This window comes from bacterium, assembly GCA_029210545.1.
In the GTDB taxonomy this organism is placed as follows: Bacteria; BMS3Abin14; BMS3Abin14; order BMS3Abin14; family BMS3Abin14; genus JARGFV01.
Genome location: JARGFV010000008.1, coordinates 1 through 42,596 on the forward strand (window position 1 = coordinate 1; position 42,596 = coordinate 42,596).

At 60.0% G+C, this 42,596-nt stretch carries 29 protein-coding genes; 25 read left to right on the forward strand and 4 right to left on the reverse strand.

Features of this window, described 5'->3' with window-relative positions:
* The first annotated feature begins 514 nt into the window (after positions 1-514).
* From P1S46_01695 to P1S46_01705, 3 genes are all read left to right on the forward strand, one after another.
* Positions 515-940, forward strand: a complete 426-nt coding sequence (locus P1S46_01695; protein MDF1535198.1) for a prepilin-type N-terminal cleavage/methylation domain-containing protein — start codon at positions 515-517, stop codon at positions 938-940.
* Between the two features lie 76 nt (positions 941-1,016).
* Positions 1,017-2,804 (forward strand): O-antigen ligase family protein, encoded by a 1,788-nt coding sequence (locus P1S46_01700; protein ID MDF1535199.1) that lies wholly within the window; start codon positions 1,017-1,019, stop codon positions 2,802-2,804.
* Complete coding sequence (locus P1S46_01705; GenBank protein MDF1535200.1) at positions 2,804-4,675, forward strand: O-antigen ligase family protein; 1,872 nt, start codon at positions 2,804-2,806, stop codon at positions 4,673-4,675. The genes P1S46_01700 and P1S46_01705 overlap by 1 nt, the downstream gene beginning before the upstream one ends.
* A gap of 1,098 nt (positions 4,676-5,773) precedes the next feature.
* Here P1S46_01705 and P1S46_01710 read toward each other — a convergent pair.
* From P1S46_01710 to P1S46_01720, 3 genes are all read right to left on the reverse strand, one after another.
* The gene (locus P1S46_01710) at positions 5,774-6,289 is read right to left on the reverse strand and encodes a hypothetical protein (GenBank protein MDF1535201.1); all 516 of its coding nucleotides are present in this window, start codon (positions 6,287-6,289) and stop codon (positions 5,774-5,776) included.
* A 162-nt stretch (positions 6,290-6,451) separates the two neighbouring features.
* Entirely contained in the window at positions 6,452-7,537 is a 1,086-nt protein-coding gene (locus P1S46_01715) for a hypothetical protein (GenBank protein MDF1535202.1), read from the reverse strand.
* A complete protein-coding gene (locus P1S46_01720) occupies positions 7,534-8,460 on the reverse strand; it encodes a glycosyltransferase family 2 protein (GenBank protein ID MDF1535203.1) in 927 nt (308 codons plus the stop codon). The genes P1S46_01715 and P1S46_01720 overlap by 4 nt, the downstream gene beginning before the upstream one ends.
* A 352-nt stretch (positions 8,461-8,812) precedes the next feature.
* Here P1S46_01720 and asnB point away from each other — a divergent pair, with 352 nt between their 5' ends.
* The 22 genes from asnB (at position 8,813) to P1S46_01830 (ending at position 40,975) form a co-directional block, all read left to right on the forward strand.
* Positions 8,813-10,774 (forward strand): asparagine synthase (glutamine-hydrolyzing), encoded by a 1,962-nt coding sequence (gene asnB / locus P1S46_01725; GenBank protein ID MDF1535204.1) that lies wholly within the window; start codon positions 8,813-8,815, stop codon positions 10,772-10,774.
* On the forward strand, positions 10,756-11,907 hold the full coding sequence (locus P1S46_01730; GenBank protein MDF1535205.1) for a glycosyltransferase: 1,152 nt from the start codon (positions 10,756-10,758) through the stop codon (positions 11,905-11,907). The genes asnB and P1S46_01730 overlap by 19 nt, the downstream gene beginning before the upstream one ends.
* The gene (locus tag P1S46_01735; protein MDF1535206.1) at positions 11,897-12,910 is read left to right on the forward strand and encodes an MraY family glycosyltransferase; all 1,014 of its coding nucleotides are present in this window, start codon (positions 11,897-11,899) and stop codon (positions 12,908-12,910) included. Before P1S46_01730 ends, P1S46_01735 begins: the two co-directional genes overlap by 11 nt.
* 299 nt (positions 12,911-13,209) lie before the next feature.
* Positions 13,210-15,249 (forward strand): hypothetical protein, encoded by a 2,040-nt coding sequence (locus tag P1S46_01740; protein ID MDF1535207.1) that lies wholly within the window; start codon positions 13,210-13,212, stop codon positions 15,247-15,249.
* Positions 15,246-17,225: a glycosyltransferase family 39 protein gene (locus tag P1S46_01745; GenBank protein MDF1535208.1), complete on the forward strand. Its 1,980-nt coding sequence runs from the start codon at positions 15,246-15,248 to the stop codon at positions 17,223-17,225. Before P1S46_01740 ends, P1S46_01745 begins: the two co-directional genes overlap by 4 nt.
* Positions 17,218-18,531 carry an FAD-dependent oxidoreductase gene (locus P1S46_01750; protein MDF1535209.1) on the forward strand — a complete coding sequence of 438 codons (1,314 nt, stop codon included), beginning with the start codon at positions 17,218-17,220 and terminating at the stop codon, positions 18,529-18,531. Before P1S46_01745 ends, P1S46_01750 begins: the two co-directional genes overlap by 8 nt.
* On the forward strand, positions 18,528-19,703 hold the full coding sequence (locus tag P1S46_01755; GenBank protein MDF1535210.1) for a glycosyltransferase family 4 protein: 1,176 nt from the start codon (positions 18,528-18,530) through the stop codon (positions 19,701-19,703). The genes P1S46_01750 and P1S46_01755 overlap by 4 nt, the downstream gene beginning before the upstream one ends.
* 112 nt (positions 19,704-19,815) lie before the next feature.
* Positions 19,816-20,595 (forward strand): prepilin peptidase, encoded by a 780-nt coding sequence (locus tag P1S46_01760; GenBank protein MDF1535211.1) that lies wholly within the window; start codon positions 19,816-19,818, stop codon positions 20,593-20,595.
* Positions 20,571-22,265, forward strand: coding sequence for an ATP-binding protein (locus P1S46_01765; protein ID MDF1535212.1), 1,695 nt, complete (start codon positions 20,571-20,573; stop codon positions 22,263-22,265). The genes P1S46_01760 and P1S46_01765 overlap by 25 nt, the downstream gene beginning before the upstream one ends.
* Before the next feature lie 81 nt (positions 22,266-22,346).
* A complete protein-coding gene (locus P1S46_01770) occupies positions 22,347-23,747 on the forward strand; it encodes a sigma-54 dependent transcriptional regulator (GenBank protein ID MDF1535213.1) in 1,401 nt (466 codons plus the stop codon).
* A 213-nt stretch (positions 23,748-23,960) separates the two neighbouring features.
* Positions 23,961-24,626, forward strand: coding sequence for a prepilin-type N-terminal cleavage/methylation domain-containing protein (locus P1S46_01775; protein MDF1535214.1), 666 nt, complete (start codon positions 23,961-23,963; stop codon positions 24,624-24,626).
* Positions 24,627-24,664: 38 nt separating this feature from the next.
* On the forward strand, positions 24,665-25,180 hold the full coding sequence (locus P1S46_01780; GenBank protein ID MDF1535215.1) for a prepilin-type N-terminal cleavage/methylation domain-containing protein: 516 nt from the start codon (positions 24,665-24,667) through the stop codon (positions 25,178-25,180).
* 75 nt (positions 25,181-25,255) lie between these two features.
* Positions 25,256-30,970 carry a prepilin-type N-terminal cleavage/methylation domain-containing protein gene (locus P1S46_01785; GenBank protein ID MDF1535216.1) on the forward strand — a complete coding sequence of 1,905 codons (5,715 nt, stop codon included), beginning with the start codon at positions 25,256-25,258 and terminating at the stop codon, positions 30,968-30,970.
* Positions 30,971-30,992: 22 nt separating this feature from the next.
* Entirely contained in the window at positions 30,993-32,735 is a 1,743-nt protein-coding gene (locus P1S46_01790) for a pilus assembly PilX N-terminal domain-containing protein (GenBank protein ID MDF1535217.1), read from the forward strand.
* Positions 32,736-33,085: 350 nt separating this feature from the next.
* The gene (locus tag P1S46_01795) at positions 33,086-33,307 is read left to right on the forward strand and encodes a helix-turn-helix transcriptional regulator (GenBank protein MDF1535218.1); all 222 of its coding nucleotides are present in this window, start codon (positions 33,086-33,088) and stop codon (positions 33,305-33,307) included.
* A gap of 12 nt (positions 33,308-33,319) precedes the next feature.
* On the forward strand, positions 33,320-34,378 hold the full coding sequence (pilM, locus tag P1S46_01800; GenBank protein MDF1535219.1) for a type IV pilus assembly protein PilM: 1,059 nt from the start codon (positions 33,320-33,322) through the stop codon (positions 34,376-34,378).
* Positions 34,375-34,938, forward strand: coding sequence for a PilN domain-containing protein (locus tag P1S46_01805; GenBank protein MDF1535220.1), 564 nt, complete (start codon positions 34,375-34,377; stop codon positions 34,936-34,938). The genes pilM and P1S46_01805 overlap by 4 nt, the downstream gene beginning before the upstream one ends.
* A gap of 30 nt (positions 34,939-34,968) precedes the next feature.
* Complete coding sequence (locus P1S46_01810; GenBank protein ID MDF1535221.1) at positions 34,969-35,550, forward strand: type 4a pilus biogenesis protein PilO; 582 nt, start codon at positions 34,969-34,971, stop codon at positions 35,548-35,550.
* Positions 35,551-35,552: 2 nt separating this feature from the next.
* On the forward strand, positions 35,553-36,092 hold the full coding sequence (locus P1S46_01815) for a pilus assembly protein PilP (protein MDF1535222.1): 540 nt from the start codon (positions 35,553-35,555) through the stop codon (positions 36,090-36,092).
* A complete protein-coding gene (gene pilQ, locus P1S46_01820) occupies positions 36,092-38,878 on the forward strand; it encodes a type IV pilus secretin PilQ (GenBank protein ID MDF1535223.1) in 2,787 nt (928 codons plus the stop codon). The genes P1S46_01815 and pilQ overlap by 1 nt, the downstream gene beginning before the upstream one ends.
* A gap of 355 nt (positions 38,879-39,233) precedes the next feature.
* A complete protein-coding gene (aroC, locus tag P1S46_01825) occupies positions 39,234-40,391 on the forward strand; it encodes a chorismate synthase (protein MDF1535224.1) in 1,158 nt (385 codons plus the stop codon).
* A 50-nt stretch (positions 40,392-40,441) separates the two neighbouring features.
* The gene (locus P1S46_01830) at positions 40,442-40,975 is read left to right on the forward strand and encodes a shikimate kinase (protein MDF1535225.1); all 534 of its coding nucleotides are present in this window, start codon (positions 40,442-40,444) and stop codon (positions 40,973-40,975) included.
* Positions 40,976-41,030: 55 nt separating this feature from the next.
* Here P1S46_01830 and P1S46_01835 read toward each other — a convergent pair whose 3' ends face one another.
* Complete coding sequence (locus tag P1S46_01835) at positions 41,031-42,014, reverse strand: alcohol dehydrogenase catalytic domain-containing protein (GenBank protein ID MDF1535226.1); 984 nt, start codon at positions 42,012-42,014, stop codon at positions 41,031-41,033.
* Positions 42,015-42,596 lie beyond the last annotated feature (582 nt).

The window sequence follows — 42,596 nt, forward strand, 5'->3', positions numbered from 1 at the left end:
CTCTCGTGACTATGTCCGCTCAACCCCGCCTAATTCATGATGCTTATAGTGCCATTCCCATTTATCTTTAATTGCCAAACAGTTAGCTGACATCTCATTTGCATCATGAATAAGGCGGGCTAGAGAGTCACTTTTCTCATGTGACGAACGGGCGGTGAATGCCTTTCAGAGTCTTGACGTGACACCGCTCAGGTACGCATTAACCGGATGAACCCACAGGGAAGAACAGGACTTTGGTTTACCCAGGAACTGGAACTCTGTAGTGCATCCGCTGCCGTTGTGAGGAGGGGAGGTGGACGCAGGGGGTCAGTAAAGTGACGAATTTTGTCACAATAAAAAACCGTGGGAGGGATTCGATTTTTAATATAGCTGGAAAAAGCGCTTAATTACAGCAGGTTACAAGAAAAAAGTTGAGGATTGGCATTTTTTCCAGATTGGCACAACCCTTGCTCCATACATGGGCAATTGGTAACGAAGCCGACCTAATAACCCATTGAAGATGGAGGGAAAGAAAATGCTGAGCAAGATGAGAAACGAAAAAGGTTTTACCCTGATCGAGCTGATGATCGTTGTCGCCATCATCGGCATCCTGGCGGCCATCGCCATCCCCAACTTCCTCAACCTCAAGGACAAGGCCCTGTTCGGTACCGCCAAGGCCAACGTGGACGTGCTCCGCTCGGTGCTCGCTTCCTACGCCGCCGACGATCCCACCAACAGGTATCCGATGTCGCTTGGTGGGAATTACACCTGGATTCGCGGGCTCCTGAAGGAGGCCAACCTCCCAGAGCAGCCGGAAGAGGCCAAGTGGCTGCCCGGCTCCTTCACCTACACCAGTAACGGCACGAATTTCCAGATCTACGTCAAGGCTACAGACAGGTCCCAAGACACCCTCTGGGGGACCCCGTCCGGCATCACGCCCAACGCCTATCCCTGGCCGTAAGAACAAACTGGACGACATTGTTTTGTCGGCAGACGGCGGGTTTTACCGCCGTCTGCCTTTTTACCGGGAGGCGGGGATGAAAGACCCAAGGGGCGTTGTGTCAGTCCTGCTGTTGTCGGTGCTCGTCTTCCGTCCCCACCTGTCGGGGGGGACGTACCCCTTTGCCCAGGAACTGCTCCTCATCCCCCTTCTCGTCGGGTTGGGGCTCTGGCTCCTGGTTCCCCATGGATGTCCGCTGCGCCGGGAAGACCTCCGGTCCCTGGTCTGGCCATGGCTCCTGGTTATATGGGCCGGCGTCACCCTCCTGTGGGCTCCCGATCCCGGCCAGGGGGTTAGGGACACGGCATCCCTCACCCTCAACCTCTCGGCCTTCACGGCCGTCTACCTCCTGGGAAGGAACCCGAATTGGCTGGACAGGGGAGTCGCCTGGCTGTCTGGTCTGGTGGTGCTCCCCGTTCTCACCTTTGCCTTTTACCAGAGGGTCTTCGGGTTCGAGGAACTACGGGCCTTGCTGGCCGGCATGTCGGCAGCCGGAGATGACGTATCCGGCCTCATGGGGGTCATCTCCCAGGGGAGGGTCTTCGCCGGGTTCTTAAACCCCAACATGCTGGCCGGTTTCCTGGCTGTGGTCATTCCGGTGAGCCTCGATTACGCTTTGACGGTTCCGAACCGCCGCAGCGCTGCCCTGTACTCGGCGCTTGTCCTTTCCGAAGCAGGGATTCTTCTTCTCACCGGTTCCGTGGGAGGGACTCTGGTTGCCGTCATGGCCGGCGGGGGTGTCCTCCTCGCCAGGCGGGGTGCCAGGAGTCGGGAGGTCATGGGCATGGGGGCCATCGCCGTTGTCCTTGCCGCGGGACTGCTCGCGATCCGCGGCCTCGGTCCCATCTTCGGACCGGAAAGTTCCTTTTCCCAGCGGGCCGGCTACATGGCGGCTGGAACGAGGATGGCCCTGGAACACCCGATCCTGGGATGGGGCGCGGGATCGTCTCCCGGAGCCCTCATGGGGTTCGTGGCCCAAGGTGTCCGCCCGGTGTCTGATCCCCACAACTTCCTCGTCCGGATCTGGATCGAAGGAGGTACTGTTGGTCTTGTCCTTATAGGCGGTTTCCTGTGGCTGCTCACCGGAAAAAGTCTGGATGTGATACGGACCACCGGCCTCAAGACGTCACCGGTCGGTTTCAACGGGCTTCTTTTTGGAAGCGCCGCCTTTCTACTCCACAGCCTGATGGACATGGACTTTTTCGTACCAGAAACGGCGCTGTTCGGCTGGGGCGCCATGGGCGGACTCCTGGCTCTTTCCATGGGCCATGAAAGGCGAGAGCCTGATGATGTGGTTCCCCTGCCCCTTCGCCAGACCATGGGAGGGGTCGCCCTGTTCGCCGTTCTCCCCGTGCTGCTTCTTCTCCAGGGCGAGTCTTTGGCTTTTCGGGGTCTCAAGATGTACCAGGCCGGTCAGCACGCGGCGGCCGCGGACCTTTACCGCGAGGCCGGGAAGCTCCTGCCCTTTAACGGCCGGATCGCCCTGGAGGAGGGGAGGGCCAGGTTCACGGCGGGAGAGCGTGCACAGGCTTTGGAGCTTTTTGAAAGGGCAGACCGGCTGATGGCAATGAGTCCCTACCCGCCGTGGGAACTGGGTAGGACCGCCCAGGCGGAAGCCAGGTGGAACGAATCCCTCCCTTACCTTGAAAGAGCCTCCTCCCGCTACCCGACCTCCCCCAGGATCCTCATCGATCTGGCAAGGTCCCACCTGAACATGGGCGATCCTGTCCCGGCGGCGGATTACCTTGAAAAGGCGCTGGCGGCCTCCGCCTTCGATCCTCCGGCGGGCGAACTGGCCCGAAACCTTCTTGACAGGATGCGCTGATGGACCGGTCGCGGCCGGCATTCAAGCCAGAAATCCTCCTCAGGTGGATCACCGTCCTGATGATCCCCTTCATCAGCGGGGGACCGGTGCCGTGGCTCACCGGCGTCTTCAGCCTCCTGGTGGCCCTTGCCTTCCTGCTGCGGATCAGGGAGGTTGGGAGGGGTGCGAGGGTGGAGATCCGGTTTACCCCTCTCTGGGTCCCCTTTGCCCTGGTCCTGGTCCTGGGTGTCGTTCATCTGGTCATCTCCCCGGTGCCTTACAGCAGCTTTCTGTTTTTAGCCCACCTTTCCCTGGCCTGGGTCCTGTATCTCCTGCTCCTTGACGGAAAGCACGGCGACCCGTTCCTCCCCGTGCCGGCCTGGACCGGTGCCCTCATCATCTGGATGGCCGTCCAGAAGTTCTTTCCCGGTCTTTCAACTCCAGCCGGTCCTTTCAGCAACCCCAACTACCTTGCCACGGTGCTGCTGACGTGCATGGCCTGGTCCCTGGGCTCCCTCATGACGGTCGTTCCGGAAAAACGCCGCCGGACGGTCCTGGTCATCGCCGCTCTGGCTTCCACGGCGGGTCTCGCGGTCATCGGGTCAAGGTCGGCGGGTCTCGCGATCGTCGCGCTGTGGGGCTTATTCCTCATCTTTGGCAAAGGACGGGTTCGGTTCGCTGCGGTGGCCGTGGTCGTGCTCCTTTTCCTCGTCCCCACCACTTTAAAGCACCGGGTCACCGAGGAGTACCGCAAGGACCCCCACGCCTTTTCCCGAATCCTCATCTGGGAAGGGGCCCTGAGGGTAGGGCTGGATCATCCCGTAATGGGAGTGGGCCCCGGCCTTTATTACGAGTACGCCCCGCGGTACGCCTTTCCCACCGACAGCCTTCCGGTCCGTTACGGGCGCATCGCAAGAAAACCCCACAACGAGTACCTGAGAGCCTGGGCGGAGGGGGGTCTCTGGGGCGCGGTGGTGATCTTCGGGTTCCTGCTGGTTACGACCCGTCTTTTTATTGCCGCCTGGCCGCGTGGCCGGCCCGGACCCGCTCTTGCCGCGGCCGTGTTCCTTTACCAGGCCCTGTTTCACGACCTCAACGAGGTGTTCGCTCTCACGGCCCTGGGCGCTTTCTGGCTGGCTCAGCTTTCCGGGGAAGAAGGCGGGACGTTGGAGGTCCGTGGCGCTCGTGGAAAAAGGTTTCTGATCCTGTCGGGAGTGATGACCTTATTGATGGCCCTGTGGCTCAACCTTGACATGTCGGCCAGGATCATGTGGATGAAGGGGCAGCGGCTCATGGCCGCCGATAGCGGGGAAGCTGTCCAGGTACTGGGTCGGGCTCACACACTGAACCCCCTGCTTCCCGGAGCGGCCCGGGATCTGGCTGGAGCCCGCCTTGCCGCTTACCAGGCCGCCGGAACCCTGAAAGAGCTTAAGATTGCCGAAGCCGCGATCCACAGGGCGCAGAGGCTCAACCGCCTGGACTCGGTGCCCCTGAGAATGGAGGCGGACCTGCTAGTGGAAAGGTCCGACCAGGAGCCGGAAAAGTCCCGGGTGTACCTGACGGCCGCCAGGGAAAAGCTCATGGAGGCTCTCGAACTGGAGCCATTCAACGCTCTCATCATGCTCCGCTTGTCAGAGGTTTATCGGGATATGGGCGAGAGTGAAAAAGCTCTGGAAACCGTTGAGAGATCTTTGGCGATGGAGCCAAACTACCTGGAGGCCCACAGGATGTTGATCGCGATCCTCCGAGAGTTACGGCTGGAAAATGCGCTGGATGCACAACGTGCCTTTGACAGGGCCCGGGACAGGGTGGAAGATTACCGGCCTATGAGTGCCTATGAGGAGATCGTTATCGGAACGGTATCTTCTTCCCTCCACAGGAATCGAAATTGAAAGACGTCAAGTGGAATGGAAGCGGGCAGCTTGCCGGGAGCTTCGCCGCGGTACTGATACTCCTGTCCGTGATCGTAGGGTGGCGATTATTCTGGTTCCTTACCGATGATGCTTTCATCGCCTTTCGTTATGTGGCCAACAGCATGGAAGGCTATGGTCTGGTCTGGAATCCGCCACCTTTCCGGCCGGTGGAGGGCTACACCAGCTTTCTCTGGGTCATCCTTCTTAAGATTGTCTGGACCGCCACAGGCTTTCCTCCGCCTGTGACCGCAAACATCCTGTCCCTGGCTTTCGGCCTGATGACAATCATTCTGGTCACTCGGATCATCGAAAAGCTGCCTTTGCCTCCAGCCGTTGAGCGGTACCGGTGGATATGCGGTCTGATCGTACTCGTCGGCATCGTGACCAACAGGACCTACCTGGCGTGGCTCAGTTCCGGGCTCGAGACCTCCCTGTTCAACCTCCTCCTTACATGGTGGCTTTACACCGTGTTCTCCACGGGAGGGACACAGCTCAAAGGATTCCGGGTTCTTTCGCTGACCTTGAGTTCGGCTCTTCTAGCCTTGTGCCGACCGGAGGGCGTCCTGATGGTTGGGGCCACAGCGGTGATCCTCGTCATCCGGAGTGTTATGTTTTCACTTCCACGCCTCCGGGAAAGCTGGACCTGCCTCCCCCTTCTGGCGTCTCCCGTACACTTCATCTGGCGGCGTATCTATTACGGGCAATGGCTGCCCAACACATACTACGCCAAAAACGCGGGAGCATGGCCCGAAGCGGGCGCCAGGTATCTGGCGAGCTTCATTCTTGAGTATGGCCTCTTGGATGGCATTCTTCGCGGTGTGGTTTTTCCGCCGTCAGGGATCAAGGAGAAATACCTTTGTCCCGGCGGTGGCCGAAAGGTCAACCCGGATCGTGGCCCTGTCCGCTGTCGGCTTCGAGCTTTTTTACTACACATTTATCGTGGGCGGCGATCACTTCGAGTTTCGCATCTTCAGCTGGACGGTGCCCTTGTTGTTCCTTACCGCCATGTACTTCGTGTCGTGGACTGTACGGCGGGCCGTCCTTGCACCTGTGATGCTTATTTTCTTCGTTCTCGCCTCATGGCCCATTCCCTGGACGCACTGGGCACTGAGCCAGGAATTCACGACCCGGCAGGAAACGTTCAAGCTCACTGTACCGGTGGCACAGCGTCTTCCGGTCTTTCTGAAACCTCTGGGTTCCACATGGGATCACCTGCAGTCGTGGCTCATTGACCATTTCGTTTGCGTGAGGCACCAGGAGCACAAGGTCGCCTGGCGGGTCTCCGCTGTCCCTTAATGCCCTGGCGAGAAGAAGAGGGATCAGGGGATCGGCCGGATCCGTTTCCAGGGCCTTTCGGTAAAGCTTCACGGCTTCGGTCCACTCCTGGCGTTTTGCCCGGAGGGAAGCGGACGCGACAAGGGCATCCCGGTCGGATGGAGAGTACTCCAGGGCCTTCTCCATGGCATTCAGGGCTCCCGCGTCGTCGCCTATCCGGGACCGTTCCTTTCCTATCCAGGTCCATCCCTGGGCCATCTCGATTCCGGGACTGCTCCACACCGGTACGTGGGTGATAACGAGCGCGACAATAGTCACGGCGCTCCAGACCTCCGCCAACCGGCGCGAGCCGTTGTTCCACATGCGCCAGAGTTCCTGAACCCCACATCCGGCAACCAGGGCGAACAGGGGTGCGAGGGGCAGACGATATCGGTCAGTAACAAAGAAGAGAACCACTGAAAAGGCGTAGCCGACCAGAGCCTATATCGCCGGTCGCGCGGTTTTCCGCCGGAAGACCGGAGCAAAGCCGGGGATCGCCAGGGCGACAAGGATGCCAAAATCGAGGGGAAGGGGGATGCTGGCCAACTGGGTCCGAAAGAACCGGTAGCTGATATTGTTGGGTGTCTCCCAGGCGTGCAGCAGGAGAGCCGTTTTTTTGCCCATGAGGACCAGGCTGCGGGCGGGTCTGCTGAGGATCCCGCGGAGTATGCGGGAGATCCAGAACCGTGATGACTCCGAGTAACCCGGTTTATGTCCGAGGATCTTTTCCGGGTAGATAAGACTGGAGACGACAAACTGATCGGCCTCGTTGACGAGGGAATATCCCTCCGGAATGTTGAATGAGCCGGTGGCTCCCGGTCCGTTTCCGATGAAGAAATTGACGCCGCCCACTGTTGACAGGGGTAAAAACTCGCCTGAGCGCAGGTTGTGCAGTGTTACCGGGGCGAGGGCGAGGAGGATGCCCAGGGGAAAGAGGAAAAGGGCCTTCTTCCCCCTTTGTGACGCGATCGTGGAAAGACCGATGAAGAAGGCCAGAGCGGATATGGCCATGTTTGCCTGTGATTGGATCCCAAGACCGAAGATAATACCCGACAGCAGAAAAACCAGGGCCGGCGGAGAGGCGAAGGCCAGAGGCAGCAGGATTGCCGCAGTAAGGAACAGGGCTGTCCAGGCGGCGGTGACGATCTGGGCTTCCTGGAACAGGAGCGGGCCGTACACCGCCAGAACGGCTCCGGCAAAAAGGCTGGGGAAAGTCCCCAGGATCCTCTGGCCCAGGGTCAGGACTGTCAGAACAAGCATGATCCCGGCGAGAAACTGGAACAGGTGAAGGCCATTCAGTCCAATTCCAAGGCTGGTGAGGATCGCTTCAAGTTGAATAAACCACAGGGAGGAGTTGGCCAGCGGGCTGGGAAGATTTCCCCTGATCTGATCGAGGGACAGATCGAGAAGGACCTTTTTATCCACGGGGACCAGTTGAAAAAAACCATCGGCACGAAGCTGTAAATAAAATGTCAGCCTGTAGACAACGGCGATGAGCAGTATGGAAAAACGAGTAGTGTTGATCAACGTTTTTCTCCCCGTTCCAGGAACATCCGCCCCAGCCGATGTTCCAGGGCGGCTGCAAGAGCCCTGGGGTTCTGCATTAAACGTCTGATCTTATAAAACGGCCGCCTCACCGCACGGTCCCAGCCGTTAGGGTCCCGCCCGGTGAAAGATCGGAACGAAACATTGATCTCGCTTCCGCGGCGGCGCGCCACCTCCCCTGAACCTGTCAGGCTCCCCTCATGGACCCGGAAACCCGAAAGAAAACCAGGGATATGGACAAAGACAGCCCCGGCATCGTACATCCGGTACATCAGATCGTAATCCATAGCGTACCGGAAAAGTTGAAGGCCGCCCACACGATGAAATATCTCCGTGGTCCAGAGGGCTGACTGCTGGTGGATAATAATGTTGATCTCATAAATAAAATCCCGGATATCGAAGCCGGATGTAAGCACTTTTTTAATCACCTTGTCCGTGCTGTCCACCTCGACCTGGTCGCCGTAAACGAGGTCCGCACCAGGGTTGGATCTGAACGCTTCCACCATACGGTTCAGCGCACACGGCATGAGCAGGTCATCGGAGTTGAGCCACATCATGTAACGGCCGGTGGCCTTTGCTGCCCCCAGGTTGATGGCATCGCTCTGGCCCCGGTCTGGCTCCGAACGCCAGTATGCGAACCTCTTTTCATATTTCCTCAGGATATCCACGCTTCCGTCCGTGGAGCCTCCATCGATGACGATATGCTCAAGGTTTGGATAGCCCTGGTTGTGAATGGAGATGATGGTCCGTTCCAGATACCGCGCCTGGTTGCAGGAAGGGGTGATGACGGTAACCCTGGGCCACACCTCGTCCCTTTCAGGCTGGGCCAGAGGATCGAACCGGAGTCCGGACAGGTGGTTGGCCAAAGCCGTTGTCAGTTTCCTGCTGCCAGGCATGAAGGCCATAGGGGTGTCCTCTTTACCAGACTCCTTCCGTGACAGGCGGGTAAAGGGTGGCGGGCTTACGGAAGGAGTTAGGTATTGGATAAGTCAGATTTGTCGGCTATACTATGAAAATTGTTCATACTAAACCCCGAGGCAGTATAGGGGACAACAGGAACCCGGTCAACATTGACAGGGTCGCAAAAAGTCCGATCCGGGACTTTTCGCTCCACGGAAAGGGAAAAGCGTCGTTTTCCCTTTCCTCACGGATCAATGACTTGCGAACCGGGTCATTGATCCGGGCGCCCCGCGCGGGGCGCGTTGATGACTTTTTGCGAAGCCATCAACATCGGGAGCCTTTAATCAAGGAGCTGGGATGTGCGGAATCGGTGGTCTCCTGAGTCCGGGCGGCCTGGGACCTCATCACCATGATATCCTGGGATCCATGACCCTGTCCCTTGCCCACCGCGGACCGGACGGCAGCGGGGTGTGGATGGACGAGGGGATGGGTATCGGCCTGTGCCACACCCGCCTGGCGGTTATCGACCTGAGTTCCCGGGCGAGCCAGCCGATGACTTCCCCTGATGGACGTGGTGTCCTTTCCTATAACGGAGAGGTATACAACTACCGTGAGTTGAAGTCGGAGCTTGGAAAGACCGGCTGGAGGTTTGTCAGCGATTCCGACACCGAGGTGGTGCTGGCCGCCTGCCTGACCTGGGGGGTGCCGCAGGCCCTCGGCCGCCTTGTCGGCATGTTCGCTTTCGCCCTCTGGCACACGCGGGAAAGGACTCTTTACCTGGCGCGGGACCGGATCGGGATCAAGCCTCTTTACTATGGTCGAACCGGAGGGGGCCGGGCGGGAGAGGATCTTGTTTTCGCTTCCGAACTCAAGGCCCTGTGTGAGCACCCCGGGTTCAGCCGGACGGTTGACCCGAACTCCCTCGAACAGTACTTCATGCTGCAGTACGTTCCGGCGCCCGGTTCGATCTATCGGGACGCGAAGAAACTGCCTCCCGGTCACTACCTGCGCCTGGCTCCTGAAGGGGAGCGGTTGACGCGCTACTGGAAACCGGACGAGATGATCGATCCGGCAGGCGGCAGACCGGAGGATCTGGATGAGCGGCTAGCCGACATGATCGACGAGGCCATATCGGCGAGAATGGTCTCCGATGTACCTCTCGGCACGTTCCTTTCCGGTGGGCTCGACAGCTGCCTGGTGACCGCCGGCATGCGCCGGGCCGTATCCGGGCCTCTCAGCTCCTATACCGTTTCCTACCGTGAGGAGGAGTTCGATGAGAGCCCCTGGGCGATGCAGGCGGCCCGGCAACTGGATGTCCGCCACCACCTCCTGGAAGTTGACAGCAGAGATCTCCAGGCGGAGATGCACCATATGCCGTGGATCTTCGACGAACCGATGAGCGACCCTTCGGCCCTTCCCCTGGTACTCCTTTCCAGGTTCGCCCGCAAGGAGGTCACCGTGATCCTGTCCGGGGACGGGGCGGACGAACTGTTCGGTGGATATGACCGTTACCGTTTTCTGGAAAGATACTGGGCAGGGGCAGGGCGCCTGCCCGCCCCTTTTCGACGCGCACTTTCAGCTCTCCTGGGCTCCATTCCCCCCGGGTTGCCGGGAACCGCCTACGGCCGGTTTTTCGCTGCCATGGGGCGCCCTCGACCTGTGGAGAACTTCCCGGGCAAATGGGAAAAGCTCATCAGGCTATTGAAGCAGGATACCCGTGCGCAGGCTTACCAGTCCGCCATAGGGATCTTTTCAGCGAAAGAGACCGCCCGGCTGCTGGGCCGCGAGGGAGAGGTCAAGCTTCCCGGTGCCTTTGAGGAACTCGCATCCGGAGCACCTGGCGATTCGGGAGGGATAAAGGCGATGATGGACCTGGACCTGAGGACCTTCCTGCCGGAGGATGTCCTTGCCAAGGTTGACCGCGCCAGCATGGCGGCGGGTCTCGAGGTGCGCGTTCCCCTCCTCGACCACAGGGTCGTGTCCCTGTCCCGGCAATACCCCGTTTCCGGCCTGTTCGAGGGAAGACGGGGAAAGGCCCCCCTCCGGCGCCTCGCCCGGCAGACACCGACCAGCGACCTTGTGGACCGTCCCAAGATGGGGTTCACCCTTCCCCTCGACAGGTGGTTCCGGAAGGAACTGCGTGACACTATCCAGGATCGGCTCCTCTCCCCCGGCAGTGTCCTCGAGGGAACGGTAGACCCCGGGATCGTCCGGAAGCTTGTCCAAGGCCACCTGTCGGGGCGGGGCAACTACCATGAAAAGCTTTACAACCTCATGATCCTGGATGGATGGATGGATAGATGGACCCGGGCCGCGTAAAGGTACTCCACATTATCAGCGGTTTGGGCGTTGGGGGGGCTGAGCGTCTCCTCCTCTGGGCCGCAAAATATCATGACAGGGATAAATATCCCATCGGTGTCGTCTCCATGATGTCCGGTGGTGAACTTGCCACGGAGATTCGTGACTCAGGGGTGCCCGTTGTCGAACTTGGACAAGCAAAAGGCCGCCTGACCCCCGCGGGATTCAGGAACCTCCTCTCCACAGTTGCCTCAGTCCGGCCCGAGGTGATCCAGGGGCACATGTTCCATTCCAACCTTCTGACCAGGTTGACAAAACTGTTTGTATCGAAGGATTCCCGTGTAATCAACACGGTTCATATCGAATGGGAGCCGTTTCGGCGTAAAATAGCTTACGCACTTACTGCGCCTCTGGTTGATGGCACGGTGACTTTTTCTCCCGATGCGGGAAAAGTATTTACCGAAACTGGCCCCGTGGGAAGGCCCATTAGATATATACCCTACGGCATTGAGGTGGGACCCAGGGCGAAAAAGGATCGAGAGGGTCTGAGGACTCGTCTGGGTATCGACCTGCCTGGGCCGATGTGGATAACGGTGGGGCGTCTTTCACGTCAGAAAGCGTATCCAGATCTTATTGAGGCCTTTGCCATGATCAAACCGGTCCAGGGGGGGCCTACGCTGCTCATTGTGGGCGAAGGTGAAGACAAACCCATTCTTGAAAAGTTGATCCAGGAAAAAGGACTTCTTCATCGGGTCAGGCTCCTCGGGGTCCGCCACGATGTTCCAGACCTTCTGGCCGCCAGCGACGCCTTTGTTCTTTCATCTCACTGGGAAGGCAACCCCCTGGTTGTCCTTGAAGCCATGAGGGCTTCCTTGCCGATTGTTACTACCCGTGTAGGTATGGTCCCAACAATGACAGTTGATGGAAAGACGGCTTTTGTAGTTGAGCCAAACCGTCCCGATCTCCTTGCATCCGCGATGGAAAAGCTCATGACACTGGGTCACCAGGCTCGAACCATGGGCGAAGCTGGAAGGGAAAGACTCGAAAGGTATTACGATTTCAGGAGTATGCAGAAGGAACTCGAACTGTTTTACAGTGAATTGATCCGTGATCATGGAAATGCGGGATCTGAGGAGATCGTTGATGGCGTTTAACTGGGTATACGTGGCCCTGCCCCTGACCTTCTCCGTTGCCCTGGGGTTATCGCTCGTTCTCACGCCGTGGGTAGCAAAGACCGCCCGGTCAATAGGCATGGTGGACAAACCAGACGGGGCTCTCAAAACCCACGAGCAGCCGGTGGCCTACCTGGGGGGGCTGGCTGTTTTCGTGGCGTTCCTCGTCGGGTTTTCACCCTTTTACGAACTAGACCGGCAGGTGCTGGCCATCATGCTGGGGGGGACCCTCGTCGTTCTCCTGGGCTTCTTGGACGACCTGGGGAACCTGAAGCCCGCCACCAAGCTCCTGGGGCAGGCCCTGGCGGTCCTCATCGTCATGAAGGCCGGCGTCGCCATCAAGATCGTATACCTGCCGCCTTTCATCACCTATCCTCTCTCCTTTTTATGGCTCCTGGGGATGACCAACGCCTTTAACATCATCGACATCATGGACGGTCTCTCCGCGGGGGTTGGAGCCATCGCCTGCTTTTTCCTGTTTATTGTGGCCCTGTCGTCAGGGCAGGCCGGTGTGGCTCACATGACCCTGGCGCTGATGGGGGCTCTCCTGGGTTTCCTGAAGTTCAATACCCGGCCGGCCGGCATCTATCTCGGGGACGCCGGCAGCCTGTTCATCGGCTTCATGCTGGGCGCCCTGGGAATGATCGGGATCTACGCCAGGGGGAACCCGGTAGCTGTTCTGGCGCCCGTCCTGATCCTGGGGGTCCCCATCTTCGACACCCTTTTCGTCATGACCCTCCGCTGGATGAGGGGGCAGAACCCCATGAGGGGCAGTCCCGACCATTTTGCCCTGAGGCTCAGGAGATGGAAACTTTCCGTGGGACAGACCGTGGGCCTGAGTTACCTGGCGTCCCTGCTCCTCGGCGGCGCTGCCCTGGTGATGATCTTCGGCAGCGAGAAGATGGCCCTTGCTGTTCTATTCGGAGTCAGCCTTGGGCTCATGCTGTCGGCGCTTTGGCTGAAGAGGATCGATATGAACCTTTAAAAGCCCACCCGTGCGGATTCGGTGGGCTTTTAAAGATGATGGACTCGCAAAAAGTCCATCAACGCGCCCCGCGCGGGGCGCCCAAATCAATGACCCGCACCGTAAGTCATTGATTTGTAAGGAAAGGGAAAACGACGCTTTTCCCTTTCCGTTGAGCAAAAAGTCCCGGATTGGACTTTTTGCGACCCTATCAAAGATAAGTTGTGAAGAAGAGCGAGGATCCAAGAACTAAGAACTAAGAACCAGGTGTTAAAACCTGGAACCCGGAACCCGGAACTAAGGATTAAGAGCCAGGAGCGATGAACGATACCGAGCCTTCTACAGTGGAAAAAACGGGATGGCGGATCGAGCAGGCTGTCGTGCCTGCCGTGATCCTGCTCGTCCCCATAGGTCTCTTTTTTGGACGGGAGGTGATCCCTCCCATCCGGTTCCTCACCTGGCACCTCGCGTCCCTGGCCTGGTTCGTCGTGGTCCTGGCGGCGGCCTGGGGCCAGGGCAGGGCGCTTGCGGGGCTCGTCCTTCCGGATACGGGCGACCGCGCGCAGGTCCCGGTCACCGTCATCGCGCTGGGGCTGGGTCTTGGCCTTTTCGCCCTGGAAACGTTCCTGCTCGGCGCGGCCCGACTCCTGACAACCCCGGCCCTGACCATGCTGGTTCTCCTGGTCTTTCTTCTCACGGCGGCAGGCGCCCGCCGCCGATGGCCGGAACTCCGGGCTGAGTACCAGGCGGCCCGCCAACTTCCCGCAGGTTCGGGTCTTCCCCTGGCCCTGACGGGTCTGGCGGTTTTTGTAAGCTGGCCCTTCGTCCTCGTCCCCACCCGCGCCTTCGACGCCCTGAGCTACCATCTCGAGGTCCCTTCGAGATATCTCCAGGCCGGGCGGATCATCGACATCCCTGAAAACCTTTACTCCTATACTCCCCAGCTCAACCACATGCTCTACGGCCTCGCCATGGGGCTGAGCGGTTCGGACCTTGCCGGGCTCCTCAACCACCTCTATTTTGTTCTGACTCTTTGCGTCCTGTGGCTGGGCTTCAGGGACCGCTTCGCTCCCCCGGCGGGCGCGTGGGCCGCGGCGCTGACGGCCCTTTCTCCCCTCATGCTGATGGAGGTCGTCAACGCCGGTGTGGACTGGTCGGCCGCCTTCTACACCCTGGCCGCGTTGTCACTCCTTTCCTCCGGCATCGGGAACCGCCGTCTCGTCGTCCTGGCCGGGATCCTGGCCGGACTGGCTGCAGGGTGCCGTCACCAGCCCCTGGGATACGCCATTGCCGTTCCAGTCGCAGCCGGCATGATCAGTGGATTGACGGCCGGGAGAGGTGGGAGGTTCGGCCGTTGGGGTCTCTTCCTTGGGGTTGCCCTTCTGACCGCCTCTCCCTGGTACATCAGGAACTGGGTCTACACGGGTGACCCCCTGTTTCCTCTGCTCGCGAACCTCCTGGGAACCACCGACGCGGGCGCCGGGTTCGTTTCCGGCCTGGTGGGCGCAAAACCTCTGGCCCTGCTCTGGAAGTGGGCTGTTTTACCGTATCAGATGGTCTTCGATCCCCTGTCCTACAGCATGACAGCCACCATCGGTGTCCAGTACCTCGTCCTTCTGCCCCTCCTGGCGCTGGCGCGCGGGCGGCCGCGGGGCGACCGGTTCCTGCTCTGGTGGGTCATCCTGGCGTTCCTGGCGTGGTACCTGAACTTCAGGACGGCCCGCTACGCCATGCCGGTGCTCATGACGGCCAGCCTGTGGCTGGGCGCCGCCCTGGCTGATTCCTGTGAGAGCCTGTCTGATGGGAGCCGTTCGGGCCGGTCGCGGGCCCTTGCTGCCGTTGTAACCGTCCTCCTGGTGGTCAACGGCGCCGTGTTCGTGGGGCTCAACGATCGCGTGAACAGGAGCGTCGGCGCGGCCCTGGGGATGCGCTCGTCATCCGGCTACCTCATGGAAAACTACGAGATCTATCCGGCCATCGACTACCTGAACCGGCTGGATCCGCCCCCGGACAAGGTTCTTTTCGTCGGGGAGATGAGAGGGTTCTACTCCCGGTTCCCGAGGGAGGTGCCTTCCCACAACGCCCCCAACCGGCTCATGGAACTCGCAAGGAAGAACAGTCCCCCTGCGGAAATTTCAAAGGATCTGGCTGCTGCCGGTATCTCCCACATCCTCCTCAACGAGGCCGAATGGTTCAGGATGGCCTATCGGAACGGGAACGCCCCTGACTGGAAACTGTCTCCCGAAGGGCGTGAACGGGTGAAGAGGTTCCTTGAGGACGACACCCGGCAACTTTTTTCCAACGGTCCCGTTACGGTATACGGGTTGAAAAACCGGGGGGCAGGGGAGGCGGCGCCGTGAAAAGCGGTATTGACCGGTACCGGGGAGAGACGGCTGCCCTGGCTGCTTTGGGAACGGCCCTGATCCTTGCCGGAATATCCGCCATGGGCTCGGGGCCGGGGTGGCTCCTGGCGCAGAACATAAGGGCCCTGGCGTGGGGTGTCGTTGTGGCGGCGGCGGCATGGATCCAGGGAACGGTTCTCCTCCATTTTCTGTTTCCGGACCATGGGCTAGACAGAAGCGGCCTCCGCCTCTTCCTGGCCGGGGGGGTGGGTCTCGCGGCCATGTCCCTGGAAGCGCTATTCCTGGGGCTGGCAGGCCTGTACACACGGCCGGCCCTGACCCTGCTCGTCCTGGCTGTCCTCGGGACAGGCTGGGCCGCCATGAAGATGCTGAGGGTCCCTTTCCCGCCCCTCCCCGTTCCGAGGGGCAACTCAGCCCTGTTCCCCCTGGGGCTGACGGGGGTGGCCCTCTTCCTCAACTTCACCTTCGTCCTGGTGCCGCCGGTCTACTTTGACGCCATGTCCTATCACCTGGAACTGCCGTCGAGGTACCTTCAGGACGGAAGGATCTTTCACATTCCCGAGAACCTCTACTCCGGATACCCCCAGCTGGTGGAGGTCCTGTACGGCGTGGGGCTTGCCCTTGCCGGTGTCGGCACCGCCGGGATCATCTCCCTTTTGGGCTTCATCCTGGTCCTTGGCCTGGTCTGGTCCTGGGGCCGGGAGCGTTTCGACGACGAGACTGCCGCCTGGGCCATCGTCCTCGTGGCGTTCACGCCGCCGCTCATGACTGTGAGCGGTTTTTTCCACAACGACTGGTATATGACCTTTTTCACCCTGGGGACGGTCCTTCTCCTTTCAGGCCTGCCGGGGGACCGAATGTCGCCGCCCGGAACGATCGTCCTCGCCGGTGTCCTTGCCGGTTTCGCGGCCGGGACGAAATACACCGGACTGGGGTTCGCCATCGGCGTGCCGGCAGCCGCCGGGCTTCTCCTTGCACTGAAGCGGGAGGAAAAGGGAGCCGCGCGGAAATGGGCCCTGTTCGGGACCATCGCCCTGGCCACGGCCAGCCCCTGGTACCTGAAAAACATGCTTTTTACGGGGGATCCCCTCTTTCCCCTGATCAGCGGACTCACCGGCCAGATCCCGGGGCTTTCCTCCCTGGCCGGGGACGCCTATTTCAAGGGGTTCGCCGCGGCCGACCTGTGGAAATGGACCCTGGTGCCCTACCAGTCGGTCTTCCGCTACTGGGAACTCCAGCTGTCTTTGTCCACCGGCCTCGTCCCCCTCGTCCTTCTCCCCACGGTCGCCTGGCTCTACCGGACCCGGTCGCTGGATCCCTTTCTCCTCCTCTGGACGGGACTTTCCCTGACGGTCTGGTACCTGACCTTCCGGGCCGGGAGGTTCGCCATGCCCATGGCGGTCATGACACTCCTGTGGTTTGCCGCGGCGTTCAGGGGCACGGTGCGGGAGGCGCCCCGCGCGGGACCGGTCCTGACGGGGGTGGTGGTATTCCTGGCTTTCATGAACCTCGCCGCCTTTCTCGGTTTCATGGACTCCTACGCCGACGCCGTGTCGGGAGCGTTCGGCCGCCTGACGTCCCGCGAGTACCTCGAGCGCACCTACGCTCCCTACGGTGCCATCACATATCTGAACCGGGCCGAACCCCCTCCGGAAAAGGTCCTTTTCCTGGGCGAGATGAAAGGCTTTTATTCCGGGTTCGACAGGGAGGTCGCGACTTTCGAGGTTCCCAACCGCCTGGTGGAGCTGGTTCGGGCGGGGAAAATGTCAGATGAGATCGCCGATACCCTGTTGGCCAGGGGGTTCTCCCACATCTTGTACAACCCTGTTGAGATGGAAAGGCTGGCAGCCAAGACTCCCAGTTTGCGCCTCGATCCGGAAGAGTGGGACATTCTGAACACTTTTCTCAAAGAGCGGACGAAAAAGGTTTTTGTCCACAGCGGTATTTCCGTATGGAAGGTGCAGCATGACTGATCCTCGGGTCGTCATAATTGGCGCCGGCCTCGCCGGCCTCACCGCGGGCCGCGCCCTGGGTGAAGCGGGGGTTCCCTACGTGATCCTGGAGGCGGCCGACAGGCCGGGGGGGCTTTGCCGCACCCGGACCGTGGGGGGATACACCTTCGACTATACCGGGCACCTGCTCCACCTTAAGGAGGGACAGAGCCGGGACCTCATCATGGAACTCGTGGGGGGGCAACTGGCAGAGCACGGCAGGCGGGCGTCCATCTTCGTTGAGGGCACCTTCGTCCCTTACCCTATCCAGGCCCACTTCGGTTTCCTCCCGGCCGCAACGGCTAAAGCGTGTCTGGAAGAGCTGAAGACGGTAGCCGGCAAAACCGTTTCGAGGGACGTGTCCTTCGACGAATGGGCCGAGGCCCAGTTCGGCGGAACTCTGTCCGACCTTTTCATGATCCCCTACAACCGGAAGCTCTACGGGCATCCCCTGGAGGAGATGGAGGTCTCGTGGACCTCCTGGTCGATACCGCGCCCAACCGCGGATGAGATCGAGCGGATCGCCGCCGGGGGGGACCCACCGTCCTTCGGGTACAACGCCACATTCTTCTACCCGGGGCAGGGGGGCATCGAGCTCCTGCCGCGATGCCTGGCCGCCGGGCAGGAGGAGGCGATCCGGACCGGGGTGAAGGTCACCGGCGTCGACGCCGCCCGCAAGGTGGTTACCGTGGAAGGCGGCGGCAGGATACCTTACCGGTCCCTCGTCAGCACCATGCCCCTGCCGGACCTCCTCGCCATGACCACAGGCCTGCCTTCCGCCATCGGATCGGCAGCCGGAAAGCTTCGCGCGAGTGCGGTCCTGGGCGTGTGCCTCGGTCTGGACGGCCCCGTGACGCGGGACGACCACTGGATCTACTTCCCGGACAAGGATCTCCCCTTTTACAGGGTGGGCTTCCCGTCCAACTTCTCAGACCACGTGGCGCCGGCAGGGTGCGGGTCGTTGTATGCCGAGGCGGCCTTCGTTTCCGGTTCCCCTCCCGACGCCGGCCACCTGTTCACCTCGGTGGTGCGGACCCTGAAAGACACGGGGATCATCCCGGAGAATACCGGTGTCGCGGCCCGCGTCGACCTGGCCATGCCGTGCGCCTACGTCTTCCACGACCGGTTCCGGGCCCGGGAGCTTCCTGTCATCCTCTCGGAACTGGGCGAAAGGCAGATCCTTTCGGTGGGGCGCTACGGGGGCTGGGAGTATTCGGCCATGCAGGACGCGGTCCAGTGGGGCCTTGACGCCGCCAGGGAGGTGCTTGCCCGGGAGACATTGCCATGACGGCCCCGGTCCCGGTGATCCACATCATCACCAAACTGGAGTTCGGGGGCGCTCAACAGAACACCCTCTATACCGTTTCGGCCCTGGACCGGGAGCGCTTCACACCCGTTCTCTTGACAGGTTCCGAGGGCTACCTCATGGACGAGGCGCGCGGCCTGGCGGAGGAGCGGAAGGTGGCCCTTGAGATCGTCCCCGGCATGGAGCGGTCCATCAGGCCCGGCAGAGACTGGGCAGCCTACCGGGAGATCGTGGGTCTGCTGGATCCTTACCGGGGCGGGCCCGCCATCGTTCATAGCCACAGCTCCAAGGCGGGTATCCTGGGCCGGTGGGCCGCCTGGAAGGCCGGTATCCCCGTCGTCATCCACTCCATCCACGGGTTCGGGTTCACACCGGCCCAGAGCCCGGCGAAGCGGTGGCTGTTCATGACCGCCGAGAAGGCCACATCAAAGATCACGGACCATTTTATCGCCGTTTCCCATGCGAACCGGAAAGAGGGCCTCCGCCTCGGCCTGTTCCCGCCCGGGGGCTGCACCGTGATCCGCTCGGGCTTTGACCTGGATCTTTTCCGCACGGCGGAAAAGATGTCATTGAACCTTTCTACAATCATTAATATTCCTGAAACTTCTCCTGTCGTTCTTATGGTGGCGTGTCTCAAGCCGCAGAAGGCGCCACTCGATTTTGTAAGGGTCGCGGCCAGAGTGCATGAAAGGATCCCGGACGCCAGGTTCATCCTTGCAGGGGATGGAGAACTTAAAAATGCCATCAGTAATGAGATAAACCATCTGGGTCTGTCGGGGATTGTCCTCCCTCTGGGATGGCGGGAAGACATCCCCCAGCTCATGAAAAGCAGCCGGGTGGTCGTCCTGACCTCCCTGTGGGAAGGGCTGCCGCGAGTCATCCCCCAGGCCATGGCAGCCGGACGGCCCGTGGTCGCCAGCGCGGTGGACGGGTCGGTCGAGGCGGTCCGGGACGGGGTGGATGGTTACCTGTGCGAGCCCGGCGATGTCAAGACCATGGCCGAACGGGTGACAGCACTTCTCCTGGATCCCGACAAGGCGGCCGCCATGGGCCGTGCCGGGCAGGGAGCGGTGGGGGAGTTCGACCGGGATCTCATGGTGAGGCAGCAGGAGGAACTTTATGAGCAACTCTTAAAGGAGAAAGGTCTATGGTAGCCACAATATCGGTCGCTCAGTGCAGAAGTGCAGTTAAGTGCAAAAGTGCAACAGAGACTTTCTGCACCCGTGCACTCATGCACTCATGCACTGGCCATCTGGAGGTGCAATTATGAGTATGCACCACCAGATGGCTATTTTAGCTTTCGCCATCGGTCTGGCCATGGGCAGCTTCGGCAACGTGGTCATCTACCGCTTGCCCCTGGGACGGTCCGTCGTTTTTCCCGGGTCCCGCTGCCCGGCCTGCGGCACGGCCATCCGGTGGTACGACAACGTGCCCCTGCTCAGCTACCTCATCCTGCGGGGGCGATGCCGATCCTGTAGGGAGGGGATCTCGTGGAGATACCCCGGGGTGGAGGCCCTGACAGGGCTTCTCTTTGCGGGGGTCGTCGCCCGTTTCGGGATCGGTCCCATGACCATACCCCTGCTCCTTTTCGCGTGGGCCCTGGTGGTGATTACCGTCATCGATCTCGACCACCGCATCATCCCCGACGCCATCTCCCTGCCCGGGACCGTGGCGGGGCTTGCGGTGAGTTTTCTGCCCGGGACCCCGCGGCCGCTGGATGCTCTTATCGGATGTGCGGCGGGGGCGGGGTTCCTGTTTTTCGTTCTTTACGCCTACGAGAAGATCATGGGGGACGAGGGGATGGGGATGGGCGATGTCAAGCTCATGGCCATGATCGGCGCGTTTCTGGGCTGGCAGGCCCTTCCCGTGACTGTCATGGTGTCGTCCCTCACGGGCAGCCTGACGGGAGTGGGGTTTGCCCTGGCAAAGGGAGAACCGGTGAGAAAGTTCCCGGTACCCTTCGGCCCCTTCCTGGCCCTGGGCGCCATTGTCCACATGTTCTTCGGAGTGGAGATCCTCCTTTGGTATCTTGGAAAGTTCTCATAAAAACCCTGACGGTTCGGGGACAGAGGGGGCTCAGGTGGGAGATCCTGGTCAGCCTGGGGATCATCATGCTGGCCGGTGTCCTGTTCATGGGCGCCACGGCGCTCAAATCTGCGGAGAAGACGATCCTGCTCCAGAAACTCGAATCCCTCACCCAGGTCACCCGTTCCCTCCAGTTGGGCCTGTCCGGCTGGTTGGGCGGCGGGGAGGGGGATGGGGAACTGCCGGGGTTCCTGCGCCAGACGGCGGCCGGGGTCGGGATCTCCGCTTTCAAGGTGACCGACAGCCGGGGGAGGATCGTTGCCGGGATGAGGGAACAGGAGGTGGAGTCGGTCACCAGGGAGCCTGCTCTCGTCAGGGCCCTGGAAAAGGGAGCCATGGTGGTTCCGGGTGAGATCGCCGGCAAGGTGCCCGACGAACCGCGGGGCACCTGGACCTTCGCCGCCCCGGTTTACAGGAAGGGGGTCCTCGTGGGCGCCTTTGCGGTGTCGTACCCCCTGGAGAACCTGGGGCTGGTCCTCGGGCTGCACAGGAGGATCGTCTTCACCTTCGCCTTTCTGGATGCCATCGTCATCGTCCTTTTCGGCGGGTGGCTCATCGGCCGCGTCGCCGTGCGTCCCATTGTCCGGATCTCCCATGGCGCCCAGGCCCTGGCCGGGGGCGATTACGACGCCAGGGTGCCCGTCCAGGGTCCGAAGGAGATCGCCGCCCTGTCCGCCTCCTTCAACGCCATGGCCGACAGGGTCCAGGAGGCCGTTTTGAAGCAGGAGGAGCATCTGACAACCCTCCGAAGGACCAACCTGGAGCTCGTCCGCACCCAGAGAGAGATGGTGCGGGTGGAAAAGCTGGCCTCGGTGGGGCGGCTCGCCGCGGGCATCGCCCACGAGATCGGGAACCCCCTTTCCGCCATCCTCGGCTACGCCTCGATCCTCAGGAGGGAGGCCACCGACCCCGAGGAGCAAAGGCACCTGGGGTACATCGAGGGTGAAACGGAACGGATCCGCCGGATCATCCAGGGGCTTCTGGACTTTTCCCGCCCGAGTGATGTCCTCGTCGAGCAGTTCCCGGTGAACGAGCTGGTCCGGATGTCGGTGGAACTGGTCATCCCCCAGGGTGTTTTCAGGGGGGTGGATGTGAGGATGGAACTGTGCGAAGAGGATCCCCGGATCAGCGGGGACCGGCACCAGCTCGGGCAGATCCTCGTCAATATCCTCCTCAACGCGGCGCAGGCCGTCGAGGGGAAAGGCACCCTGGAGGTGGTCACGGAGGCCAGGCTTCTCACCAGGGAGGATGGGACGGTTCCGAGAAGGCGGGCCACAGACCGGGCGGAGGACGATTACGCGACCATGAGGACGGTCCTGCCGGACGTCTGCTCCCTCAGGGAAGGCGACCGGGTGGCGGCCGTCACCGTCACCGACTCCGGCCCCGGGATCCCGGCCGAGGTCCTGGAACGGATCTTCGACCCCTTTTTCACCACCAAGGGCACGGGGGAGGGGACGGGCCTCGGCCTTTCCATCGCCTACGGCATCGTGGAGGCCCACGGTGGAAGGCTGCTGGCCGGGAATGTGGAAGAGGGTGGAGCGAGATTTACCATTTTGCTTCCCACCGGAAGCAAAATGGTAAATACGGACACGGTGACGCGGCGACGCGGCGACGCGGAGAAAAAGCCTTAACTCCGTGTCTCCCCTTCTCCGTGTCCCCGCGTCGGACGGTTTCCTGGCCATAGATCGGGCCAGAGTTTGAAAGGTTGACCCATGGAGTTGAAAAAGATCCTCATTGTCGACGACGAAGAGAGCGTGCGCTCAATGATCGCGGTGCTCCTCCAGAAAGAGGGGTACCAGGTCAGCAGCGCCCCGGACGGGCCGGAGGCCCTGGGCCTTCTTGGGGAGCGGCCCTTCGACCTGGTCCTTTCCGACATCCGCATGCCGGGCATGGACGGGCTCGGGCTCCTGGACCGGGTCCGCTCCCTGTACCCCGAGATCACGGTGATCATGATGTCCGCCTTCGGCACGGTGGACCTGGCCGTGGAGGCGCTCAAGAGGGGCGCCTACGATTACATCAGCAAGCCGTTCAAGGCCGACGAGATCCTGCTGACCATCCGCAAAGCCCAGGAGCGGGAGGGCCTCCGCCGGGAGAACCTTCGCCTCAAGGAGGAGGTTGGCGAGCGGTTCAGCCTCGAGGGGATCGTGGCAAGGAGTCCCTCCATGGTCAGGATCATGGAGACGGTCCGCAAGGTGGCGGGGTACCGCAGCCATGTGCTCATCACCGGTGAGAGCGGGACCGGCAAGGAGGTCCTGGCCCGGGCGGTCCACAACCTTGGCCCCTGGAAGGATGACCCCTTCGTGGCGGTGAACTGCGGAGCCATCCCGGCGACCCTCATGGAGAGCGAGTTTTTCGGCCACGCCCGGGGGGCCTTTACCGACGCCGTGGCCGACAAGGCCGGCCTTTTCGAGGAGGCGAGCGGCGGGACCCTGTTTTTAGACGAGATCGGAGACCTTCCCCTGGACATGCAGGTCAAGTTCCTCCGGGCCATCCAGGAGGGCGAGGTGCGCCGGGTGGGCGGCAACACCTCCATCCAGGTGGACGTGCGGATCATCGCGGCCACCGCGGCCGACCTGTCGGCGGCCGTCCGGCAGGGCCGGTTCAGGGAGGACCTTTTCTACAGGCTCAACGTGGTCCCCATCCAGATCCCGCCCCTCAGGCAGAGGACCGAGGACATCCACCCCCTCGCCGATCACCTGCTGGATCGCATCTCCCTGCGCCTTGGAGGCGGGCAGCGCTCCCTTTCCCCCCATGGCCTCAAAGCTCTCCTCAAATACCCCTGGCCGGGGAACGTAAGGGAGCTGGAAAACCTGCTGGAACGCGCCGCCATCCTCGCGGAGTCGGTGACCCTGCATTCCGGGGACATTATCCCCCTTCTCAGCGAGGGGATCCCTGTGGACAGGGAAGAGCTGCCCGAAGACGAACTTTCCATAAAAAAAAGCTCCCGCGTCCTGGAAAAGAGGCTCATCGAAAGGGCCCTTGTCAAGACGCAGTACAACCGGAGCCAGGCGGCGCGGCTCCTGGAGATCAGCCACCGGGCCCTGCTTTACAAGATCAAGGATTACGGGATCGAAGTTCCCAAACAGGGAACTTCAGTTAACGGTTCACAGTAGACGGTTTACAGTGAAATTGCAGAGCCCTTATAGAGCGCATAAGGCGTTTGAAACCGTAAACCGTGAACTGTAGACTGTAAACAGTTCCCCGAAATGTTTTCTTGGTAACTATGAAAAAAGTATCGGCAAAGATTTAATTGGACGGAAAAAGCCAAACATTTCGGGGAACTTAAACTGGTATGCCTTTTGCTTTATCCCCTGTGCGGAGGAAAGATGATGAAACGGGTTTTGAGAAAAGAGCATGGGTTTACCCTGGTGGAGCTGATGATGGCGGTCTCCATCACCCTCCTGCTGACCTCCATCGCCGTCTACAACATGCTGGGCGACCTGCCCAAGTACCGCCTGCGGGCCACGGCCAACCGTATCGCGTCCACTTTGCAGTACCTCAAGATCCGGGCGGTGACCACCAACAAGGTTGCCTGGTTTGACGCGAACTACAATACGGCCGGTAAGCACTACTTCACGGGGTTCGTGGACAATGATCCACCCAATACGCCCGATTTCCCCGCTGATTACGACGATTCCCGCCTCGATCTTCCGGACTCGATGGATTCGAGACCCTGTTTCCTGCTTCCGGCCAACGTCACCTTCGGTTTTCCGGACGGGTACACTTCCGGCACGGGTCCGGACAATACTACCTACCCAGGTGCCGGTAATTTCATCACCAGCTACGCGGAGGGGACCTATGCTTTGGGCAGTGGCGGGTATGTGGGATACCGGCCCACCGGCGTGCCTGTCGTTAACCTCTCGGCCAATAATACGGTCAATACTCCTGTCGTCATTTACCTGAGAAACAACCTGGGAGGGGGGTACGCCGTCTCGGTCCAGATCACAGGACGCGTCAAGGTGTGGAGATGGTATGGGGGAGCGTGGCAATGATGAAAACGGTGTGCGTACGGGAAAAATCAGGGATTACAATGCCGGGTTTCCGTTCCAGGAGTGCGGGGCAAAGGGGTTTTGGCCTCCTGGAGCTCCTGATCGCCATGACGATCCTGGCTGTCGGGATCCTGGGGATCATGAAGCTCCAGATGCAGTCGAGCTTCGGCAACACGGCTTCGCGGAACACATCAGCCGCCGTGAACCTGGCCCGATCCAAGATCGAATCCCTCAAGAGAGTCGGTTCCTATTGCCTTCAGAACCAGAACAATCCGAGTATCGTGAACTCTGCGGTGCCGGATCTCCAGGACCAGAACGGCAGTACGTCTCTGGACAACTGGACCACCCCCGATTTCACGGATCCGCCCATGAACGAGTCCCAGGATTCAAGTGGCCTGGGGAAGATCTTCACCAGGAAATGGAACATCGCTGACAATACCCCCATACCCGATTTCAAGACGATCCGCGTACGGGTTGAGTGGACCTGGAACGGGGAGCCAAGATACCTGGACCTGGAGACCCAGATCGGTTTTAAGGACACGGTATATTTCAATTAGAAACAGTTGAACTACTTCTCGATGGAGGATGGAACGATGTTGCGGTCGCAAAGAACGAGAGCATTGAAGAAAACCGTGGGTGACAAGGGCTTCACCCTCACCGAACTCATGGTTGCCCTGGTGATCCTCGGGCTCATCATGAGCGTGGTCTACAAGGTGTTCTCCACCCAGGAGCGGTTCTTCCGGACCCAGGAACAGGTTTCCGCAATGCAGGAAAACCTCCGGGCCACCATGGAGTTTATCAACCAGGAGCTTTCCTGGCTGGGGTACCGGGTGCCCGGGATCGGGGTATTAAAGGCATCGCCCACCGACATCATCTTTCAGGCCAACATCCCCAACACCGGCCAGACCATCCAGTACATCCGGTACCAGTTCAACCCCACCCTTAATAACATCTCACGGGCCACAGGAGCCTATGTGACAGGTGTAGAGGACAACAACCTGAGAGTCATGGCCTCGGACATCGAGGCCATGGCCTTTTCCTACTTCAACGTTCAAAACGAATTGGTGAATGTGAATCCGGCCAGTCCGCCGTGTGCCAGCACTCTTTCAACCACACTATGCAGCCCCGGGATTCCCGGCGGGGTCGGTGGATACCCCACCGGGGGAGACAAATCCCTCCTGATGATCCAGCGGGTCAAGGCCCGGGTCACGGCGCGGACCTCCCAGCCGGATTGGCAGTACACCGATCCGGAGAGCGGAGCCAACCCGAATTTCCGCAAACGCAAGGCGGTGCTGGACCTCAAGGCCCGGAACCTCGAGGACGTGACGACCCAGGCCGGACAGATCGTTTTGGGTTACTGTGGAGAACTGGATCGTACTGTTACTCCCCCGACTATCCCGGGTAACGGGAAGTATGCGGCCTGTCGCGACCAACTCGCCATGTTATCCGGGAATGTACCGGATATGACATCCAACTGGGACGACAATCCCCTGATCGAGGTCTTCGCGAAGAACGCGGACCTCACCACCAATACCAATCCCAACCGGGGGATCCAGGTCTATGCCTATGATGACAACAACACTTCATATAATATCTACGATCCCACCGATACTACTGCCATCAATAATCATACTGACACTGGCGAACTGCGGTACCTGGCCGCCCAGGGACTGTCAAACGTGACACCAGGCACCTATATCCACCTGAAGTTCGTCTATACGGACGGCGTCTGCACACAGGTTGTCAGCACAATGTCAAATGCCATCCAGATCACCGGCGGTGCGGCCTCCCATTTTGACAATAGCGGAGACTATTTCAATAGCGGATTATCGGTGAGTTACGTCGACTCTTCCGGCGGCGCGATCGCCCTTTCGGCTCCGGGAAAAGTTCGCATGTGCCAGGCCGTCAGCGGGGAGAGGGTTCTTCTCGGCGCCAAACTCCTGGACGGCTGTAACGGTTCCATACCGGGCGAAACGGTGAACTGGAGCCACGGCGGGGCCGGCGGGAGCTTTGTCGACGAGACCGACAACGGGGACGGCACCTACAGCGCCACCTGGATCCCACCCGACACCATGCCAACGGCGGCTCCAGACTACTCTGTCAACCTTAACGCACTGTGGGGATCGTTCAGCCCCGCTATAGCTGTGACGCTGATCGCGGCTATGCCCCACGACATTGTCATCGATTCCATAGTGGACATCAGCAAGGCCGGGATCTTCCAGTTCTCCTCCTCGGTTCTGGACCGCGCCAGCCAACTGGGCGGAAACACCGGAAGCAGTTTTGAGATCGAGCGTATCGACGGGCAGGAGGTCGGTATCCGGTTCCATCTTGAGGATGCCTGCGGGAACCGGGTCTTTGGAGAGACAGTCGACACGGTGTCGGTGTCCATCGGCCACATTACAGGGCCGACCTACAACCCATCGACGGGCAGTTACGACCTGGCCTGGGAGTCGAACCTCGGGTGCGGTATCGAACAGCTCGACCAGAACATCTTTATCTCGGTTTCGACCATTGCCGACCCGGCCACAAAGTCCGAGACAGTGGCCTTTAAACTCCTCACCACAAGGTCCCAGAATCCCGACGCCGGTCCGTTCCTGGTACTTGACTCCAATCCCCTTGGCAAGCAGCTCCAGGCGGGTAACACCAATGACAACGTGACGATCCAGGCTGAGGTGTTGGAGTACCAAGAGGACTCGGGGTTTTGCGTCAACCTCCACTCCTCCACCTTCCCCCGTGTTTTCCCCGTTAAATTCACTGTGGCCGGAGAGCCCACCGGCAACGGTTCCTTCGATGCCGTTTCTCCCTTTAACACGGTCTCGAAATCGGTGGATTCGGATAACTTCGCCGTCGCGGCTGTGCAGCTGTACTCCGGTACGGCCGACTGGGACGGATCACTCATGGTAACGGCGACCGCGACCATCAACGGGGCCGACTATTCCGGCATTATGAATGTTGGCATGAAAGAGACCAACCATCCGCAGGTAAAAAGCGGCATCTACCGGAGCGGCCTCTACGGTCTATCGGACAAGATCGGGACAGGTGAAAGCTTCAACCCGGGGGATGACCTCTACCTGCAGATCTTCGATTACGACGAGAACGAGGAACCCACCGGCCAGGATTCTTTTTCGAGCCCGTACGACGTGGAGGTGACCCTCGAAAGCGCGCTTACGGGCGACATCGAGGTCGTAGGTCTCACCGAGTGGAGCGGTAATTCGGCCGAGTTCCGCGCGACCCTCAACACCCGGTTCTTCCCTGCCCTGGCCACGACGGTGGACAGGGATGACAAGACCCTTCAGGTCCGTGACGGCGACACCATCACCATGACCTACAAGGACAAGGACAACCCGCTGGACAACCCTTCTTGGACCGTCAAGACCTTAGGGGCGGATACCTTCAGGATCTTCAGGCTGCCGGCTCCGGAAGTGGAGGTCATTGACCCGGCAGATCCGCTCCAGGTAGCGGTATCCCCCGGGGACAGTCTGCGGCCTGAACTGTCCCTGCCCTTCCTGGCGGGCGACGGCAGCTCCGATGCCGATACCGTCACGATCACCATCGTGTCCGGTTCCGGTGCGGACGACACGGACATCCTGGTCCTGAGGGAAGAGGGGGACACCGGCATCATGGTGCCCGACTGGCTCATCTACAGTGGAAAGTACTTCTCCATGCTCAGGACCGACCCGTCCGATTTCGCATATCTGCTGGCCACCCCCACGCTCCCGAGATACGTCACCATGACCTACGATGTGCCGGGCAGCTACCTTCCGGCAAAGACCCGAACGTTCTTCATGAAGGACCAGGATCCCCCTCTGGTGGCGATCACTACGCCGAGTGCCGGAGCCGTCCTGTCAAGTGAGGTGCAGGTCATGGTGAACGCCGTCGACGTGGCCAATGCCACATCGTGGGCGGGCATCGACCACGTCGAGCTGTACATCAACGGGCGGCTGTACCAGACGCTCCCGGGAGCGGGCCTTCCGGGCGATCACACCTTCACCTGGACCACCGCCGTTGGCAGCATCCCGTACTGGCTGGACGGCGGCCACACCCTTAGCGCTGTGGCCTACGATAAAAGCCTCAACATGGGCGCCAGCGCCGCCGTTGGTGTGTCTGTCTCAAACGGTCTGACCCCCATCTGGTTCCCTTATCCGACAAACAACGCAATCTACAGCCAGTCGGTGGATATCGGTATGCAGGTGGCCAATATGGCGCCGGCAGCCGGCACCTATACGGTGTCCCTCGCGGTAGGGGGCGCCATCGCCGCATCCTTCGCCGGCACCGGGGGCGGGACCTATGTGTACAACCTTGACACCATCCCGGCCAGTGGTTCGACACTGGAGGGGGAGATCGAACTGATCGCGACCCTCCAGGACGCCCAGGGGAACGATTTCTGGACGGTTTTGCAGATCTTCGGTGACCACGTTCCTCCTGCTATCACATACGGTCCTCCCCCGTCATACCTGACCACTGTCGATGTCATTACCAGCCCGCTGAGCGTGGATATTGACATTCAGGATCCGATCATCGCGGCCGGCGATCCCAACAGGGTGGATACCACAACGGTCCTGGCTCATTTCGCCGGGCCAGGCGCCTGTGACGCGACCGGGCTGACTCCGACAATATCCCCCGCCCTGGGGAACGGCACCTACACTTTTGAATGGCCTGGCAGCATCAAGCTTTGTGACGACGTGGAGGGGATCATGACCCTGACGGTGGACGCCGCCGACGTCGCCATGCCGTCGCCCAATCAGGCCTCCACGGCGATCAGCACCAGGATCGACACCGCGGAGCCTGTTGTGAAGAACCTGGCCGTTGGCCCCATGGTGGGTCCATCCTTCACAGTATATATGACCGAGTATAACGGCGGCCAGGAAGTGACGGTGGGCGGCTTCATCACAGGGGACGTCATCGTTTCCGCCGCCGCCAGCGACATGTGGCCACTGCAGGGATCTTTCGAATGGGAGCAGTACTTGGATCAGTGGTCGTTGGGGAATCAGTATTCTTTGCCCCTGGACGCTTCCTCAGGTACCTTCTCGGTCGCCTGGGCCACTTCCGACTTGGCGGCCCCGATTCCGCCTCCCCATGACGAAGGTTTTTACAGGATAACGGCCGACGCATGGGACGAGGCCGGAAACCAGGCCGTCACCCGGCCGTACCTCTGGGTCTACCTGGACAACAATCTGCCAGGGGCCAGTTTGCCCTCGGTGATCCCGAACGCGTTGCCCACGCAGGGGTATATCAACGTTATAATGGAAGCTTTGGATCAGGGTTTCCTCAGCACCGTGGAGCACCGCTACATCGAGTCGGGAATGGGTATTGACCCGGATATCGGGCCGTGGGAACACGTGGAGAGTTACAGTTTTACAGCTCAGGAAAAGGTGAGGGATTTTAGAAAGATCTATTCCATGGACACATGCACCCTGACTCCCGGCAGCACCTACGAGATATGGGCCTATGCCACGGACCATGCGGGCCACGTAGCCTTGCGCCAGGGGCCCGTAACGATCACGGTGGAGAACCTGATATATGTCAGTCCCCCCAATACCCTCGATCCCGACGGCGCGGACCTCAGCTGGAAGGAAGCGCCTCCCCCCGGCTCCGGCGACTGGCAACTGACTCTGGACACGGCGACGATCAATGACTGCAACGGGCCGGCAGCCTTCTACTCGGTCAAGGTTTCCTTCCATCGCTGGTACTGGACCTGCATGGACCCCCCGACCTGTTCATTGTATGATTACGATCTCGACGGGACCATCAAACCTGCGGATGTATACAGCGTGACGGTGACAACCGATGCCGCCGGCCATGTGGGCACCATCAGCGCCCCCAGCGGCACCTGGACATACAACAGCACGGATATGGCTGCGATACTGTTCGAACCCGTGGCAGGCCCCTACTGGAACAATTACTGGATCCCCCTGTTCCTGGATCATCCGCAGCCGCCGCCGCCAGACCCCTCTTCCCCTCCTGCCTGGTGGGAGTTGTTCGGTTCCGATACGCAATACCTTATGGCCACCGGTCTCACGTACGACCTGGCCCCGGCTTTCGCGCCGTCTTACCTCAACCTGACGGTGTCGGGGAACCTCATCTGGAACAGCGGGAAACCCGCCGAAGGTTACTCTGTACAGATGGAGTTGAACTACTGGAGCGACTCCCTGCCGGGCTGGATAACGACGATCAGATACTCGGGAACCGATTCAGCGGGCTATTTCAAGTTCACTCCCCCCGATGACCTGCGCAACGACTATTCGGTCAAGTTCCGCCTCTACGGGATCCAGCCGCTTACTGCCGATTTTCTCAGGGAGGTTTCCTGGGATTGCGTTAAAGACAAGTGGTTGGAGTGGTTAGAGTGATTTTCAGGGAGGGTTTGTCGTGATGTCGACGGAAAAGAAACAGTACTGTCATGAAAGCTCCCGCGGTCAGCGTGGCACCGCCCTGGTCCTGTCCCTGTTCCTCATCACCGTGCTCACGGTGCTCGGGACCATGGTGCTCAACACCTCCATCGTGGAGATCAAGATGGCGGGCAACCAGAAGATCTCATCCCAGGTGTTTTACGCCGCCGAGGCGGGCCTCGAGCGGGGCCTTCTCATGCTGATAAAAGACTTTGAGAACGACACCTCGACAGGCAGTCCATGGGGCAACACCACCGTCGCCGGTTGGAGCGAATCGGTTACCATGACCACCATGTCCGGCGGCACCACCTTCGACCCGGACGTACGGAACCTGGCTATGTACATCGACGGCAACGACGCCCTCGGCAACCTGAAGAAAGTTACCCTTGGGGGCGGCCACACGGTGAACAACTGCACCTTCGACCTTTACATCTACAACCTGGGGGACAACGAGGTGTGGGTGCTTTCCCACGCCTACGGCAACGGTGGCACCGCCGCCGTGGAGTACTATTTGCGGGTGGACAACGTGGCCCCTTACGACAACGCCATTTTCAGCGGTTCGGGGATTCACGGCAAGCCGCAGGGAAGCGTCAATATCGCCGGGTCCATCTATTCCAGGGGAACCCTTTCCCTGGGCGCAAACAACAATATCCATAATTTATACGGCGGCGGAAGTTGGCCCGGCGGTACCATGACCGGCAACCTTGAAAGTCTCCTCAAACCTGAATACGACCTCGAAGCGAAAGTCCGCGTCAATGGAGGTAATCTCGAAGTTGACGCAGCTTCAACTCAGCTCGGCGACTCTGTTATGGACACCTCCACGGGTGTAAAGGGATCCCTTGCAGGGGTCTACGTGGACGGTGAAAACCAGGCTGCGGGGCTTTGGGGAGATCCCCATTACATCGACGACTATCAGCAGGAGGTGCCGGATGTGCCCATGCCCAATGTCCTGGATGGCCTGAAGGGGAAACCGCCCGCGGGTTTCGGCGAGGCGTTCATAAACAACTGCATCACCACCCAGGGTTATACCGGCAGCGACGCGGCGGTGGCCACCTCCCTTTACGCGGATTGGGCCAACGGCGAGGGCTGCTGGGCTGCGTCAGACAGCGTGGGTGTCGTTTTTGACGCCAGTACCATAGCCGGTTCAGCGAATCTCATCGACAGCTCGACGGCCGCCTTCGCCTTCAGCGACGGTCTGGGCAACGGGATCTTCTGGGATCCGGCCGCGGGAACCTATGGAAAACTGACTATCAAGGGCACCGTGGTCATCGAAGGGGATCTGCAAATCGGAAAAGGCAACGGCCAGGATGACATTGAATACGAGGCCTACGGTCCGGGCCCCGCCTTCGCCCAGACGACAGGCTCCACCATGTTCTGTAATGGCAACATGTTGTTCAACGGGACTTTCGCCCCGCCTGCGGGTTCCGGGTACCTGAAGGGGGACACCGGCGATGACATCAACAGCCTCGGTGTCATCACCCCCGGGAATATCACCTTCAACGGGGGGCCGAGTGACTTCTTTACGGGGTTCTACTTCGCGGGGAACGAGACAACCTTCATGGGGCAGGCTTCATTGGCCGGGACGACCATCACCAAAGCCGCGAATTTCGAGCAGGTACCGGACCTCTTCCAGGTCCCCAATCTCAAGATGTACCGGCCCATGGGTGTGCCGGGGGGATCCGACCTGTTCTTACTGGACAAGCGGGAGTGGAGGAGGGTGTACTAGAGCAGTCCAAAGTCCAAAGTCCAGAGTCCAAAGAAAACCTGGAACCGAGAACCGCTTGTCAGCCGTAGCTTTATGCGAAGCTGATGGCCCGTGAAAGGTATGCTCCCAACCCCGTACACTACATATGGTAGTTTGCGGGGTTTTCTACAAAATATAGTGTTCAAACAGGCAGTTAAATACTAAATCTTGGGCTTTTCCTTGAAGTAATCGCCCCAACAACCTGAAAAAGTAAACCTTTTCCATTTTTTACTCTTGACAAACGTTTTTTTGTTTTCTAAAGTTTATACAAATTTTGTGAAATTTAGATAAACTATGCAAAATTTGTCTTTATTTTTGATTCGGGGAAGACCATGAAAAAGGGGAGCAAGGTGAAGCTCAAAGCCAATAATGTCAGGAACATCAGGGAAGCCAAGCTGATGTCCAAGTCCGAGCTTGCCAAGGCGGCCGACCTGTCCATCCCTACCATCGACCGTGTGGAGAAGGGGTACCCGTGCCGTATGGAGACCATGCGGAAGATCATCAAGGCCCTCGGCCTGACCCTGGACGAACGGGACAGGGTGTTCCTGAAGTAGGGGAGGAGTCAGATGGCACTGTTTGGTGGTTCGAAACCGTTAGCCGGGCTGGACATCGGTTCCAGTTCGGTCAAGCTCGTCGTGCTCAAGGAGACTGGGAAAGGGTACCGTCTCGTGAACATGGGCGTGCGATCGCTCCCCCAGGAGGTCATCGTGGACGGCGCCATCATGGACGCCGGCGTTATCAGCGACACTCTCCGGGACATGATCCGGGAGATGAAGCTCAAGATCAAGGACGTCGCCGTCTCGGTATCCGGCCACTCGGTCATCATCAAGAAGATCAAGGTGCCCGAGATGACGGAAGAGGAACTGGAGAAGAACATCCAGTTCGAGGCCGAGCAGTACGTTCCCTTCGACGCCTCCGAGGTCAACATGGATTTCGTCATCATGGGCACGGTCGAGGGCGAGGGGAAGATGGAGGTCCTCCTGGTGGTGGTGAAAAAGGACGTCATCAACGACATCACCACCGTGGTGACCGAAGCGGGCCTCAACCCCGTGGTGGTGGACGTGGACGCCTTCGCTCTTCAGAACATGTACGAGACCAACTACGTCATGAACCCCGAGGACGTGGTGGCCCTGGTCAATGTGGGGGCCTCCACCACCAACATCAACATCATCAGGGACGGGGTCTCCATATTCACCCGGGATATCTCGGTGGGCGGCAACCAGTTCACCGAGGCGATCCAGAAGCAGCTCCAGGTCAGCTACGACGAGGCCGAGATCCTCAAGAAGGGCGAGCCTGTGGGGGAAAAGGGGCCCGAGGATGTGGAGCCGATCCTGGGCGTTATCTCGGACAACCTGGGACAGGAGATCCAGCGCTCCCTGGACTTTTTCAACTCCTCGAACCCCGACATCCAGATCAGCCGCGTCTCCCTTTGCGGCGGCGGCGCCAAGGTGGGCAAGGTGATCCAGGCCGTGGAACGGAGGATTGGGATCCAGGTGGAGCTGGTCAACCCCATGGAGGCCATCGTCTATAACAGGAAGAAGTTCGATCCCGCTGAGATCGAGGATGCGGCGCCCATGCTGGGGATCGGCGTGGGTCTGGCCATCAGAAAGGCGCATGACCGATGATAAAGATCAACCTGTTACCGGTCCGGGAAGAGCGGCGCCGCATGGGCGCCAGGCAAGAACAGATGTTCTTCGTCCTGATCCTGATCCTTGTCTTTATAGGGGTATTCTACTGGCACTCCACCACCAGCAAGAAGATCAAGAACCTGAGGATGCAGATCACCCAGGCGGAGGACGACATCCGGCGGCTCGACAAGATCGTAAAAGAGGTGGAGCAGTTCAAGAAGGACAAGAAGATCCTCGAGGGAAAGATCGAGGTCATCGACAAGCTGAAGAAGGGCCGTCAGGTCCAGGTGCATTATATGGACGAGCTCAACAAGGCCCTGCCCAGCCAGGTCTGGGTGGAGTTCTACCAGCAGCGTGCCGACACGCTGATCCTGAGGGGGAAGTCGCTTTCAACCGATGACATCGCGAGCTTCATGCGCAACCTGGAGGCTTCCGTCTATTTCGACGATATCCGGCTCGACCAGACAAGCCAGAAGGAGATGCAGCTTGGAGGCCGCTCGGTCAGGGTGAACGATTTCAGTATCCGGCTGCTGGTTGTCCCGGGTGCCGGCGCGTAACGGATTTTCCAAGCCAGGGAGGGCTTAGGAATGGCAATCGACGTTGAAACCATCACCAACCTGTCACCGGTCAAAAAGCTCGGCCTGGTGGTGCTGGTAGCCGTGCTGATCGTTGGCGGATACTGGTACAGCTTTTACCGGAGCAAGGCTAAGACCATCGACCGCCTGCGGGGCGACCTGAGCAACAAGCAGGCCAAGCTCAACGAGAACGAGGCCATCGCCCGGAACCTGCCGAGGTTCAAGGAAGAGGTGGAAAAGCTGAACCTCCGGCTGAGCAAGGTGGTCCAGGAGCTTCCTAACAGCCGTGAGATCCCCAACCTCCTGGAGACCATAAGCAACCTGGGCGCCATTAACGGACTCGAAGTGCTCTACATCAAGCCCAGCAACGACGTGGACAAAGGGTTTTACGCCGAGGTCCCCATATCGGTGAAGGTCAAGGGCGGCTATCACGAAATGGGGATGTTCCTCGACGCCGTGAGCAAGCTGCCGAGGATCATCAACGTCAGCGACATCACCATAGGAAACGCCAAGGAGGACGGAAGGACAGGAGCGATCATCCTGGACATCAGCGCCCTGGCGACAACCTACAGGTACATGGAGAAGGGGGGTTGAGCATGACGATCCCGACACGCCTGACGGCGATCCTCCTGCTGGTCCTGGGCGTCGGACTTTTTGCGGCTCCGGCGTGCAGGAAGGCCCCGCCCCCGCCCCCGAAACAGGCCCCCGTGGCGGTCAAGCCCCAGCAAGCCGCGCCGCCCAAGGCCGAAGCGGTGGCAGAGGCCGGGGAGGTCGAGGTGTTCAGGTACAACCCCGCCGGGTACCGCAGTCCCTTCGGATCCCTGCTAAGGGTGAAGCAGGCCGAGGAAGGGGCGCCCGAGGAATCGCTGACACCTCTTCAGAGGATCCCGGTCACCGACATCCGTGTCGAGGGGATCATCCTCATGGGGAAAAGGTCAGTGGCAAACGTCATTACCCCGGACGGGAAAGTCCACATCGTTTCGGTGGGCACACCCATGGGGAGGCACAAAGGGAAGATCGTCAGGTTGACCTCCACGGAAGTGATCGTGGAGGAACAGTTCGAGGATTACCTGGGAAAAGAGTTCAAACAGGAAACTGTTCTCAGGCTACGCGAGAAAGAAGGGGAGAGTCTGTGATGAAGCTTTCGATGGCTAAACTACCGTGGGTACTGGTGGCTTTCGCCCTGGCCTTCAGCGGGTGCGCGGCTCCCGGGAGCCAGATGCGCGCGTCCGTGGAGGAGGCGGCTGTCGCCGGCGTCGTCTCGGTGACCGGAGAGGAACTGCCTGACAGGGTGCGGCTGAACATCGAAGGGTCCACGACCCTCGCCTATACGGTGTTCAGGCTTTCCGAGCCGCTGAGGCTCATCGTGGACCTGGCCGATGCCGACGTCACCGGGCTCGGTGAGGAGATCGCTGTGGATCTGGGCAACGTATCCACGGTAAGCCCCATCCAGTTCGACGAGGATTCCGGCCGGATCGGCCGGCTCGAGATCTCCCTGGTGGAACTGTGGGATTACGAGACATCGCGGTCCGACGGCACTATTATCATCGACTTCCTCAAGCCGGTCACGGTTGCTGAGGGGGCGGCTCTGGAGGCTGTTGAGCAGCCTTCGGAGCTCCAGCCCATGGAGGTTCAGGATGTGGAGGTCGTCGAACTCACTGTACCAGGTGAGGAGTCCTTGACCGGAGCCCCCATGGTTGAAGGGGCCGCCCCTGCCGCTGAGCCCCTGTCCCCGGCCGGATTTATCAACGGCGTTCTGTTCGAGGAAACCGACGGCGGGCTCACAGTCAGGTTCGCGGCCGACGGGACGGTAGCCGACTACAGGACCATGGACCTTACCGGCCCCACCCGGCTCGTTCTGGACGTCCAGGGAGTGGCCAAGGGGTTCGCCCCCAGCCGTATCCCTGTGGAGATGGGCGGGGTGAGCCGCATACGGGTCGGTGAGCATTACGACCAGAACAAGCTGCGCTTCGTCCTGGATCTTGACGGTGAGGCTGTGCCACCCTACGCTCTGGAATCGGTGGGCTCCGAACTTGTCCTGAGACTGGGTGAAGGCGCCGTGGCAGCGGCGCCCGTGGTTCCGCAAACCGTGGAAAGTGAAGAACCTGTCCAGGGCGAGCCTGAACCTGCCGCGGGAGCGGCCGATGAGGTGACTCCCGCTCCTGTTGAGGCCGCGCCAGCCCCAGCCCTTATTCCTGTTGTTACACCATCCGCAACTGTCGGCGGCAACGCTGTTACGGACATCAGGTACCGGGCGGAGGCTGCGGGCGGGGCTGTGCTCATCATCTCCGATACCCCGGTGGATTACAATATTACCCAGCCCGATGCCGGCCACCTCCTTGTGGACCTGGCGGGTGTCAGCCTGTCCAGAGGCCTGGTGCGCAGCCAGGATACCCGGGACATGGAGGGGGCCCTGCAGTCGCTGAGTTCCTATAACCCACGGGGAGCTGACGGTGCCCGGGTCAGCCTGTCTTTCACCGCAGGGACAACCTACGAGGTGGACCAGACCGGCGGAACTTTGACGATCTCCCTGACAGCGTCGGCACCCGAGGCGGCGCCTCCGTCCGGGGTAATGTCCGAGGAAAGGCCCATGGCCCGTCCGGAACCGGCCGCGGCGGCTCCCGCACCCGTGGAACCGGCTCAGGCCAGACAGGCAGCGACCTCGACCTCCATATCCATGAAGACCGATGAAGGTCCCCGGTTCACCGGCGAGAGGATCACCCTGGACTTCCAGAACGCCGACCTGCTCAACGTCTTGAGGCTCATCGCCGAGGTCAGCGAACTGAACATCATCACGGCTGAGGGCGTCGGCGGCAAGATCAGCATGAGAATGGTGGATGTTCCCTGGGACCAGGCTCTCGATATCATCCTCAAAACCAAGCAGCTGGGCCAGATCCGCGAGGGCAACGTGGTCCGCATTGCCCCCAGGGCTGTTCTCGAGGGTGAAAAACTCGCCGCGTTAAAGTCCAAGGAGGCCGAGATCAAGGTCGAGGACCTCATCCTTGAGATCATCCCCATCAGTTATTCCAAGGCGGAGGACCTCGTAAGCCAACTGGGCTCTTTCCTCAGCTCGCGGGGAACCATAAGCACCGACTCCAGGACCAACTCCCTCATCGTCAAGGATATCGAAGCCAACGTGGCGCGGGTCAAGGAACTTGTCCAGACCCTGGATATCCCGACACCACAGGTGAGGATAGAAGCCCGGATCGTCATCGTTGACGAGTCTTACATCAAGAACCTGGGTATCGAATGGGGTGCGTCCGCCACGTCGGGTGGTACGCAGATCTTCGGCGATTCGGGAGGTACCGGCGTGCCCAACTCCCTGGTTAACCTGCCTGCCTCCAACGCCCAGACCGCTCTCGGATTTTCCTTCGGTAGCGTGGGTAACTTCGACAACCTGGATCTGAGGCTCAGCGCCCTGGAACAGAGCAACAACGGCCGGATCATCTCCAGCCCGTCCCTCCTGGTGATCCAGGACGAGACGGCCAGCATCGAAGTGAACAACCCGTTCCCCGAGAACCGGTCCTCAACCTCACAGAGCGACGCAGGAACCACCACGACCACGGACGTTTCCTTCCCTGACATCAAGACCAAGCTTCAGATCACTCCCCAGGTGACCAGCAACCAGGACATCTTCATGGAAGTCAAGGTGGAGAAGGACAGCAAGGGCGCGTCCGCCAGTTTCGAAGGGAATACCTTCACGGGGATCAACACCCACAAACTGGATACCAAGATCATCGTCAAGAACAACGGGACGGCCGTTATCGGCGGTGTCTACACGGAGGAAGAAACCGACGGGCAGGGCAGCGTGCCGTTCTTCTCCAAGGTGCCCATCTTAGGGTGGCTGTTCAAGAACAAGAACACCAGCAACAGCAGGAACGAGCTTCTGATCTTCATCAACGCCACTATCGTGGGATCCTGATCTTGCTGAAGGAGTAACGAACGCATCCGTCGATGAGCGGCGGATGCGTTTTTTAATTTTGATAGAGTCGCAAAAAGTCCAATCCGGGACTTTTCGCTCCACGGAAAGGGAAAAGCGTCGTTTTCCCTTTCCTTACAAATCAATGACTTACGGAGTGAGTCATTGATTTGGGCGCCCCGCGCGGGGCGCGTTGATGGACTTTTTGCGAGTCCATCAATTTTGACAGGGTCGTAAAAAGTCTCCTCGAGCCATTTTACGAGGAGGGGGATGGATACCCCTCCCCCACCCCAGCTCACGCCTGACAGGCGTGAACTATTTGATGAACTATTCGCGAGTCCATCAATAAGGAGGGAATATGCTGCGATTCCTTACCGCGGGTGAGTCCCACGGCGAATCCCTGGTGGCCATCATCGAAGGGCTGCCCGCCGGGCTGGAACTGAGTACGGAGGCCATCGACAGGGAGCTTGCCAGGCGGCAAAAGGGCTTCGGACGCGGGAAAAGGATGGAGATCGAGACGGACCGCGTTCAGTTCATTTCCGGGTTGCGTGGCGGCAGGACCCTTGGCAGCCCCATGGCCCTGAGGATCCGGAACCGGGACTGGGAAAACTGGAAGGAAACCATGGGTCCTGAATCAGGCAATATCGACGTCAGGGCTGTAACGAGTCCCCGACCCGGCCATGCCGATCTTCCCGGCGGGATAAAATACGATCACAAGGACTTCAGGAACGTCCTGGAGCGGGCCAGCGCCAGGGAAACCGCCGCCAGGGTGGCAGTTGGATCCGTGGGGAGGATCATCCTGGAAAAGTTCGGGATCACGGTCGTCGGGCACGTCCTTTCAATCGGGGGATCACCACGCCATAAAACAGCACTCTCCCGTCCCCAGGAGGCCAATGAGGCCGAGAAGTCTCCCGTCCGCTGCATCGACAAGGACGCCGAGAAGGAGATGATACGGCGCATCGAGGAGGCGACACGGGCAGGGGAGACCCTGGGCGGAGTTTTCGAGATCCAGGCTTTCGGTGTCCCCGTCGGACTCGGGAGCTACGTGCACTGGGACCGCAGGCTCGACACGGACCTCGCAGCCGCGATCATGAGTATCCCGGCCATCAAGGGGGTCCAGATAGGCGCCGGTTTCGAGGGCGCCGACCTTCCCGGCTCGAAAGTCCACGATGCCATCTCCTATGACAGGCCCAGAGGGTTTTTCAGGGAATCCAACCGGGCCGGGGGTATCGAAGGCGGCGTATCCAACGGCGAGCCCATCGTTCTTTCGGCGGGCATGAAGCCGATACCCACCCTCAGGTCTCCCCTTGGATCGGTCCATTTTCTGAGCAAGCGCAAAGTGGAAGCCGCCGTGGAAAGGTCAGACGTCACGGCTGTCCCGGCGGCTTGCGTCATCGGCGAGTCGATGGTGGCGTGGGTGCTGGCCAGGCATTTCTGCGACAAGTTCGGCGGGGATTCCGTGGACGAGATGCAGCGCAACTACAGCGGGTACCAGGAGTATGTGAGAAAGCTGTAGGGACCGTTCTCGGCCTGTTGTTTCTTCCATCCTTGATTTGAGTCGAATCGATGCAAAATGACGACAATAAAAACATCATTCTGACCGGATTCATGGCGACCGGGAAGACTTCCGTCGGCCGATCCCTGGCAACGCGGATCGGCTATGATTTTGTTGACACTGATCAGCTGATCGAATCGCGCATCGGCATGACCATCGCCGAATTTTTTCATGAAAAGGGCGAGGCTGCCTTTCGAAAAATGGAATCCGATCTTGCCCGGGAACTGGCGGGACGGGTCGGACTGGTCATCTCAACCGGAGGGCGGTTCATGCTGGATGGGGACAATGCCGCCGTCCTGGGCAAAACAGGCCGGGTCTTCTGTCTGGTGGCAACGCCGGAGGAAATTCTCAAGCGCGCTGAAAGCGATAGCCATGTGCGCCCGCTGCTCCTGGTTCCGAACCCCCTTGAGCATATCGTCGAACTGCTGCAGCAGAGGAAAAAAGGCTACGGGCAGTTCCCCAAAATAGTTTCCTCCCGGAAAAGTCCGGAGGCTGTCGTCGAAGAAATATTAGAGATAATAGCAGACGACACGGATTTCCACTGACCTGACGGGTCCGGGAATATATAAAGGGGAACTTGTTTGAGTGGAACCATGCCCCTCAGGGAGTCACCAGGACCTTTAAACGGTCCGGTGCGTGGAAGTTCTTTATGGCACTGTCAAGCTCTTCAAGTCCTATCACGTCTGAGATAAGGGGAGTGGGGTCGATCTGCCTGCTTTCGAGAAGCTCGAGGACGCCGGGAAATTCGTCGGTGTATATCATCGAACCATTAATGGAAAGCTCCTTGCGGACGATCTGGGTGGTGGAGACCGGGTGATCGGGACCGGGAAGGCCCAGCAGCGCGATCCGCCCGCCCGGTGCGGCCAGGCCGATGGCATCCGCAAGGCCGACCGCCGCTCCGCTGGTCTCGTAGATAAGATCAAATGAGGAAGGCTCCGGTTCCTTTTCACCGCCGACCAGGAATGTGCTGTCGGCACCCATCTCACTTGCCAGCGACAGGTGCTCGCCCAGAAGGTCCGAAACGCCCACCTCCGCTCCCGCGAGTTTGGCGAGCAGCAGCGTCATGAGGCCGATGACACCGCCGCCGATGATCATGACCCGGTCCCCATCTGCCGGGGGCAGTATCTTGACGCCGTGGGCGGCGACTGCAAGAGGTTCCGTAAGGACGGCAGTCTGGTCATCGAGGCTCTCCGGCACAGTCCACACGTACCTGGAAGGGACCTTGACGTACTGTGCGAACATGCCGTTAGCGTCGATTCCCAAACGGATCTTTTCGGAGCAGATATTATCCATCCCCGAATTGCACAGTTCACAATCCCAACAGGAGAAGTTGGGTTGGATGACAACTCTTTGTCCCGCAGTAACTTTCGATACATTGGGGCCGACCTCCTTAACGATTCCAATCCCCTCGTGGCCGGGTATCACCGGCAGGGGAACGTCGAACTTCCCTTTATAAAGCGAATAGTCAGTGCCGCAGATGCCAGCCAGGGTCACGGCGATGAGCACCTCACCGGACCCCGGTACCGGATCGGGAAGGTCAACAACCGAAAGGTCTGCTGTATTATTCAGCACTGCTGCTCTCATTTGGCTCCTCCGTGAACGTTTTATGGAAGGACTACAGAGTGCGCTGGCCGCAGCTTGCTCTACGAAAGACAGGCGAAGCATGGGGAGCAAGTGTGCAGACAACATTATCCCATTTTCCCCCTGGCAGGCAAGTCGCACACCCGGCGCGGGTCTCTCTGGCCGGGTTACGGGGCGCGTTGATGGTCTTTTTGCGAAGTCATCAACCTTTGACCACCGGGGCAAAGACCGATTGGTGCCGGAAAGGTTCCCTGCCGTGAACGTGGGACATGTACACCTCAACCTCAAAATCCAGTTCGCGACCGGTAGCCTTTACCTCTTCGTCTATCTGGGCGAGGGTCTGCCAAGGGAAACTGGGGATTTTGGGGATTTTGGCTGGACCTGACAGCTTGCTATAAGGCATACTGTCGAGCGCAACTTACCTGGGATTTTATCGGATTTTACCGAAATTTACACACGGGACTTTGATAGGGTCGCAAAAAGTCCAGGCGGGACTTTTCCTGGCTCCTTAATGTCCTGGGGAAAGGGAAAAGCGTCGTTTTCCCTTTCCTTACAATGACTGCTGATAGATCACCAAAGTCTGTG

Excerpts from the sequence above, each read along its gene's own strand:
- P1S46_01795 (MDF1535218.1), top strand. The coding sequence starts at position 33,086 with ATGAAAAAGGGGAGCAAGGTGAAGCTCAAAGCCAATAATGTCAGGAAC.
- aroC (MDF1535224.1), top strand. The coding sequence starts at position 39,234 with ATGCTGCGATTCCTTACCGCGGGTGAGTCCCACGGCGAATCCCTGGTG.
- asnB (MDF1535204.1), top strand. The coding sequence starts at position 8,813 with ATGTGCGGAATCGGTGGTCTCCTGAGTCCGGGCGGCCTGGGACCTCAT.
- P1S46_01750 (MDF1535209.1), top strand. The coding sequence starts at position 17,218 with ATGACTGATCCTCGGGTCGTCATAATTGGCGCCGGCCTCGCCGGCCTC.
- P1S46_01755 (MDF1535210.1), top strand. The coding sequence starts at position 18,528 with ATGACGGCCCCGGTCCCGGTGATCCACATCATCACCAAACTGGAGTTC.
- P1S46_01815 (MDF1535222.1), top strand. The coding sequence starts at position 35,553 with ATGACGATCCCGACACGCCTGACGGCGATCCTCCTGCTGGTCCTGGGC.
- P1S46_01835 (MDF1535226.1), bottom strand. The coding sequence starts at position 42,014 with ATGAGAGCAGCAGTGCTGAATAATACAGCAGACCTTTCGGTTGTTGAC.
- P1S46_01775 (MDF1535214.1), top strand. The coding sequence starts at position 23,961 with ATGATGAAACGGGTTTTGAGAAAAGAGCATGGGTTTACCCTGGTGGAG.
- P1S46_01735 (MDF1535206.1), top strand. The coding sequence starts at position 11,897 with ATGGCGTTTAACTGGGTATACGTGGCCCTGCCCCTGACCTTCTCCGTT.
- P1S46_01805 (MDF1535220.1), top strand. The coding sequence starts at position 34,375 with ATGATAAAGATCAACCTGTTACCGGTCCGGGAAGAGCGGCGCCGCATG.
- P1S46_01730 (MDF1535205.1), top strand. The coding sequence starts at position 10,756 with ATGGACCCGGGCCGCGTAAAGGTACTCCACATTATCAGCGGTTTGGGC.
- P1S46_01780 (MDF1535215.1), top strand. The coding sequence starts at position 24,665 with ATGCCGGGTTTCCGTTCCAGGAGTGCGGGGCAAAGGGGTTTTGGCCTC.
- P1S46_01810 (MDF1535221.1), top strand. The coding sequence starts at position 34,969 with ATGGCAATCGACGTTGAAACCATCACCAACCTGTCACCGGTCAAAAAG.
- P1S46_01760 (MDF1535211.1), top strand. The coding sequence starts at position 19,816 with ATGAGTATGCACCACCAGATGGCTATTTTAGCTTTCGCCATCGGTCTG.
- P1S46_01700 (MDF1535199.1), top strand. The coding sequence starts at position 1,017 with ATGAAAGACCCAAGGGGCGTTGTGTCAGTCCTGCTGTTGTCGGTGCTC.
- pilM (MDF1535219.1), top strand. The coding sequence starts at position 33,320 with ATGGCACTGTTTGGTGGTTCGAAACCGTTAGCCGGGCTGGACATCGGT.
- P1S46_01695 (MDF1535198.1), top strand. The coding sequence starts at position 515 with ATGCTGAGCAAGATGAGAAACGAAAAAGGTTTTACCCTGATCGAGCTG.
- P1S46_01740 (MDF1535207.1), top strand. The coding sequence starts at position 13,210 with ATGAACGATACCGAGCCTTCTACAGTGGAAAAAACGGGATGGCGGATC.
- P1S46_01830 (MDF1535225.1), top strand. The coding sequence starts at position 40,442 with ATGCAAAATGACGACAATAAAAACATCATTCTGACCGGATTCATGGCG.
- pilQ (MDF1535223.1), top strand. The coding sequence starts at position 36,092 with ATGAAGCTTTCGATGGCTAAACTACCGTGGGTACTGGTGGCTTTCGCC.
- P1S46_01720 (MDF1535203.1), bottom strand. The coding sequence starts at position 8,460 with ATGGCCTTCATGCCTGGCAGCAGGAAACTGACAACGGCTTTGGCCAAC.
- P1S46_01705 (MDF1535200.1), top strand. The coding sequence starts at position 2,804 with ATGGACCGGTCGCGGCCGGCATTCAAGCCAGAAATCCTCCTCAGGTGG.
- P1S46_01770 (MDF1535213.1), top strand. The coding sequence starts at position 22,347 with ATGGAGTTGAAAAAGATCCTCATTGTCGACGACGAAGAGAGCGTGCGC.
- P1S46_01790 (MDF1535217.1), top strand. The coding sequence starts at position 30,993 with ATGTCGACGGAAAAGAAACAGTACTGTCATGAAAGCTCCCGCGGTCAG.